Consider the following 56,318-nt stretch of genomic DNA (forward strand, 5'->3'; position numbering starts at 1 on the left):
CCGAGGCGGGCGGCTGCGGCCGGGTGGCCTGCGGCGGCTGCCCGGTGGCCGGCGGCGCGGGCGGTGCCGTGGCGGCCGTCGGCGGCGCGGTGGTGCTCGCGGTGCCGGGGTACGGCGGGGCCGGCGGAGCGACGGGACGTGGGGGCACCTGGCCTCCCCCGGCGTACTGCGTCACGGTCACCTCCCGACTTCTTCCAGCGGGACACTACACGGCGGCCCGGCGGCGGGCACAGTCCGCCGCCGGGCCGCTGACCTGCCCTCAGGGCGACGTCAGCGCGTGGTGAGCTGCTCCGCGAGCGCGCGCAGCGCCAGTTCGTACGAGCCCAGTCCGAAGCCGGCGATCGTCCCGGAGGCCACCGCGGCGATCACCGAGGTGTGCCGGAAGGTCTCCCGGGCGTACGGGTTGGAGATGTGCACCTCGATCAGCGGCGCGGTCCGCTGGGCGGCGGCGTCCCGCATGGCGTACGAGTAGTGCGTGAACGCCCCCGGGTTGATCACCACCGGCACCCGGCCGTCGGCGGCCTCGTGCAGCCACTCGACCATCCGCTGCTCGGAGTTGGTCTCGTGGACCTCCACCTCGAAGCCGAACTCCTTGCCGAGCGCGGTGCAGCGCTCGACCAGTCCGGCGTACGAGGTGGCGCCGTAGACGTCCGGCTCGCGGCTGCCGAGGCGGCCGAGGTTGGGGCCGTTGAGCACCATCACCCGGGTCACGAGGAGACCTCCGCGTAGGCGGCGACCAGCAGGGACGGGTCGGGGCCCTCCAGCACGGAGGTCTTGCCGAGGCCGTCCAGGACGATGAAGCGCAGCAGGTCGCCGCGCGACTTCTTGTCGATCCTCATGGCGTCCAGCAGCTTGGGCCAGGCGTCGGCGCGGTAGCTCAGCGGCAGGCCGACCGAGCCGAGCACCGCGCGGTGGCGGTCGGCCGTCGCGTCGTCCAGCCGCCCGGCGAGCCGGCCGAGCTCGGCGGCGAACACCATGCCGATGGAGATCGCCGCGCCGTGGCGCCACTTGTAGCGCTCGTTGCGCTCGATGGCGTGGCCCAGGGTGTGGCCGTAGTTGAGGATCTCCCGCAGGCCGGACTCCTTGAGGTCCCCGGAGACCACGTCGGCCTTGACCTGGATGGCCCGGCGGATCAGCTCCACGGTGTGCGGGCCGGACGGGGTGGTGGCGCCCTCGGGGTCGGCCTCGATCAGGTCGAGGATGGCCGGGTCGGCGATGAAGCCGCACTTGATGACCTCGGCGAGGCCGGAGACGTAGTCGTGCCGGGGCACGGTCTCCAGGGTGTCGAGGTCGGCCAGCACGCCCACCGGCGGGTGGAAGGCGCCGACCATGTTCTTGCCCTCGGCGATGTTGATGCCGGTCTTGCCGCCGACCGCCGCGTCCACCATGCCGAGCAGCGTGGTCGGCATGGAGATCCAGCGCACCCCGCGCAGCCAGGTCGCGGCGACGAAGCCGGCCAGGTCGGTGGTGGCGCCGCCGCCGAGGCCCACGACGACGTCGCTGCGGGTGAAGCCGGTCTGTCCGAGCACCGACCAGCAGTACGCGGCGACCTCGGCGCTCTTGGCGTCCTCGGCGTTGGGCACCTGGAGGGCGATCGCCTCGTAGCCCTCGCCGAGCAGGTCCTCGCGGATCGCGTCGGCGGTCGCGGCGAGCGCCTCCGGGTGGATGAGCGCCACCCGCCGGGCCCGCCCGCCGATCAGCGGCGCCAGTTCGCCGAGCAGCTGGTGCCCGATCAGCACGTCGTACGGGTCGTGGCCGGCGCTGCCGCCGACGTGAATCCTGACGATCTCACTCATGAGGGGTTTTCAGCTCCAGTGCTTCGAGTACGGCGTCCGCCACCTGCCCGGGTGTGCGGCCGGCGGTGTCGACGACGGCGGTGGCCACCTCCAGGTAGAGGGGGCGGCGGGCCTCCATCAGCTCGCGCCAGCGGGCCCGGGGGTTGACGGCGAGCAGCGGGCGGGGGGCGTCCAGCCCGACCCGCTTGACCGCGTCGGCGAGCGGGACCTCCAGGAACACCACCGGCAGCCCGCGCAGCAGTTCCCGGGTGGCGTCGGCCATCACGGCGCCGCCGCCGAGGGCGAGGACCCCGTCGTGGGTCTCGGCGGCGTCGCGCACCGCGCGCACCTCCAGCTCGCGGAAGTGCGGCTCGCCCTCGTCGATGAAGATCTCCGGGATGGGCTTGCCGGCCAGCCGCTCGATGTCGGCGTCGGTGTCCCGCAGGCCCACGCCCAGGCGGTCGGCGAGGGCCCGCCCGACGGTGGACTTGCCACTGCCGGGCGGGCCGACCAGCACCACGAGGGGTGCGGTCATCGGACGATCAGGTTGTCGAGGTAGCCCTGGACGTTGCGACGGGTCTCCGAGACGTGGTCGCCGCCGAACTTCTCCATCACCGCGTCGGCCAGCACCAGGGCCACCATCGCCTCGGCGACGATGCCGGCGGCCGGCACGGCGCAGACGTCCGAGCGCTGGTGGTGCGCCTTGGCGGGCTCGCCGGTGCGCACGTCCAGGGTCTGCAGGGCGCGCGGCACGGTGGCGATCGGCTTCATCGCGGCCCGCACCCGCAGCAGCTCGCCGGTGGACAGGCCGCCCTCGGTGCCGCCGGAACGGCCGGAGGTGCGCTTGACGCCCTCGGGGGTCGGGACGATCTCGTCGTGGGCCTGGGACCCGGGGACCCGGGCCAGCTCGAAGCCGTCGCCGACCTCGACGCCCTTGATCGCCTGGATGCCCATCAGCGCCGAGGCCAGGCGCGCGTCCAGCCGGCGGTCCCAGTGCACGTGCGAGCCGAGGCCCACCGGCACGTTGTACGCGAGCACCTCGACCACGCCGCCGAGGGTGTCGCCGTCCTTGTGGGCCTGGTCGATCTCGGCGACCATCGCCTTGCTGGCGTCGGAGTCCAGGCAGCGCACCGGGTCCTCGTCCAGCCGGGCCTCGTCCGAGGGCAGCGGCAGCACGCCGGCCGGGGCCTTGGCGGCGGCCAGCTCGACCACGTGGCTGACGATCTCGATGCCGCAGGTCTCCTTGAGGTAGGAGCGGGCGACCGCGCCCAGCGCCACCCGGGCGGCCGTCTCACGGGCGCTGGCGCGCTCCAGGATCGGCCGGGCCTCCTCGATGGAGTACTTCTGCATGCCGGCCAGGTCGGCGTGGCCGGGCCGCGGACGGGTCAGCGCCTCGTTGCGGGCCAGGCCCGCGAGCACCTCGGGGTCGACCGGGTCGGCCGACATGACCTGCTCCCACTTCGGCCACTCGGTGTTGCCGACCATGATCGCGACCGGGCTGCCCATGGTCAGGCCGTGCCGGACGCCCCCGAGGAAGGTCACCTCGTCCTGCTCGAACTTCATCCGCGCGCCGCGGCCGTACCCGAGCCGGCGCCTGGCCAGCGCGTCGGCCACCACCTCGGTGGTCACCGGTACGCCGGCGGGCAGGCCCTCCAGCGTCGCGACGAGTGCGGGGCCGTGCGACTCCCCCGCCGTCAGCCAGCGCAACGTACCCAACGGAGCTCCTTCGTCTGCGGACCGGCCGCAGGGCTCCTGCGGCCCGACCGGGCGTGCCTTCTCCCCCGAATCCTTTCACGACCGGGGCACGCCCGGGGGCACGGTCCGCGTAACGGACAGCGACCGGCCGACAAGCGGACGGCAGCGCTCCGTAAGACTTCCGGTCTCAGTGCTCGGCGAGCGCGGCCCCGCCCGCCGCGCGCATCGCCGCCAGCGGGCCCGGGCTCCGGCCGGTGAACCGCTCGCTCTGCAGCACCGCCTGGTGCACCAGCAGGTCCAGCCCGCCCAGCACGGTCGCGCCCCGCTCGGCGCAGGCCGCCGCGAGCGCGGTCGGCCACGGGTGGTACAGCACGTCGAACAGCGCGCCCGGGGCGGCGGGCAGCGCGGCCGCGAAGCCGTCGGTGGCGCCCACCGGGGTGGTCGAGACGGTCAGCGGCCGCTCCAGCGCCTCGGCGCCGCGCTCCCAGTCGGCCGTGCGCAGGTCCAGCCCGAGCCGCTCGCCGAGCCCGGCCATCTCCCTGGCCCGCTCGGCGCTGCGCACGTACACCGTCACCTCGCCGGTGCAGATCTGCGCCAGCGCGGCCAGCGCCGAGGAGGCGGTGGCCCCGGCGCCCAGCACCGCGGCGGCCGGCACCTTCTCCACCCCCCGCTCACGCAGCGCGTTGACCAGCCCGGGGACGTCGGTGTTGTCCCCGACCCGGCGGCCGTCCGCGGTGAACACCACGGTGTTGACCGCGTCCACCGAGCGCGCCGTGTCGCTCACCTCGTCGAGCAGCGGGATGATCGCCCGCTTCAGCGGCATGGTGAGCGACAGGCCCGCCCACTCGGCCTCGTCCAGCCCGGCGACGAAGCCGGGCAGCGCGGCCTCGTCCACCTCGAAGCGCTCGTAGCGCCAGCCGTCCAGGCCGAGCGCCGCGAAGGCCGCGCGGTGCAGGACGGGCGAGAGCGAGTGGGCGATCGGGGAGCCGAGGACGGCCGCCCGGTGCTTGGTGGTCACGTGGGAACTCCGTACGCCGGTGCTACTTGCCGGTGCTACTTGGTGGTGCAGTGGCCGCGTTCCTTGTCGAAGCCCTGGCCGGCGGCCGTGCAGTAGGCCTCCACGTTGACCAGGTGCTCCTTGTAGGTGTCCGCGAAGCGGGTCTCCTTGGAGGACATCGCGATGAAGAACAGCCACTTGCCGTCGGCCGGGTTGAGCACCGCCTTGATCGCGTCCTCGCCCGGGTTGGAGATCGGGCCGGGCGGCAGGCCCGCGTTCAGGTAGGTGTTGTACTTGTTGGACGCGTCGTCCATGTCCTTCTTGGTGAGCTCCTTGCGGCCCAGCGAGTACTGCAGCGTGGTGTCCATGCCGAGGCGGTGCTGGGTCTCGGTGGCGTTGGCCAGGCGGTTCTGGATGGTCTTGGCCATCTTGGCGAAGTCCGCCGAGTTGTTGCCCTCGGCCTGCAGGATGCTGGCCTCGATGATCACCTCGTAGCCGTTCTTGAGGCCGATCTTCGGCGCCTCGGCGTCCAGCGCCGCGTAGCGCTCGGAGGCCTTCTGCACCATCTGCTTCAGCAGGTCCTCGGGCTTCATGCCCTCGGCGATGGAGTAGCGGGCCGGCCAGAGGAAGCCCTCGACGTTGCCCTGGGCGTACGCGGGCAGCCCGAGGCTGCCGGCCTGCGCCTTGGCGACGTTCGCCGTGGTGCCCTTGTTGAGCTTGAGCTTCTTGTCGATCGCGTCGTAGATCTGGGCGGCGCGCAGACCCTCCTGCACGATGAGCGTCTCACCGCCGGCCGCGTCGACCAGCAGCTTGACGGCCTCCTCGGCCGCCATCTCCTTGGGCAGGCTGTAGAAGCCGGGCTGGATGGTGCCGGCCTTGGGGTTCTTGTCGAAGGCGTCGGTGAAGGCCTCGACGCTCTTGACCACGCCGGCCTCCTTCAGGGCGAGACCCATCTGGCCGCCGGAGGCGCCCGACTTGATCTCCACCTTGACGGTGCCGGTGCCCTGGCCGACGTAGTCCGGCGGCGGGCCGAAGTGGTCCTGGTAGAAGCCGTAGCCCCACCAGCCGGCCCCCGCGACCCCGCCCATCAGGACGAGCGCGACCAGCAGGCAGGCACCGCCGTTGCGGCGGCCCGACTTCTTGCCCTTCTCCTTGCGCTTCTTCTTGGCCTCGCGGGAGTTGTCCTCCTCGCCGAGGAAGCCGCCGTGCTCGTCGTCGGCGTAGTCGTCCTCGGGGTGGCCGTCCTCGTGGCCGTCCCACTCGTCCTCGGCCTGCCCGTCCTCGGCCGGGCCGGCGCCGGCCTCCAGCGCGGCGGCCTCGGCCTCCCAGTCGATGCCGTCCGGGCCCGGGCCGGAGCGCCGGGCGGCCGGCTCCTGCGCCGGCGCGGCCTGCGGCTGGGCACCGCCCTGCGGCCGGACCGGCTGCTGGACGGCCTGGGCCTGCTGCTGGGGCATCCCCTGCTGCGGGCCCTGCTGCTGGTAGACGCCCTGCTGGCCGCCGAAGGACTGCTGGCCCTGCTGGGGGTAGCCCTGCTGGCCGTACTGCTGCTGCATCCCCTGCTGCTGGGGGTAACCCTGCTGGCCGCCGTACGTCTGCTGGCCCTGCTGGGGCATCCCCTGCTGCTGGTAGCCGCCCTGCTGGCCGCCGAAGGACTGCTGGCCCTGCTGGGGGTAGCCCTGCTGGCCGTACTGCTGCTGCATCCCCTGCTGCTGGCCCTGCTGTCCGTAGGGGTCCTGCTGCTGCCCCTGCGGGTACTGGCCCTGCTGGTACTGCTGCTGCCACTGGCCGTCCTGCTGGCCGGGGACCGGCTGCTGACCGCCGTACCCGGGATCACCGGGGTGCCACGGCTCGGAGCCCTGGGGGCCGTAGCCCCGACCCAGATCGGTCATTGATCCCCTTAAACCGACGGAGACGACCGGATGGATCGGACCGGCCGTCCGGGACGGCGTCCCGGTTAGTTCTCGAACCGGCGTGCTATCCGCAGCGCCTGGAGGGAGACGCTACCGTACCGCAGACCCGCCCCGGACCGGGCCGAGGCCCCCTCAGTGCGTGGACGCACCCGTGGTCGGGACCGCCGACCCGCTCTCCTGGGCCTGAACCGCGTTGAACTCCGCCACGTTGCGCTGGTGCACGTCGAAGCTGTCGGTGAAGCGGGTGTCACCGGGCCGGACCGTCACGAAGTACAGCCAGTCCCCCGCCGCCGGGTCGACCGCCGCCAGCATCGCCTGCCGCCCCGGATTGCCGATCGGGGTGGGCGGCAGCCCGGGGTGGACGTAGGTGTTGTACGGGGAGTCCAGCTTGGTCTCCGTCACCGTGGTGTCGAGCGTGGAACGGCCGAGCGCGTAGTTGATCGTCGAGTCCAGCTGCAGCGGCATCTTCCTGGCCAGCCGGTTGTAGATCACCCGGGCCACCTTGGCCATGTCCTCGGGGTTGTCGGCCTCGCCCTGCACCAGGCTGGCGATGGTCACCAGCCCGTACACGCTCTGCCCGTAGTTCTGCGCGACCAGTTCGGCGTCCTCCCGGGCGTACTCCTTGGCCGCCCGGTCGATCATCTGCTTCAGCAGTTCGATCGGGGTCGTCTCGTCGCTGACGCCGTACGTGGCGGGGAACAGGTAGCCCTCCGGGAGGTTCTTGGCGAACTCCGGCAGGCCCAGCTCGGCCGCCCGCTCGTCGACGATCCTCTTGGTGGTGCCCTCGGCCACCTTCAGCTTCTGGTCGATCGCGGTGTAGATCTGGGAGCCGCGCCAGCCCTCGGGGATGGTCAGGCCGTTGGCGTTCGCCGGGTCGACCAGGATCGCCAGCGCCGCCGCCGCGGGCATCCGCTGCCGCAGCGTGTACGTGCCCGGCTGGATCCGCCCGGCCGCGCTGTTGCCGGCCGCGGCCCGGGTGAACGCCAGCGAACTGGCGATCACGCCCTTGGAGACCAGCGCCGCGGCGATCTGGTTGAGCCCGGCCCCCTGCGGCACCGAGACCTGCACGCTGCCGCTGCCGGAGCCGCCGAAGTCGGCGGCGACCACGGGCCGCTGCTGGTCCTGCCACCAGTCGTACGCGACGAGGCCGGCCCCGCCGAAGACCACCACCAGGGAGAGCGCGGTCAACAGGCAGGCCAGACCGGTCCGCCGCCGGTGCGGATCGGGTGCGCCGGGGCGCCGGTGGCGCGCGCCGGGCGGACGGCCCTGCGGTTCCACCACCGGCGCGCCGAGGTGGCCGGGCGTGAGCCCCGGGGTGAAGTCCTGATCGGTCATGCACGCCCCCTGCGGTCCTGCGGCGCCGGAACGGAGAAGGGGCCCGTGCGGACGCGTCCGCACGGGCCCCTCACCGGGACGTTAGAACAGGCGGGTCAGCCCGCCGCCTCGACGCTCTCACCGGGCGGGCGTCCGCTCACCCGTTCGGCCTCCAGCGCGGTCTGCAGGATCACCACCGCGGCGGCCTGGTCGACCACCGAGCGGCCCTTCTTGGCCTTGACGCCGGAGGCGCGCAGACCGTGGGTGGCGGTGACGGTGGACATCCGCTCGTCGACCAGCCGGACCGGCACCGGGTAGAGCCGGTTCGCCAGCCGGGCCGCGTACGCGCGCACCTTCTCCGCCGCCGGCCCCTCCTTGCCGCTGAGCGAGCGCGGCAGGCCGACGATCACCTCCATCGCGTCGTACTCCTCGACGATGGCGGCGATCCGGGCCTGCGACTTCACCCCGGCCGGGACGGTCTCCACCGGCGTGGCGAGCACCCCGTCGGGGTCGCAGGACGCGACCCCGATCCGGGCGTCACCGACGTCGACGGCGATCCGTCGTCCGCGCCGGAAGGGCCTTTCGAGCTGGTCCATCAGGAGGCGCGCTCCGCGACCAGGCCGCGCACCGCGGCGATGGCCCCGTCCACGGCGGACGGGTTGGAGCCGCCGCCCTGGGCGACGTCGTCCTTGCCGCCACCGCCGCCGCCGAGGGTCTTGGCGGCGACCCGGACCAGCTCGCCGGCCTTGATGCCGCGGCCGCGGGCGTCCTCGTTGGTGGCGATCACGGTCAGCGGGCGGTCGTTCGCCACGGTGAAGGCGGCGACCACGGCCGGGCGCGAGCCCAGGCGGCCGCGCACGTCCAGGACCAGCTTGCGCAGCTCGTCCGCGCCGGTGCCGTCGGCGACCCGGGCGGCGACCACCGCGATGCCGTGCACGTCCTCGGCCGAGGCGGCCAGGCCCGCGGCGGCGGCCAGCACCTTCTCGGCGCGGAAGCGCTCGATCTCCTTCTCGGCGTCCTTGAGCTTGCCGAGCATGCCCGAGATCTTCTCCGGCAGCTCCTCCGGGCGGCCCTTGACCAGCTCGGTCAGCTGGGAGACCACCGTGTGCTCACGGGCCAGGAACTTGTACGCGTCCATGCCGACCAGGGCCTCGACGCGGCGCACGCCGGAGCCGATCGAGGACTCGCCGAGCAGCTTCACCAGGCCCAGCTGGGCGGTGTTGCCGACGTGGGTGCCGCCGCACAGCTCCTTGGAGAAGTCGCCGATGGAGACGACCCGGACCTCGTCGCCGTACTTCTCGCCGAACATCGCGATGGCGCCGGCCTTGCGGGCCTGGTCCATCGTCATGACCTCGGCGGTGACGTCCAGTTCGCGGGTCAGCACGTCGTTGATCTTCTGCTCGACGTCGGTCAGCACGCTGCCGGGCACGGCGGCGGGCGAGCCGAAGTCGAAGCGGAAGCGGCCCGGCGCGTTCTCGGAGCCGGCCTGGGCGGCCGTCGGGCCGAGCGCGTCACGCAGCGCCTGGTGGGTCAGGTGGGTGGCCGAGTGGGCGCGGGCGATCGCCCGGCGGCGGTCCACGTCGATCGTGGCGTACGCGGAGGCACCGAGCACGACCTCGCCGAACAGCACGCCGCCGGAGTGCACGATGACGCCCGGCACCGGCTGCTGCACGTCGCGGATCTCGACGACCGCGCCGGAGTCCAGCCGGATCCGGCCGTGGTCGGCGAGCTGGCCGCCGCCCTCGGCGTAGAACGGGGTGCGGTCGAGGATGATCTCGACCTCGTCGCCCTCGGTGGCGGCCGGCGCCGGGACGCCGTCCACCAGCAGGCCGACCACGCTGGCCTCGCCCTCGGTCAGGGCGTAGCCGGTGAAGACGCTGGCGCCCGACCGGTCCGCCACGTCGCGGTAGGCGGCGACGTCGGCGTGGCCCATCTTCTTGGCCTTGGCGTCGGCCTTGGCGCGGTCCCGCTGCTCCTGCATCAGGCGGCGGAAGCCCGCCTCGTCCACCTGGAGGCCCTGCTCCTCGGCCATCTCCAGGGTCAGGTCGATCGGGAAGCCGTAGGTGTCGTGCAGCTTGAACGCCTGCTCACCGGAGAGCACCGCGCCGCCGGACTGCTTGGTCTCGGTGACCGCGGCGTCCAGCAGGTTGGTGCCGGAGCGCAGGGTCTGCAGGAACGCGGCCTCCTCCCCGATGACGACCGTCTCGATGCGCTTGCGCTCGGCCTCCAGCTCGGGGTACTGCGGGGCCATCGCCTTGATGGCGATGTCGATGAGCTCCTTGGCCACCGGCTCGGTGGCGCCCAGCAGCCGCATGTTGCGGATGGCGCGGCGCAGGATGCGGCGCAGCACGTAGCCGCGGCCCTCGTTGCCGGGGGTGACGCCGTCGCCGACCAGCATCAGCGCGGTGCGGATGTGGTCGGTGACCACGCGCAGCGAGACGTCCGACTTGTGGTCGGCGCCGTAGGTGTGGCCGGTCAGCTCGGCGGCGCGGTCGAGGATCATCCGGCTGGTGTCGATCTCGAAGAGGTTGTCGACGCCCTGCAGGATGGCGGCGAGGCGCTCCAGGCCGAGGCCGGTGTCGATGTTCTTGCTCGGCAGGTCGCCGAGGATCTCGAACCCGTCCTTGCCGTCGCCGTGGCCGCGCTCGTACTGCATGAAGACCAGGTTCCAGATCTCCAGGTAGCGCTCGCCGTTGACGGCCGGGCCGCCCTCCTCGCCGTACGCGGGGCCGCGGTCGTAGTTGATCTCCGAGCACGGGCCGCACGGGCCGGGGACGCCCATCGACCAGAAGTTGTCCTTCATGCCGAGGCGCTGGATCCGCTCGGCGGGGACGCCGATGACGTCACGCCAGATCTGCTCGGCCTCGTCGTCGTCCTTGTAGACGGTGATCCAGAGCTTCTCCTTCTCCAGGCCGTAGCCGCCGTCCGCGACGGGAGCGGTGAGCAGCTCCCAGGCGAACGTGATGGCGCCTTCCTTGAAGTAGTCGCCGAAGGAGAAGTTGCCGCACATCTGGAAGAAGGAGCCGTGCCGGGTGGTCTTCCCGACCTCCTCGATGTCCAGGGTGCGCACGCACTTCTGGACGCTGGTGGCCCGGGAGAACTGCGGCCGCTGCTCGCCCAGGAAGTACGGCTTGAAGGGCACCATGCCGGCGTTGACGAGCAGCAGGGTGGGGTCGTCGGCGACCAGGGACGCCGACGGAACGACGGTGTGGCCGCGCTCCTCGAAGAAGCGCAGCCAGCGGCGGCGGATCTCTGCCGACTCCATTATTGGTCCTTCCGGTCGCTGCCCCGCGGCGGAAGTGCTCGGCGGGGCGTTCGTTCGATGGCTTCGGGGGTGGTGCGGGCGCTGCTGGACGGGGGCAGGGCGGCGGCCGGGCTACCGGGCGCCGCCGAGATAGCTCGGTACTGCGGCTCGCCGCGCAGCGCTCTGCCGCGGCGGCGGGGCGGCTCGACCACGGCGGTGCCGTCCAGCCCGAGGTCCGAGCGCAGCTGCTCCTCCCGCTCGGCCATCCCCGCCCGCACGTCCTGGGCGAAGCGCTTGGCGGCGTCGCCCAGCTGCAGCGCACCGCGCGCGGCGGTGCCCGAGAGGCTGTCCGGGGTGAGCCGGTGGACGGCCTCGTTGGCCTTGTTCATGGCCCAGACGGTGGCGCCGGCGCCGACCGCCATCCAGAAGATGCGTCGCACCACGTCGTCAGCCCCTCACCGCGCGCCGGACCCGGGCGAGCAGACCGCTCTTCGGCATGGTGGCGGCGCGCACCTCGGCCCGGATCAGCCGGGCCAGCTCCTCGCGCTCGCCGGGCTGGGTGGGCAGGGTCACCGCGCCCTGCTGCTTGGCGACCGCCTTGCGGACGCCGTAGCTGAAGGCCGCCATCTTGACCAGCGGCCCGCCCAGGGTGGCCGCGACGGTGGAGGAGAGCGCGTTGGCGTTGGCGGCGGCGTCCTGCACGTTGGCGGTGATCTCGTCCACCCGCTCCAGCTGCTCGTTGGCGCTGCGCACGGCGGCGCCGGCCTCGGTCAGCAGCGGTACGGCCTGCTCGGTGACGGCGGAGACCAGGACGGTCGCCTCCCTGAGCACCCGCGAGAGGTGGACCAGTACGACCGCGAGCAGCGTGACGAGGACCGCCCAGAACACGGCCACGAGCAACCCGGCCAGCTCTCCCACGGACACCTTGTGCGCTCCCTCGCCTTGCTGTTCTCCAGACCGAACCCTATCGCGACCAGGACGGGTTTCCGGACCGGGTTTCCGGTACGCCGCCGGTGGCGATCCGGTCGGGTGTACGAGCCGCGGGCGTAACCTACCGGCCGGTCACCTCGTTGCGCCGGGTGGGCCGCCGCACCGGCGGCCCCCTCTCGTTCGGACCGGAGCGGTCCGGGCACGGACACGGGAGCAGCGCTTGGCCGGCGACTCTTCAGCACACCCCCCGGACGCCGCCCGCGGCGCGCCCCGGCCGGGCGCCCCCGGCCGGCTGCCGGCCGAGGTCACCAGCTTCGTCGGCCGGCACGAGGAGCTGACCGCCCTGGCCGGGCTGCTGGCCGGTGCCCGGCTGGTGACCGTGACCGGCCCCGGCGGCGTGGGCAAGAGCCGGCTGGCGCTGCGCGCGGCGGCCCGGGCGGCGGGCGCGTTCCCGGACGGCACCTGGCTGGTCGAGGTGGCCGCCGTCCAGGACCCGCTGCTGCTCGGGCACGCCGTGCTGGAGGCGCTGCGGCTGACCGACGGCACCGCCCGTCCGCCGCTGGACGTGCTGGCCGAGCAGTTGTCCGGGCGCCGGCTGCTGCTGGTGCTGGACGGCTGCGAGCACCTGGTGGACGCCTGCGCCGAGCTGGCGGACGTGCTGCTGCGGGCGCTGCCGGGCCTGCGGGTGCTGGCCACCAGCCGGGAGGCGCTGCGCTCGACCGGCGAGCACCTGCTGACCCTGGCCCCGCTGCCGGTGGGCCCGTCCGGCGGGCGGCAGCCGGACGCGGTGCGGCTGTTCGCGGACCGGGCTGCCGCGGTGCTGCCGGAGTTCCGGCTGACGCCGGCGCTGGCCGAGGAGATCGCCCAGCTGTGCCGGCGGCTGGACGGCATCCCGCTGGCCGTGGAGCTGGCGGCCGGGCGGCTGCGCGCGCTGTCGGTGGAGCAGATCACCGCGCGTCTCGACGACCGGTTCCGGCTGCTGACCGGGGGGTCGCGGACGGCCCTGCCCCGACATCAGACCATGCGCACGACGATCGGCTGGAGTCACGAGCTCTGCACGGTGCAGGAACGTTTGCTCTGGGCCCGCCTCTCGGTCTTCGCCGGCAGCTTCGACCTGGAGGCCGCCGAGTACGTCTGCGCCGGCCTGGGCATCGAGGCGGACACCGTCCTCGACCTGCTCTCCGACCTGGTCGCCAAGTCGGTCGTGCTGCGCGAGCAGGACCGGTACGGGGTGCGCTTCCGCCTGCTGGACACCCTGCGCGAGTACGGCGGCCACTGGCTGCGCGCCGCCGGGGACGACCGCCGGCTGCTGCGCCGCCACCGCGACTGGTACCTGGGCGTGGCCACCTGGGGCGAGGTCGAGTGGTTCAGCCCCCGGCAGACGGAGACCGCCGAACGCACCGAGCTCGCCCACAGCAACCTGCGGGCGGCACTGGAGTTCTGCCTCGCCGAGCCGGGCGAGGAGCAGCTCGCCCTGCTGCTGGCCGGCACCCTGTGGTTCTACTGGGTGGGCTGCGGCCACCTCGGCGAGGGCCGGCACTGGCTGGACCGGGCGCTCGCCCTCGACCCCGAACCCACCGAGGCCCGGGCCAAGGCGCTCTGGGTGACCGGCTACATGGCCACCCTCCAGGGCGACCTGACCTCCGCCCGCCCGGCCCTGGAGGAGTGCCGCCGCCAGGCCCTGGCCACCGGCGACGACCGGGCGCTCGCCTACGCCGTCCACCGGCAGGGCTGCGCGGCCCTGATCGGCGACGAGCCGGCCCGCGCCGCCGAGCTGTTCGAGGAGGCGCTCTGGCACTACCGGACGATCGGCGAGCTCAACAGCAACGTCCTGATGGCGATGTTCGAGCTGGGCATCGCCTACCTCTTCCAGGGCGACCAGGAGAACGGCCACCAGTGGCTCGGCCAGGTCCGCGAACTGTGCGAGGAGCACGGCGAGCAGTGGGCCTACGCGTACGGGCTGTACGCGATGGCGTACTCGGACTGGCTGGCCGGCGACGTACGGATGGCCCGGGCGCACGCCCGGGAGAGCGTGCGGCTCAACCACCTCTTCCGCGACCTGCTCGGGATCGTGCTGGCCCTGGACCTGCTCGCCCTGCTGGAGACCGAACCGGACCGCCCCGGCCACGGCGGCGACCTGCGCGAGGCCCGGGTGCTCCAGGGCGCCGCGCACCGGATCTGGCGGACGGTGGGCAAGCCGTTCTTCGGCTCGCGCACCTTCAACGGGCCGCACCTGGTCTGCGCCGAACGGGCCCGGGCCGGGCTCACCGAGCAGGAGTACACCGACTGCTTCGAGCGCGGCTCCCGGCTGGACCTGGACGCCGCGGTCGGCCGGGCCCTGGGCGGCGACTTCCCCGACGGGCCGGGCCCGCTGGCGGACCGCTCCCCGCGGCCGCCCGCGCCGGAGCCCTCCCCCGTCGGGAATAGTTGAATCTTGTCCATTGCTGGAGCGGACGGTCCCGCCGTACGAGAGGAGCAGCCGTGACCACCCGCACCACCGCCGACGAGTACCGCCTCGCCACCTTCTGGTTCGAGTCCAAGGCCTACGCCGAGGCCGCCCGCATGCTGGAGGGCGTCCTCGCCGAGGAGCCGGCGAACCTGTCCGTCCGCCTGCTGCTCGCGCGCAGCTACTACCACTCGGCCCAGCTCACGCGCGCCGAGTCGCAGCTGCGCCGGATCCTGGACGCCGACCCGGCCGAGGACTACGCCCGGCTGATGCTCGGCCGCACCCTGGAGCGCCAGGGCCGCGCCGAGGAGGCCCGTCCGCACCTGCGGCTGGCCGCCGCGATGACCGGCGCCGAGCTGCCGTGAGGGCCCGGTGCCCCGCGGGGCACCGGCCGGGAAAAGGAGCGAGCCCCCGCCGCCTCGAAGGGCGACGGGGGCTCGCTGCAGTACCGGGTGGTACCGCTCGCGGGTCAGCGCGAGTAGTACTCGACGACGAGCTGCTCGTCGCAGATCACCGGGACCTCCTTGCGCTGCGGCGCGCGGTCCAGGCGGAAGGCCAGGGCCTTCAGGTTGACCTCGAGGTACTTCGGGGTCTGGCCCTCGCCCGCGTAGCCACCCTCACGGGCGACCTGGAACGGGACCTTCTCCTTGCTACGCTCGCGAACGGTCACGACGTAGCCCGGCTTCATCTGGAACGACGGCTTGTTGACCTTGCCACCGTTGACCTCGATGTGGCCGTGGACGACCATCTGGCGGGCCTGGTAGATGGTGCGGGCGATGCCCGAACGCAGCACCAGCGAGTCCAGACGGGTCTCCAGCTCGGCGACGAGCGCCTCACCGGTCTTGCCCTCGGCCTTCTTCGCGCGGTCGAACGCACGCGACAGCTGCTTCTCGCTCAGGTCGTACTGGGCGCGAAGACGCTGCTTCTCGAGCAGACGGACCTTGTAGTCCGAGTTCTGCTTGCGGCCACGGCCGTGCTGGCCGGGCGGGTACGGGCGGGCCTCGAAGTACTTGACGGACTTCGGGGTCAGCGGCACGCCGAGCGCACGCGCGATCTTGACCTTGGGACGCTTCTGGTTCGCCATGAACCAAACCTTCCTTGCTTCACGAATACGGCTTCACCAGGTGTTGACGGAGGTCGCCTCTCGCGGTCCGGAGAAAACCCCACCGCCCGGGGGCAGTGCGATCAGCCGCTCTCCGAGGCCGGGCACGGAAGTGCAAGCACACGAGTGGCCCACCGAACCGGAGTTGGTGGGCTGCACGCGACACCGAAACGGTGCGCGACGCTCCTGGGGCCTCCCGGAGGAGGCCGCGGCCATTGCCCCGCTGGTGCGGCCGGTCGGTCAGGGTCACCCCTGCCGCCGCGCCCGGGACACGGCACTCCCGCCGAGTATACCCGCAACTCGCCCGCTCACCTCCGGGCGCTCGTACCCGGCGCCGACGGTCGTCGCTCCCTCGCTCCTCCGTCACTCCCTCGCTCCTCGCTTTCGGCACCGGCGCGCCCTTCGGCTCGGAGCGGGAATCATGCTCCGTACCAGCAGCTCAGTCCCCCTTGAGCCGACCCCTGGTCCACTCCACGATGTCCGCGTAGCGGGCCTCGCCGCCGTGCCGGGTGGGCCGGTAGTACTCCTTGCCGTGCACCGTGTCCGGCGCGTACTGCTGGGCCGCGATCCCCTCCGGCAGGTCGTGCGGGTAGCGGTAGCCCTGGCCGTGGCCGAGCTTGCCGGCGCCGCCGTAGTGGGCGTCGCGCAGGTGCGGCGGCACCGGGCCGGCCAGGCCCTGCCGGACGTCCGCGAGCGCCGCGTCGATCGCCAGGTAGGCCGCGTTGGACTTGGGGGCCAGCGCCAGCGCGATGGCCGCCTGGGAGAGGATGATCCGCGCCTCCGGGAACCCGATCAGCGCCACCGCCTGGGCGGCCGCCACCGCCGTGGGCAGCGCCGTCGGGTCGGCCAGGCCGACGTCCTCGCTGGCGGAGATCATCAGCCGGCGGGCGATGAAGCGCGGGTCCTCGCCCGCCTCGATCATCCGGGCCAGGTAGTGCAGGGTGGCGTCCACGTCGCTGCCCCGGATCGACTTGATCAGCGCGCTGGCCACGTCGTAGTGCTGGTCGCCGTCCCGGTCGTAGCGCACCGCCGCGTGGTTGACCGCGGTCTCGGTGGTGGCGAGGGTGATGCTCGCCTCGCCCTTCTCCAGCGCCGCGCCGGCCGCCGCCTCCAGCGTGGTCAGCGCCTTGCGGGCGTCCCCGCCGGCGAGCCGCACCAGGTGGTCCTCGGCCTCCTCGGAGAGCTCCAGCGCGCCCTCCAGACCGCGCTCGTCGGCGACCGCCCGGCGCAGCAGCGCACGGACGTCGTCGTCGGTCAGCGACTCCAGGGTGAGCAGCAGCGAGCGGGAGAGCAGCGGGGAGATCACCGAGAAGTACGGGTTCTCGGTGGTGGCGGCGATCAGGGTGACCCAGCGGTTCTCCACGGCGGGCAGCAGGGAGTCCTGCTGGGCCTTGGAGAACCGGTGGATCTCGTCCAGGAAGAGCACCGTCTCGCGGCCGGTCATGCCGACGGCCCGGCGGGCGCCGTCGATCACCGCGCGGACCTCCTTGACCCCGGCGGTGATCGCGGACAGCTCGACGAAGCGGCCCTCGACGGCCTGGCTGATGACGTGCGCCAGCGTGGTCTTACCGGTGCCGGGCGGGCCCCAGAGGATCACCGAGCTGGTCGCCGCCGGTCCGCGCGAGCCGGCCACCAGGCGGCGCAGCGGGGAGCCGTCCTTGAGCAGCTGGCGCTGCCCGGCCACCTCGTCCAGGGTGCGCGGGCGCATCCGTACGGCCAGCGGGGCCCGGCCGGGCTCCCTGGCCTGGCGTTCCTCGGCGGCGGCGGTGAAGAGGTCCGGTTCGTCCACACCGGAAGCCTATGCGAGCGGGCCGACAGCCCGGGCCCGCACCGAGGCCCGGCCCCGGGGCGATCGGGCGGGGCGGTCAGGCCGGGCGGGGCAGGTCCAGCAGGACGACCTCGAACTCCTCCAGCGAGCGCAGCGTGACCCCGCCGGCCGCCACGGCCTTGGCCCGGGCGTCGGCGACCGGGCCGCGGGAGGCCGAGAGGGCGGCCCGGTCGGCGAAGAGGATGCCCACCGCGCCGCGCTCGTCCTCGGTGCTGAACAGCATGGATCCGCCGAGGAACCCGTCGAGCCGGCGCAGGGCCGGCAGCACGTCGTTCCGGAAGGCGCCGGCCAGCCGGTCGGCACTGCCCCGGTCGAGGTCGAACTTGGCCAGCCGGAACCAGGCGCCGGGGGCCACCTCGACCGGCCGGTCCGCGACCACGGCCTCCCAGACGTCGGTGGTCGCCGTCCCCGCGAACGGCGCGAGCAGCTCGGCCCGCCGGTCGGCCAGCGCGGCGTCGCTGTTCCGTTCGGCCTCCCGGTCCGCCCACCAGGAGCCCATGGTGACGATGCCGAGCTCCCGGTTGGCGAAGAGCCCGTAGCCGCGGTACCCGGGCTGTCCGGAGAGCAGCCCGACGGCCTCGGCGCGCAGGCCGTCGAGGGCCCGGTCGATCCTGGCCGGGTCACCGGTGGCGTAGACGGTACGAACGAACATGGGCGGGTCTCCTGGCGTCAGGCGGGCGCCGCACCGGGCGCCCGGATCCGTGCGGGCACCTCCCATCGCACGCCCGGACGGCGGCACCGGCAACGCCGCCGGGCCGTTCGGAGCAGTCACCGGCCCCGGGCCCTACTCCTCGATGGTGGCCGCGTGGTCCGGGACGTAGTTGCGCGGGTCGCGCGGGGGCCGCCGGTAGCCCCGGGAGGCCGGGCGGGGCGGCAGCTCCAGCTCGGGGCGGGCCACGTCGCGGTAGGGGACGGTGCCGAGCAGGTGGGCGATCATGTTGATCCGGGCCCGGCGCTTGTCGTCGCTCTCCACCACGTGCCAGGGCGACCCGGGGACGTCGGTGTGGGCGAACATCTCGTCCTTGGCGCGGGAGTAGTCCTCCCAGCGGGTGAGCGACTCGACGTCCATCGGGGAGAGCTTCCAGCGCCGCATCGGGTCCTCCAGGCGGTCACGGAAGCGGCGTTCCTGCTCGGTGTCGCTCACCGAGAACCAGTACTTGCGCAGCAGGACGCCGGACTCGATCAGCATCCGCTCGAAGGTGGGGCACTGGTGGAGGAACAGCTCGTGCTCCTCGTCGGAGCAGAAGCCCATCACCTTCTCCACCCCGGCCCGGTTGTACCAGCTGCGGTCGAAGAGGACGATCTCGCCGGCGGCCGGCAGCTGCTCGACGTAGCGCTGGAAGTACCACTGGGTGCGCTGGCGTTCGGTGGGGGTGGGGAGGGCGACGACGCGCGCGATGCGGGGGTTGAGGTACTCGGTCACCCGCTTGATCGCGCCGCCCTTGCCGGCCGCGTCGCGGCCCTCGAAGACCACGACCAGCCGCACGCCCTCCGCCCGCACCCACTCCTGGAGGCGGACGAGCTCCTGTTGCAGGCGCAGCAGCTCCCGCTCGTAGGGCCTCCTGGCCAGCCGTTCGGGCTTGGCGGGGTGCTCGTGCCGGTCCTTGGCCACCTGGGTGCCTCCGTCGGGTGGGTGCTGGTCGAGCACCCACGCTAGTCACCGGAGGACGGGTTCGGCCTCGCAGCGCGCGGAGATCAACGGATCATCGGACGGGTCAGACCGCTTCGAAGGGCTCCGGGTACTGGCACTGGCCGCGCGGGCCGCCGTCGTACGCGGGCAGCGCGAGCGCCTGGAAGTACGCGTCGGGGACGTCGAAGGGGCCGGTGACCTCGTGGTCGCGGGCCGGGCCGAAGCCGAACCGGCCGTAGTAGTCGGGGTCGCCGAGCACCACGACCAGCCTCTCCCCCGCCTCCTCGGCGGCCGACAGCGCCGCCCTGACCACCAGCTCGCCGACGCCCCGGCGCTGCCACTCCGGCGCGACCGCGACCGGCGCGAGCGCGAGGCCCTGGCCGTCGCCGACGCGCAGCCGGGTGAGCAGCGCGTGGCCGACCACCAGGCCGGCCCGGTCGACCGCGACCAGCGAGAGCTCGGGCAGCCACGCCGGGTCGCGGCGCAGGGCGTCCACCAGGTCCGCCTCGTCCGGGCCGGGGAAGGCCGCCATGTGGACGCGCCTGGTGGCGGGCGCGTCCTCGGGACACTCGACTCTGGTACTGACCGTCATAAGGGGAAACCCTCCCTGTGTCGCACGCCGTTGTGGACCGGCCCCGGACGGTGTCGCACCGTCCGGGGCCGTGAAAGGTTAGCCGATCAAGCGTCAGTCCTCGGATGCCACAGGGGACTTGGTGTCCTCATCGTTGTCGGATGTTAGGACTCCGTTTCCCGAGGGATCGGCCGGGCCCCTTACTTCGCGTCGCCCTTGGCGTCCTCGCGGACCTTCGGCTGCGCGTCGACGCCGGCTTCCTTACGCTGCGCCGGGGTGATCGGGGTGGGGGCACCGGTCAGCGGGTCGCCGCCGGTGGACGTCTTCGGGAAGGCGATGACGTCCCGGATGGTGTCGTACCCGCCGAGCAGGGTGACAATCCGGTCCAGGCCGAAGGCCACACCGCCGTGCGGCGGCGGACCGTAGTTGAAGGCGTCCAGCAGGAAGCCGAACTGCGAGGCCGCCTCCTCCTCGGAGAGGCCGATCGCGTCGAACGCCCGCTTCTGCACGTCGCGCTGGTGGATACGGATCGAACCGCCGCCCAACTCCGAGCCGTTGAGGACCAGGTCGTAGGCGTTGGAGAGCGCGCTGCCCGGGTCGGTGTCGAAGGTCGCGAGCGACTCGGCGGTCGGGGCGGTGAACGGGTGGTGCACCGCGTGCCAGCCCTGGAACTCGCCCTTGTCGTCCTCGATCGGCTCGAACATCGGGAAGTCGACGACCCAGAGGAAGGCCCAGCGGGACTCGTCGATCAGCTCGCAGCGGCGGCCGATCTCCAGGCGGGCGGCGCCCAGCAGCTCCTGCGAGGGGCGCTGCTTGCCCGCCGCGAAGAAGACCGCGTCGCCGTTCTTCGCCCCGGCGGCGGCGGCCAGGCCGGCCAGGTGCTCGTCGGAGAGGTTCTTGGCGACCGGGCCGCGCAGCTCGCCGGTCTCGGCGTCGATGAGCACGTACGCGAGGCCCTTGGCGCCGCGCGCCTTGGCCCAGTCCTGCCAGGCGTCCAGCTGCTTGCGCGGCTGCGAGGCGCCGCCGGGCATGACCACCGCACCGACGTACGGGGCCTGGAACACGCGGAACGAGGTGCCCTGGAAGTACTCGGTGAGGTCGGTCAGCTCCTGGCCGAAGCGCACGTCCGGCTTGTCGGAGCCGTAGCGGCCCATCGCGTCGGCGTAGCTCATCCGCGGCAGCGGGTTCGGGATCTCGTAGCCGTGGACCTCGCGCCAGACGGCACCGATGATCTTCTCGCCGAGCGCCAGGACGTCCTCCTGGTCGACGAAGGAGGCCTCGATGTCCAGCTGGGTGAACTCCGGCTGCCGGTCGGCGCGGAAGTCCTCGTCGCGGAAGCAACGGGCGATCTGGTAGTAGCGCTCCATGCCGGCCACCATCAGCAGCTGCTTGAACAGCTGGGGCGACTGCGGCAGCGCGTACCAGTGGCCGGGCTGCAGGCGGACCGGGACGAGGAAGTCGCGGGCGCCCTCGGGGGTGGAGCGGGTGAGGTACGGCGTCTCGATGTCGAGGTAGTCGTTCTCCTCCATCACCCGGCGGATGATGTTGTTGACCTTGGAGCGCAGGCGCAGGCCCTTGGCCGGGCCCTCGCGGCGCAGGTCCAGGTAGCGGTAGCGCAGGCGCACCTCCTCGTTGACCGTCCCGGGCTCGTACTCGGCGACCGGGAACGGCAGCGGCGCGGCCTCGGAGAGGACCTCGATCTCGCTGACCACGACCTCGATCGAGCCGGTCGGGATGTCCGGGTTCTCGTTGCCCTCGGGGCGCACGCGGACGTCGCCGACGACCTTCACGCAGTACTCGGCGCGCAGGCCGTGCACCGAGTCCAGGTCGCGGACCACGATCTGCACGGTGCCGGAGGCGTCGCGCAGGTCGATGAAGGCCACGCCTCCGTGGTCGCGGCGGCGGGCTACCCAGCCGGCCAGGGTCACGGTCGTTCCGGCGTGCTCCGCGCGGAGCGTGCCCGCGTCGTGCGTGCGGATCACAGCTGCTTCTCCTTCAGGGTGGTGACGAGTGCTTCGAGTTCGACGGGGTTCTGCTCGCCGGTGGTCAGGTCCTTGAGCTGGACGACACCGGCGGCGAGATCTCGGTCCCCGGCGACGAGGGCGAAGCGGGCGCCGGAACGGTCGGCGGACTTCATGGCGTTCTTGATGCTCTTGACGCCGAAGGCGAGGTCGGTGGCGACGCCGGCCCGACGCAGCTCGACCACCTTGGCGAACAGGACGTTCTTGGCCTCCTCGCCGAGCGCGACGGCGTACACGGAGGTGGCGGAGGGCAGGTCGAGGACGACGCCCTCGGCCTCCAGCGCCAGGTAGGTGCGATCCACGCCGAGCGCCCAGCCGACGGAGGGCAGCGCCGGGCCGCCGATCATCTCGGACAGGCCGTCGTAGCGGCCGCCGCCGCCGATCGCGGACTGCGCGCCGAGTCCCTCGTGGACGAACTCGAAGGTGGTGCGGGTGTAGTAGTCCAGGCCGCGGACCAGCTTGGGGTCGTCGGTGAAGGCCACGCCGTTGGCGGTGAGCAGCTCGCGGACCTTCTGGTCGTACGCCTTGCAGTCCTCGCACAGGTAGTCGCGCAGCATGGGCGCGCCCACCAGCTGCGCCTGGACCGCCTCGCGCTTGTCGTCCAGGACGCGCAGCGGGTTGATCCCGGCGCGGCGGCGGGTGTCCTCGTCGAGGTCCAGCCCGGCCAGGAAGTCGATCAGGGCGGTGCGGTAGACCGGGCGGCACTGCCGGTCGCCCAGGCTGTTGAGGAGCAGCTTGTAGTCGCGCAGGCCCAGCGAGCGGAAGGCGTCGTCGGCCAGGATGATCAGCTCGGCGTCCAGCGCCGGGTCCTCGGCGCCGATCGCCTCCGCGCCGACCTGCGAGAACTGGCGGTAGCGACCCTTCTGGGCGCGCTCGTAGCGGTAGTACGAGCCCGAGTACCAGAGCTTCACCGGCAGGTTCCCCTGCTTGTGCAGGTTGGCCTGGAGGGCGGCACGCAGCACCGAGGCGGTGCCCTCCGGGCGCAGTGCGAGCTCGTCCCCCCCCTTGGTGGTGAGGGTGTACATCTCCTTGGTGACGATGTCGGTGGACTCGCCGACACCGCGGGAGAACAGCTTCACGTCCTCGAAGACCGGGGTCTCGACGTAGCCGTAGCCGGCCCGGCGGGCGGGCGCGGCGATCGCCTCGCGGATCGCCAGGAAGGTCGCGGAGCTGGGGGGCAGCAGGTCGTAGGTGCCCTTGGGGGCGGTGAAGGTGCTCAACTTCTCTTCCGTCACATTCCTCGTCGCGGGAAAGCCGGGGCGCCGGCCGCCCCCGCTGCCTGTCGGAGGTAGGGGTTGGTGGCGCGCTCGCGGCCGATGGTGGTCTGACCGCCGTGGCCGGAGAGGACCACGGTGGAGTCGTCGAGGGGCAGGCACACCCGGGCCAGCGACCGCAGGATCGCGTCGCCGTCCCCGCCCGGGAGGTCCGTACGCCCGATGGAGCCGGCGAAGAGCAGGTCACCCGAGAACAGCACCGGGGGGAGGTCCTCGGCGGCGGGCGTCCTGAAGGTCACCGACCCCTTGGTATGGCCGGGCGCGTGGTCCACGGTGAGCTTCAGCCCGGCGAGCTCCAGCACGCTGCCGTCGGTGAGCTCGCGCACGTCGTCGGGCTCGCCCACGGTGAGCTCGCCCATCAGCTGGGTGCCGAGCGAGCGGCCGAGGGCCTTCTCCGGGTCGCTCATCATGTAGCGGTCCTCGGGGTGGATCCAGGCCGGCACGCCCTTGGCCCCGCAGACCGGGACGACGGAGGCGACGTGGTCGATGTGGCCGTGGGTGAGGACGACGGCGACGGGCTTCAGCCGGTGCTCACGGACGAGGTCCTCGACCCCCTGGGTCGCCTGGTGGCCCGGATCGACGATCACGCACTCCTCGCCCCGCCCCGGAGCGACCAGGTAGCAGTTGGTGCCCCAGGCTCCAGCGGGGAATCCGGCGATGAACACGCGCGTCCTTCGGGGTGCGGTCGGTCGACGGCGGGCCGGTCGACATCGATGGCTACGAGTTGTGATGTAGGGGCAGCCTACCGGCGCCGCGGGTCCGCTTGCGAACCAGATACGACCTGACAGGTCCACTGCGCCTCACCCGGTCCTTACGGCCGGGGTACCTACACTTGGCCGCCGATGGGTGCGATGATCCAGCATCGAATCCGTTCACCAGTACCAGTACATGTAGGAGATCCGCCCGGTGGTCAGCAGCGAACAGCGGCGGCGGCAGCTCGCCCGCGAGAAGTACGAGCGCCAGATGCAGCGCCGGGCCGAGGCCCAGGTGAAGAACAAGCGCCGCAACACGATCCTCGGGGCCGCCCTGGCCGTCGTGGTGCTCGCGGGCAGCGGCGCGCTGATCGCCGGCGGCGCCTTCTCGGACGACAAGTCCGACAAGGCCTCGCCCGAGGTGGTCGCCCCCACCCTCGGCCAGACCCCGCAGGCCGCGCCCACCCGCAAGGCCGTCGAGGGCTGCGCCGAGCCGGCCGCCGGCGCGCCGAACGGCAAGCAGTTCCAGGCCGAGCCCGCGATGAAGGTCGAGGCGGGCACGTACACCGCCGCGCTCGACACCAACTGCGGCAAGGTGACCCTCTCGCTGGACGCGGCCAAGGCCCCGCACACCGTGAACTCCTTCGCGTTCCTGGCCGGCGAGCAGTACTTCGACCACACCAAGTGCCACCGCCTCACCACCGGCGGCATCTTCGTGCTCCAGTGCGGCGACCCGACCGCCAGTGCGACGGTCAAGGGCGGCATGGGCGGCCCCGGCTACAAGTTCGCCGACGAGAACCTGACCGGCGCGACCTACCCGGCCGGCACCGTGGCCATGGCCAACGCCGGCGCGGGCACCAACGGCAGCCAGTTCTTCCTGGTCTACAAGGACACCCAGCTGCCGCCGAACTACACCCCCTTCGGCAAGATCACCGGCGGTCTGGACGTGGTCCAGCGGATCGCCGCCGCGGGCACCCTGTCGGGCAATTCGGACGGCGCGCCGATGGCCGACGTCACCTTCAACTCGGTGACCGTGGCCAAGGGTTGATCCGCGCCGGTGACGCGCCCCGGACCGCCCCCGGCGGGCCGGCGGCGCGGCACCGGAGGTAAATCGCCCGGCCCGGATGCGGACAGCACCGGGCCCGGTCGCCTATGTTGGCGTTGTATAGGGTGCCCAGACCCGCCGGCCGTCACCCTCGGCAGCACAGCACGGCGGGAGGGGACGGCGGACTCATCGGTCCGCCGCACATCAACTGTGGACGACGGACGCGTACCGCCCCGGCGCGGGCGCGACGTCATGTGGAGGACGCGCTATGAGCAGCGACCCGTGGGGCCGTGTCGACGAGCAGGGCACGGTCTACGTCAGGACGGCCGACGGAGAACGCGTCGTGGGTTCCTGGCAGGCCGGCTCGCCCGAGGAGGCCCTCGCCTACTTCGAGCGCAAGTACCAGGGCATCGAGGTGGAGATCGGCCTGCTGGAGAAGCGGGTGCGCACCACCGACCTGGCCGCCAAGGACGCCCAGACCGCGCTGGACCACCTGCGTGCCCAGGTGGACGAGGCGCACGCGGTCGGCGACCTGGACGCGCTGACCAAGCGGCTGGACGCGCTCGCCGCCGAGATCGAGAGCCGTCGTGAGGAGCGCAAGGCCGCCCGGGCCAAGGCCCAGGACGAGACCCGCTCCGCCAAGGAGGCCCTGGTCGCCGAGGCCGAGCGGCTCGCCGAGTCCACCCAGTGGCGGGAGGCCGGCGACCGGCTGCGCGCCCTGGTGGACACCTGGAAGGGCCTGCCCCGCCTGGACCGCAAGAGCGACGACGAGCTGTGGCACCGCTTCTCGCACGCCCGCTCGGTCTTCTCCAAGCACCGCAAGGCGCACTTCGCCACCCTGGACGCCGAGCGCGACCAGGCCCGGGCCACCAAGGAGCGCCTGGTCACCGAGGCGGAGGCGCTCTCCTCCTCGACCGAGTGGGGCGAGACCGCGGCCCGCTACCGCGACCTCATGGCCCGCTGGAAGGCCGCCGGCCGCGCCCAGCGCGACGTCGAGGACGAGCTGTGGGCGCGGTTCCGCGGCGCCCAGGACGTCTTCTTCCAGGCCCGCTCGGCCGTCTTCAGCGAGCGGGACGCCGAGCAGGTGGCGAACCAGAAGCTGAAGGAGGCGCTGGCCACCGAGGCCGAGGCGATCCTGCCGATCACCGACCTGAAGGCCGCCAAGGCCGCGCTGCGCGACGTCAACGAGCGCTGGGAGGCGATCGGGCACGTGCCGCGCGACACCCGTCCGAAGCTGGACGGGCGGCTGAACGCGGTCGAGCGGGCGATCCGCGAGGCCGAGGACGCCGAGTGGAAGCGCTCCAACCCGGAGGCCAAGGCCCGCGCGGCCGGCATGGTCGGCCTGTTCCAGGCCAAGGCGGACAAGCTCCAGGCCGACCTGGACAAGGCCCGCGCCGCCGGCAACACCTCCAAGGCGGCCAAGCTGGAGTCCGAGCTGGCCGGCGTGCGCACCCTGCTGGACCAGGCGCACAAGTCGCAGGACGAGTTCAGCGGCTGATCCGCCGGACGCGAGCACGAGGAAGGGCCCCCGGGATCACCCGGGGGCCCTTCCTCGTACCCGCCCGCGCTACTTGCGGGCCGAGGTGACCCGGTAGACGTCGTAGACGCCCTCGACGCCGCGGACGGCCTTCAGCACGTGGCCGAGGTGCTTGGGATCGCCCATCTCGAAGGTGAAGCGGCTCATCGCCACCCGGTCGCGGGAGGTCTGCACCGCCGCCGACAGGATGTTGACGTGCTGGTCGGAGAGCACCCGGGTGACGTCGGAGAGCAGCCGGGAGCGGTCCAGCGCCTCCACCTGGATGGCGACCAGGAAGACCGAGGACTGGGTGGCCGCCCACTCCACCTCGATCATCCGCTCGGGCTGCTGGCTGAGCGCCTCCACGTTGACGCAGTCCGCCCGGTGCACCGAGACGCCGTTGCCGCGGGTGACGAAGCCCACGATCGGGTCGCCCGGCACCGGGGTGCAGCAGCGCGACAGCTTGACCCAGACGTCGTCCACGCCCTTGACGATGACACCCGGGTCGCCCTTGGCCCGGCGGCGCACCGCCCGGCGGGTGTCGTGCGTCGGGGTGGCGGTCTCGGCGAGGTCCTCGGTGGCGCCCTCCTCGCCGCCGAGCGCCTGGACCAGCTTCTGCACGATGTTCTGCGCGGCGACGTGTCCCTCGCCGATCGCCGCGTACAGCGAGGAGATGTCGGGGTAGCGCATCTCGTGGGCCAGGGTGACCAGCGAGTCGCCGGTCAGGATCCGCTGGATCGGCAGGCCCTGCTTGCGCATCGCCCGGGCGATGGCCTCCTTGCCGTGCTCGATCGCCTCCTCGCGGCGCTCCTTGGAGAACCAGGCGCGGATCTTGTTGCGGGCGCGCGGCGACTTGACGAAGCCCAGCCAGTCCCGGGAGGGGCCGGCGTTCTCCGCCTTGGAGGTGAACACCTCGACGCTGTCGCCGTTCTCCAGGGTCGACTCCAGCGGCACCAGCCGTCCGTTGACCCGGGCCCCTATGCAGCGGTAGCCGACCTCGGTGTGCACGGCGAAGGCGAAGTCCACCGGGGTGGCCCCGGCCGGCAGCGCTATGACGTCACCCTTGGGGGTGAAGACGAAGACCTCGTTGTTGGAGAGGTCGAAGCGCAGCGACTCGAGGAACTCGCTCGGGTCCTCGGTCTCCTTCTGCCAGTCGAGCAGCTGCCGCAGCCAGGCCATCTCGTTGACGGCGTCGGCCTTGTCGTCCTTGCGGGCCTGGGCCGGGGTGTCGGTGCGGACCTTGGAGGCCCCGGCCACCGCGCGCTGCTTGTACTTCCAGTGCGCCGCGATGCCGTACTCGGCCCGCCGGTGCATGTCGAAGGTGCGGATCTGCAGTTCGACCGGCTTGCCGCCGGGACCGATCACCGTGGTGTGCAGCGACTGGTACATGTTGAACTTGGGCATCGCGATGTAGTCCTTGAACCGCCCCGGCACCGGGTTCCACCGCGCGTGGATGGTGCCCAGCGCCGCGTAGCAGTCGCGGACGGTGTCGACCAGGACCCGGATGCCCACCAGGTCGTAGATCTCGGCGAAGTCCCGGCCCCGGACGATCATCTTCTGGTAGACCGAGTAGTAGTGCTTCGGCCGGCCGGTGACGGAGGCGGTGATCCGGGCGCCGCGCAGGTCGCCCTGGACCTGGTCGATGACGGTCGCCAGGTACTCGTCCCGCTTGGGGGCGCGCTCGGCGACCAGCCGGACGATCTCGTCATACATCTTGGGGTAGAGGATCGCGAAGGCGAGGTCCTCCAGCTCCCACTTGATGGTGTTCATGCCCAGCCGGTGCGCCAGCGGGGCGTAGATCTCCAGCGTCTCGCGGGCCTTCTTCTCCTGCTTCTCCCGCTTGAGGTAGCGCATGGTGCGCATGTTGTGCAGGCGGTCGGCGAGCTTGATCACCAGGACCCGGGGGTCCTTGGCCATCGCGACGACCATCTTGCGGACGGTCTCGGCCTGCGCGGCCTCGCCGAACTTCACCCGGTCCAGCTTGGTGACCCCGTCCACCAGCAGGGCCACCGAGTCGCCGAAGTCCTTGCGCAGGGTCTCCAGGCCGTAGTCGGTGTCCTCGACCGTGTCGTGCAGCAGCCCGGCCATCAGCGTCGCGGCGTCCATGCCCAGCTCGGCCAGGATGGTCGCCACCGCCAGCGGGTGGGTGATGTACGGGTCGCCGCTCTTGCGCTTCTGGCCGCGGTGCCACTTCTCGGCGACCGCGTACGCCTTCTCGATCTCGCGCAGCAGGGCCGGGTCGGCCTTGGGGTCGTTGGCGCGGATCGAGCGGAACAGCGGCTCCAGGACCGGGTTGAGCATGCTGGAGCGCTGGCCGCCGAGGCGGGCCAGCCGGGCCCGCATACCGCCCGCGGAGGCGGGCCGGGTGGCGGGCGCCACCGGACGCGAGGAGGTCGGCGCCGGGCGTACCGGGGTGGCCCCCGAGGGCGTGGGACGGTTGTCGGGGGCGGCCGCTGCGGCCCTGGGCACAACCTCGTCGGGCAAGGACACTCCTCGGGCGCTGGGGCCGGCCCCTCGCGGGGCTCGCGCAACCGGGAGGGGATGAATCTTCATGGTACCGAGCCCGGCGCTCCGGTGTTCAGCCGCCCGCCCCCGGGACACGACGGAGGGCGGCGGCCGGATGATCCGACCGCCGCCCTCCGTTCCGTTCCGGTCCCGGTTCAGACCGTGACCAGGGTCTCCAGCGGTGCGTCGCCCAGGTGCCCGGCCAGCCGCTCACGGCCGTCCAGGAAGCCCAGCTCCATCAGCACCACGACGCCCGCCAGCTCGGCGCCGGCCTCCTTGACCAGGTCGAGGGAGGCCCCGATGGTGCCACCGGTGGCCAGCACGTCGTCCACCACCAGCACCCGCTCGCCGGGCGCGAAGGCGTCGCACTGCACCTCCAGCGTCGCCGAGCCGTACTCCAGCTCGTACGAGCGCCGGAACACCTCGCCGGGCAGCTTGCCCTGCTTGCGGATCGGCACGAAGCCGAGCCCGGCCGCGAAGGCCGCCGGGGCCGCCAGCACGAAGCCGCGCGCCTCCAGGCCGACCACCTTGGTCGCCCCGAGCGCCCGGGCCCGGTCCGCCAGCGACCTGGTGAGGGCCGCGAAGGCCTCGGCGTCGGCGAGCAGCGGCGCGATGTCCTTGAACAGCACACCGGGCTTCGGGTAGTCCGGGACGTCCCGGATCCTGCTGGTCAGCAGGTCGGCGAGGACGGTGTCGGCGGTGGTCACGAGGTGATCCTTAGCGGTGGGGAGGGGTCAGCGCTTGCCGGTCGCCCGGCGGCTGGCACGGGTGGTGCCGGCCGGACGGCCACGCTGACCGACCATACCCGCCGGGAGGTCCTCGTCCGCGAACTCCTCGCCCTCCGGGGCGGCGTCCTTCTCGGCCGCGGCCTTGGCGTCCGCGGCCCGCCGCTGGGCGACCCGCTTGGCCAGCGCCTTCATCTCCGGCGTCTCCTCCTTGAGCTGCGCGTACAGCGGGGTGGCCACGCAGATCGAGGAGTACGCACCGGCCGCGAGACCGATGAACAGCGCCAGCGAGATGTCGTTCAGGGTGCCGGCGCCCAGCAGGCCGCCGCCGATGAACAGCAGCGCCGCGACCGGCAGCAGCGCGACCACCGTGGTGTTGATCGAGCGCACCAGCGTCTGGTTGAGACCGTGGTTGGCGGCGTCGGAGAAGGTGAGCTTGTTCTGCTTGGTGATGCCCCGCGCGTTCTCCTTCACGGTGTCGAAGACGACGACCGTGTCGTAGAGCGAGTACCCGAGGATGGTCAGGAAGCCGATCACCGTACCCGGGGTGACCTCGAAGCCCACCAGGGCGTACACCCCGATGGTGATCAGGAGGTCGTGGATGAGGGCGACCAGGGCGGCCACCGCCATCCGCCACTCGAAGGCGATGGCCAGGTACACGGTGACCAGCACCATGAAGATGACCAGGCCGAGCAGGGCCTTCTGGGAGATCTGCTCACCCCAGCTGGGACCGATCACCTGGGTGTCGATCTCCTTGACCGGGACGCCGATCTCCTTGGACAGCTTGTCGGTGAAGGCCGCCGCGGTGACCTTCTCCTCGGAGCTGACCTGGATGCGGATCTTGCCGTTGTCCGTCGACTGCACCAGCGGGTGCGACTCGACGATCTTGTCGACGGCGGTCTGCGCCTGGGAGACGCTGAGCCCGGGCTTGGAGACGGTGTAGACCGACCCGCCCTTGAACTCGATCCCCAGGTGCAGGCCCATGGCCAGACCGATGCCGGCGACCAGCACGATCACCGCGGAGATGCTGTACCAGAGCTTGCGGCGTCCGACGAAGTCGAAGCTCACCTCGCCCTGGTAGAGCCGGTGGCCAAGATTGGAGAAGCGTGACATTGCGTCAGGCCTCCTTCACGGCGGCAGAGGAGGAGCTACGGCGACGGCTGCTGCGCAGCGGCGGGCGGGCGCCCAGGCGCTTCGGGTCCAGGCCGGACCACTTGTGGCCGCTCGAGAAGAACTTGGTGCGGGCCAGCAGCGTGATCAGCGGCTTGGTGAAGAGGAAGATCACCACGACGTCGAGCGCGGTGGTCAGGCCGAGGGTGAAGGCGAAGCCCTGCACCTTGCCGACCGAGACCAGGTAGAGCACGGCGGCGCAGAGGAAGGACACGAAGTCCGACACCAGGATGGTGCGCCGGGCGCGCGGCCAGGCGCGCTGGACGGCCGGGCGCAACGGGGCGCCCTCGCGGACCTCGTCGCGGATGCGTTCGAAGTACACGATGAAGGAGTCGGCGGTGATGCCGATCGCGACGATGGCGCCGCAGACCGCCGGGAGGTTCAGCGCGAAGCCGATGCCCGCGCCCAGCAGGCTCATGATCGAGTAGGTGAGCGCCGCCGAGACGACCAGACCGGCGATCGAGACCAGGCCGAGGCCGCGGTAGTAGACCAGCGAGTAGATGACCACCAGCAGCATGCCGATGGCGCCGGCGGCGAGGCCGGCCTTCAGCTGGTCGCCACCGAGCTGCGGGGAGACGGTGGTGATGTCGCTCTGGGTGAACTCCAGCGGCAGGGCGCCGAAGCTCAGCACGTTGGCCAGGCTCTGCGCCTCGGTCTGGCTGAAGTTGCCGGAGATCACGGCCGAGCCGCCGGGGATGGCGCTGCGCACGTACGGGTGCGAGACGACCTGGCCGTCCAGCACGATCGCGAACTGGTTGGCCGGGGCGGCCTGGGTGGCGAGCTGACCGGTGACGGCGGTGAAGGCGTCGGTGCCCTTGCCGTTGAACTGCAGCTGGACCTGCCAGCCGCCGCCCTGCTGGGTGTCGAGGGCGGCCTGGGCCTTGTCGACGTCCGAGCCGTTGACCGCGACCGGGCCGAGCGCGAGCTTGTAGTACGCGCCGCCGTCCTCGGGCTTCTCGCTGCACGCGACGATCGGCTGGGTGATGTCCGGGTTCTGCGGCAGGATGCGCTGCTCGGGCTTGGAGCAGTCGAGCGCGGCGAACGCGGCGGACAGGGCCGGCGGCACGGTGCCCTGGGTCATCAGGGCGGACGGGTCCACGGCCGGGGCGTTCGGGTCGACGGCCGGGACGCTCGGGGTCGCGGCGGGGGTGCCGGTGGCGGCGGCGCTGCCGGTGGCCGGGGCGGTGGGCGTGGCGTCCGCGGCGAGGGCCTCGCCGACCGGGCGGCCCTGCTTGGTGGCGCTGGGGCTCGCGGTGGCGCCGGGCTTCGCCGAGGTGGTGGCGGCGGGAGTGGCGCTCGCGGTGGCACCGGCGCTCGCGGTCGCCGACGGGGTCGCGCCGGGGGTGGCGGTACCGGTCGGCGCGGGCGTGGTGGCCGGGGGCTGCTGCACCTGGATGCCGCTGGGGGCCAGGGCCATCACCGGGCGGAAGTACAGCTTGGCGGTGGTACCGACCTGGTCGGCCGCCGTCTGCTTGTCACCGCCCTTGGGGATGTTGACGATGATGTTCTTGTCGCCCTGGGTCTGGACCTCCGCCTCGGAGACACCCATTCCGTTGACGCGCTTCTCGATGATCCCGACCGCGATGTCCATGTTGGACTTGTTGATCGCCTTGGGATCGGTCGACTTGGCGGTCAGCGTGATGCTGGTGCCACCGGCGAGATCGATACCCAGGCGGGGCTTGGTGTGGCCCGTCCCGAACATGAGGGCGACCAGTCCGACGGTGACGACCAGGATGAGGGCCAGGGCCCTCCCCGGGTAACCGTCGCGCGGGCGCGACTTGGGTGTTGCCACCTTGCTCGTTTCTCCCTGTCCATGCCACCTCCCCTACCGGACCCCCGTCCGGCTCGTAGCGGGACGGGGGCATGGGTGGGACGGCTGGCGTGAGGTCCTGTGGGCACGCGGCACTGTGCCGCGCGGCCGGGCTGTGCCCGAACCGTACTACTTGCTCGCGGGAGCCCCGCCCTCGGCGACGCCCTGGTCGGCGCCGTCCTTGGTGAGCGTCAGCGGCTTCTCCTCGGCGGCCTCGACGGCGTCGTCACCGGTCTCGCCGTCCGCGGGAAGCTCGTCCTCGGCCGGGCGGCCGTTGATGATCGCGTCGTACTCCTGCGGCTCCAGGACCGCGGCGATCGCGCTCTTCGTGAAGTGGGAGACCACGCCCGGCGCGATCTCCAGCTCGACGGTCTCGTCGTTGACCGCCTTCACCTGGGCGTAGAGGCCGCCGATGGTGCGCACCCCCGCCCCGGGCTCCAGCGCGGTCTGCATCTGCTGCATCGCCTGCTGGCGCTTCTTCTGGGCCCGGAACATGACGACGATCGCGAGCACGGGGAGGAGGAGGATGATGAGGTTCACTGCAGCCAGGGTCCTTTACGGGCCGCCGACCGGCGGCCTGTGTGGTATTGGTCGGCCCGTCAGGTGAGCGGGGCGGTCCGGCGGAGTCTAGGCGACCCCGAACTGATCGGACAACGCCAAGCATCGCATCCTGCCGCCGGAAGTGGCGACCCTCCGCCTCCACGGATCGGACACGAACCCTGGTGAGTCCCCTCACCTCACGTCGCCTTTATCCGGCACCGGCCGGATTGTCACCCGTTCGGCCGCTCCCCGGTGGGGAAGAGTCCCGGCTGCCCCGGCGCCGCGCCCCGAGTGGTCTGGACCGGCGAGGTCCGCAGCGGTGCGGCCTGCGTCGGCGCGGCCTGCACGGGCGGGGTCAGGCCGAGGTGCTGCCAGGCGGCGGCGGTGGCGATCCGCCCCCGGGGCGTACGGGCCAGCAGCCCCTCGCGGACCAGGAAGGGCTCGGCGACCTCCTCGACCGTCTCGGACTCCTCACCCACGGCGACCGCCAGGGTCGACAGGCCGACCGGGCCGCCGCCGAACAGCCGCAGCAGCGCGTCCAGCACCGCCCGGTCCAGCCGGTCCAGCCCGCGGGCGTCCACCTCGTAGACGTCCAGCGCCTGGGCGGCGATCTCCGTGGTGACCACGCCGTCGTGCCGGACCTGGGCGTAGTCCCGCACCCGGCGCAGCAGCCGGTTGGCGATGCGCGGGGTGCCCCGGGAGCGGCCGGCGATCTCGGCGGCGCCGGCCGGGTCGATCTCCACGTCCAGCAGGGCGGCCGAGCGGTGCACCACCCGCTGGAGCTCGGCCGGCGCGTAGAACTCCATGTGCCCGGTGAAGCCGAAGCGGTCGCGCAGCGGCGGCGGCAGCAGACCGGCCCGGGTGGTCGCGCCGACCAGGGTGAACGGCGGCAGCTCCAGCGGGATCGCGGTGGCGCCCGGCCCCTTGCCGACGATCACGTCGACCCGGAAGTCCTCCATCGCCATGTAGAGCATCTCCTCGGCGGGCCGGGACATCCGGTGGATCTCGTCGAGGAAGAGCACCTCGCCCTCGGTGAGCGAGGAGAGGATCGCGGCCAGGTCGCCGGCGTGCTGGATGGCCGGCCCGGAGGTGATCCGGATCGGGGCGCCCAGCTCGGCGGCGATGATCATCGACAGGGTCGTCTTGCCCAGGCCGGGCGGGCCGCTGAGCAGCACGTGGTCGGGCGCGGTGCCGCGCTTGCGGGCGGCCTGGAGCACCAGCGACAGCTGCTCGCGCACCCGCTCCTGGCCGATGAACTCGTCCAGCAGCTTGGGGCGCAGCGCCGCCTCGACCGCCTGGTCCTCGCCGTCGGCGGCGGCCGTCACCAGCCGGTCGGCCGGGTCGGGGTCGTACGGGCTCATGCCTCGCCCTCGCTTCGCTCACTCATCGACCCGGGCCCGGGAGCCGGGGTTCCGTATGTCGACAAATTGACAGGTAGTCAGATCGGTACGTCGTCAGCGCGCCCGGTTCAGCCCGCGCAGGGCCGAGCGCAGCAGCGCACCGACGTCCGGGGTGGACTGCGCCTCGGCCTCCGGGGTGACCGCGGCCACCGCCTCGTCCGCCTCGCGCGGCGCGTAACCGAGGCCGACCAGCGCCGAGTGCAGCTGCTCGCTCCACGGCGCGGGCCCGGAGACCAGCGGCTTCTGGGCCGGCACCGCGCCGCGCGGGGCGCCCAGCTTGTCCTTGTACTCCAGCAGCAGCTTGGCCGCCTTGGCCTTGCCGATGCCGGGGACGGCGATCAGCGCCTTCTCGTTCCCGGCGGCCACCGCCGCGCGCAGCTCGTCCGGGCTGTGCACGCCCAGCATCGCCTGCGCCAGCCGCGGGCCCACCCCCGGGGCCGCCTGCAGGATCTCGAAGACCGCCCGCTCGTCGTCGTCGGCGAAGCCGTAGAGGGTGAGCGAGTCCTCCCGCACCACCAGCGAGGTGGCGAGCCGGGCGCTCTCGCCGAGCCGCAGCCCGGCCGCGGTGGCCGGGGTGCACTGGACGGCCATGCCCACACCGCCGACCTCGACGACGACGGTGCCGCCGGAGATCACGGCCACCGGGCCCTGGACGAAGGCGATCATCGTACGACTCCTCGGGGAGCTCGGGCCGGGGCGGCCTTGGCGAGGGCGGCGGCGATCCGGTCGGTGGCACCGCCGCGCCAGATGTGGCAGATGGCCAGCGCCAGCGCGTCGGCGGCGTCGGCCGGCTTGGGCGGCGCGTCCAGCCGCAGCAGCCGCTGCACCATGGCCGTGACCTGGGCCTTGTCGGCCCGGCCGGAGCCGGTGACGGCCGCCTTGACCTCACTGGGGGTGTGCAGGGTGACCGGGATGCCGCGCCGGGTCGCGCAGAGCATGGCGACCGCGCTGGCCTGCGCGGTGCCCATCACCGTCCGGACGTTGTGCTGGGCGAAGACCCGCTCCACGGCGACCAGGTCGGGCCGGTGCTCGTCCAGCCACTCTTCTATGCCCTGCTCCACCAGCAGCAGCCGCTGCCCGATCTCCGCGTCCGCGGGGGTGCGCACCACGCCGACCCCGACCATCCTCAGCGGCCGGCCCGGCGCGCCGTCGACCACGCCGACACCGCACCTGGTCAGCCCAGGGTCCACGCCCAGTACCCGCACCTCGGCCACCCATCTGTGATTCGCCGCCCGCTCCCGGGGGCCCGGCCCCGGCGGCTCGCGGCGTGACCCGCCGGAACACCTGTACGCCCCGACCCGCGAAGGCTACCGCCCGGGTCCGACAACCCCTCCAACGACACCGGCCCGGTGGTCGCGGGACCACCGGGCCGGGAGGTGAGAACGATCACTCGGCGTCGAGCTGCGCCCCGACCTCGTCGCTGATGTCGAAGTTGGCGAAGACGTTCTGCACGTCGTCGCTGTCCTCCAGCGCGTCGATCAGCTTCAGGATCTTGCGGGCGCCGTCGACGTCCAGCTCGACCTGCATGCTCGGGAGGAAGTTCGCCTCGGCCGAGTCGTAGTCGACGCCGGCGTCCACCAGGGCGGTGCGGACGGCGACCATCTTGGAGGCCTCGGAGACGATCTCGAAGGAGTCGCCGAGGTCGTTGATCTCCTCGGGCTCCTGGTCCAGGACGACCTCGAAGAGCTTGTCCTCGTCCACGCCGTCGGCCTTGGGGACGATCACGACGCCCTTGCGGGTGAACAGGTAGGACACCGAGCCCGGGTCGGCCATCGAGCCGCCGTTGCGGGTCATCGCCACGCGCACGTCGGAGGCGGCGCGGTTGCGGTTGTCGGTGAGGCACTCGATGAGCACCGCGACGCCGTTCGGGCCGTAGCCCTCGTACATGATGGTCTGGTAGTCGGCGCCGCCTGCCTCCATACCGCCACCGCGCTTGACGGCGCGGTTGATGTTGTCGATCGGGACCGAGCTCTTCTTCGCCTTCTGGATGGCGTCGTACAGCGTCGGGTTGCCGGCCGGGTCGGGACCGCCGGTGCGCGCCGCCACCTCGATGTTCTTGATCATCTTGGCGAAGAGCTTGCCGCGCTTGGCGTCGATCACGGCCTTCTTGTGCTTGGTGGTAGCCCACTTAGAGTGGCCGGACATCGCCAGCTCCTTTACGTCGCCAATGGGAAATGAACAGATGAGATCTTACCGGTGCCGTCACCGGTGGATGGCACACGGTCAGCGCGCGGCGGCGAGGTGCTCCTCGACCATGGCGACGAAGTAGGCGTGCACCCGGTGGTCACCGGTCAGCTCGGGGTGGAAGGAGGTGGCCAGCAGGTTGCCCTGGCGCACCGCGACCACGCGGCTCTCCGGGCCGTCCGCCGCCGGGAGCTCCGCCAGCACCTGGACGCCCGCGCCCACCGCCTCGACCCAGGGGGCGCGGATGAACACACCGTGCACCGGGTCGCCGGCCAGACCCTCGAACGGGATCGCCGTCTCGAAGGACTCGTTCTGACGGCCGAAGGCGTTGCGGCGCACGGTCATGTCGATGCCGCCCACGGTCTCCTGGTCGTCCCGGCCGTCCAGGATCTTGTCCGCCAGCATGATCATGCCGGCGCAGGTGCCGTAGACCGGCATCCCGGCCGCCACCCGCTCGCGCAGCGGCTCCATCACGCCGAAGAGCAGGGCGAGCTTGGACATGGTGGTGGACTCCCCACCGGGGATGACCAGCGCGTCGACCTCGGCCAGCTCCTCCGCACGGCGGACCGGACGCGCGAGGGCGTCGGCCTCGGCCAGCGCGACCAGGTGCTCACGGACGTCGCCCTGCAGGGCGAGGACGCCGATGACGGGAGTGGACATGGTTGCTACCTCTTCAGACTTCTCGTACGGACGACGCGCAGCGGCCCGCCGCGCCGGAGGGGGCGCGGCGGGCCGGCGGGCGGGGATTACCAGCCGCGGTTGGCGTAGCGCTCCGCCTCGGGCAGGGTGTCGCAGTTGATGCCGACCATGGCCTCGCCCAGGTTGCGGGAGGCGTCGGCGATGATCTTCGGGTCGTCGAAGAAGGTGGTGGCCTTCACGATGGCGGCGGCACGCTTGGCCGGGTCGCCCGACTTGAAGATGCCGGAGCCGACGAAGACGCCCTCGGCGCCCAGCTGGCGCATCAGCGCGGCGTCGGCCGGGGTGGCCACACCACCGGCGGAGAACAGCACGACCGGCAGCTTGCCGAGCTCGGCGACCTCCTTGACGAGCTCGTACGGGGCGCGCAGCTCCTTGGCGGCGGCGTACAGCTCGTTGTTGTCGAAGCCGCGCAGCTTGGCGATCTCGTTCTTGATCTGGCGCAGGTGGCGGACCGCCTCGACGACGTTGCCGGTGCCGGCCTCGCCCTTGGAGCGGATCATGGCCGCGCCCTCGGCGATGCGGCGCAGGGCCTCGCCCAGGTTGGTGGCGCCGCAGACGAAGGGGGTGGTGAACGCCCACTTGTCGGAGTGGTTGACCTCGTCGGCCGGGGTCAGCACCTCGGACTCGTCGATGTAGTCAACACCGAGCGACTGCAGGACCTGGGCCTCGACGAAGTGGCCGATGCGCGACTTCGCCATGACCGGGATCGAGACCGCCTCGATGATCTCCTCGATCATGTTCGGGTCGGACATCCGGGCCACGCCGCCGTCCTTGCGGATGTCGGCCGGGACCCGCTCCAGCGCCATGACGGCCACAGCGCCGGCGTCCTCGGCGATCTTCGCCTGCTCGGCGTTGACCACATCCATGATCACACCGCCCTTGAGCTGCTCGGCCATGCCGCGCTTGACCCGGGCGGTACCGATCTGCGGCTGGTCTGCGGTGGTGGGGGTGGTGGACACGTGAGACCTCACTCGAAGATGAACCAGTGCTATCGCCCTATGTTAGGCGGAAGGAACGCCCTCTCCATGCGCCACCGAGTCCAGCCCGGCCGACGGGATACGACAAAGAGGCCGGAACCCGACCCTCGCGGCCGGCCCCGGAGCGCGCCCGCCGGGACGCGGAACACGAGTGACGGCGGGGACAGCCGGGGAGCGACGGACCCCGCCGCCCGCCCCTGCGGGAGCCGCTCCCGGGGCCGCTCAGGCCGGGGCGCCCTCGGGGGTCAGCGCCGGCGGCGGCGCGTCGTCCATCTCGAAGGCCAGCGGGAACGGCGCCTTGCCCGCCAGCCGGAAGTAGCGCACCAGCCGGTGCTCGCGCACCGCCCGCGCCGCCCGTACCGCGTCGTTGTGGAACCGCCGCGCCATCGGCACCCGCCGCACCGCCGCCGTGAGGTCGCGCACCACCTCCTCGCCGCCCGGCTGCGCGACCAGCGCCGCGACCTGCTCCGGCTCGGCGAACACCGCCCGCAGCGCCAGGCTCAGCTGGCTCTCCGCCACCTCGCGCCGCTCGTCGTCCGCCGCCCGCGCGGCGTGCGCGGCGTCCGCCAGCAACAGCGAGGCCGCCGGGTCCAGCAGCGAGGACGTGGCCAGCTCCATCGCCACCGAGGCCCGGCGGACCAGCTGCGCGTCCAGCGCCGCCCGCGAGGCGTCGATCCGGGCGTGCAGCCGGTCCAGCCGTCCGGCCGTCCAACTCAGGTACATGCCGAACAGCACCACGGCCACAGCGGCCCAGATCCAGGTAGTCACGGGGCGCAACGCTACCGGGTGGGCACACCCGGCCCGATCAGCCGCCCAGCGCCGTGCTGCGGTACGACTCCCGGTCGATGTCACGGATGTCGACCGCGAGGTGCAGCCGCTCCCCCGGCACCGGCGCGACCCGCTCCGCCAGCAGCGCCAGCACCGCCTCGCTCAGCGCCGCCTTCGCCTCGGGGGTGCGGCCCGGGAAGATCCGGAACTCCACCAGCACCTGGGAGGCCGGCGCCTCGTCCTCGCCCACCACGAACTCGGCGTCGACCGGGCGGAACACCGTCTTGCAGCCCTCGGGCGTCGCGGCGATCGTCTTCACGGCCAGGCGGTTGATCTCCCGGCCGAGCTCCCGGCGGTCGAGGGAGCCGGCCAGGCCCGGCGAGTACTCCACGGAGATCTGCGGCATCGGATGCCTCCAGTGATCGGGATCAGCGGTCCGGGCGACCATAGCCCGCCCGCGCCCGCCGCGGCCGGCCGCGTCCCTCCCGGGGCCGGATCCCGGCCGGTTTCCCCGGCCGGGATCCGGCCGGCGGGGGCGCGCTCAGTCCCGGGCCAGCCCGAAGCGGCCCCGCCGGCCGCTGCGCTCCTCGTCCTCGACCACCGCCGCCGCACCCGCCGCGACCGTCTCGTACACCGCCAGGATGTCCGCGCCGACCGTCGACCAGTCGAAACGCCGCACGTGCCGGGAGGCCGCCTTGCGCAGCTCCTCCAGCCGGGCCGGGTCCCCCAGCAGCCGCAGCGCCGTACGGGCCAGCGCGTCCGCGTCCTCCACCGGGAACAGCTCACCGGCGTCCCCGCCGTCCAGCACCTGCTTGAACGCGTCCAGGTCGCTGGCCAGCACCGGCGCACCCGCCGACATCGCCTCGACCAGGATGATCCCGAAGCTCTCGCCGCCGGTGTTCGGCGCCACGTAGAGGTCCACGCTGCGCAGCAGCCGCGCCTTGTCCCGGTCCGAGACCATGCCCAGGAACTCCACCTGCTTGCGGACCTCCGGCGCCAGCCCCGCGACCGCCTCCTCCTCGTCGCCCTTGCCGGCCACCAGCAGCCGCACCCCGGGCCGCTCCGCCAGGATCCGCGGCAGCGCCGCCAGCAGCGTCGGCAGGCCCTTGCGCGGCTCGTTGATCCGCCCGATGAAGCCGATCGTGCCCGGCTCGCCGTGCGCCGCCCCGCCCACCCAGCGCGGATCCGGCTCGGCCTGCGCGAAGAACCCGACGTCCACCCCGTTCGGGATCACCACCGCGTCCCCGCCCAGGTGCTCCACCAGGGTCCGCCGGGCGTACTCGCTCACCGCGATCCGCGCCCGCATCTTCTCCAGGCCCGGCTGCAGGATCGGCGAGGCCGCGATCATCGCCCGCGACCGCGGGTTGGAGGTGTGGAACGTCCCCACCATCGGCCCCGAGGCCGACCAGGCGGCCAGCATCGACAGGCTCGGCGAGGCCGGCTCGTGGACGTGCAGGATGTCGAAGCGTCCCTCGTTCAGCCAGCGCCGCACCCGCGCCGCCGACAGGATCCCGAAGCTCAGCCGGGCCACCGAGCCGTTGTACGGCACCGCCACGGCCCGCCCCGCCGACACCACGTACGGCGGCAGCGCCTCGTCGTCCTCGGCCGGCGCCAGCACCGACACCTCGTGACCCAGGCCGATCAGGTGCTCGGCGAGGTCCCGGATGTGGAACTGCACCCCGCCGGGCACGTCCCAGTCGTACGGGCAGACGATGCCGATCTTCACAGGTCCTCGCGTTCGTCGGGGCCCGCTCAGGGCCCGGTGGTCTCCGCGGCCGCCTCGGCCGCGCTCGCCGGACGCCGTACCGGCTCCGGCCCGGTCAGCGGCTCCCCGGCCGCCCCCGCCGCCGCGCGGGCGGGCAGATCGGCCAGCCAGAGCCGCTGCAACATGTGCCAGTCCTCGGAGTGCTCGCGGATCCCCGCCGCCCACACGTCCGCCATCCCCTGCACCATCGCCGCCGTCCGCTCGGCCCGGTCCCCCTCGGCCGGCGGGACGACCTCCGGATGGATCATCGCCCGCATCACCGGGCCGTCGTACCAGATCGTCACCGGCAGCAGCGCCGCCCCCGTACGCAGGCACAGCGCCGCCGGACCGGCCGGCATCCGGGTCTCCTCGCCGAAGAACGACACCCCCACGCCGGCCTCCGAGAGGTCGCGGTCCCCCACCAGGCAGACCAGCCTCCCCTCGCGCAGCCGGCGGGCCAGCGTACCGACCACCGACGCGCCGCCGCCGGTCAGCGCCAGCACCTCCATGCCGAGGCTCTCCCGGTACGCCACGAAGCGCTCGAACAGCCGCTCCGGCTTGAGGCGCTCCGCGACCGTGGTGAACGGATAGCCCTCCAGGGCCACCCACGCGCCCGCCAGGTCCCAGTTGCCCATGTGCGGCAGCGCTATCACCGCGCCCCGGCCCGACTCCATCGCCTCGCGCAGCCGCTCGAAGCCCTCCACCTGCACGTCCCGGGCGATCCGCTCCCGGCTCCAGGTCTGCAGCCGGAACGACTCCATCCAGTACCGCAGGTAGGACCGCATCCCGGCCCGCGACAGCTCCCGCAGCCGCGCCGCGTCCGCCTCCGGGTGCACCCGGCGCAGGTTCGCCTCCAGCTGCGCCACCCGCGGGCCGCGCCGGCGCCACGCGTGGTCCGCCAGCCGGTCGAACAGGCCCTTCGCCGCCGGCTCCGGCAGGTGCTTCAGCGCCGCCCAGCCCAGCGCGTACGCCGAGTACACCAGTCGGTCCTTCACCGCGAGCCCACCCCTCAGTTCCCGGCCGCCAGCCGGTCCGCCTCGAAAGCCTCCCGGCGCACGGTCAGCACCCGCTGGAACACCGTCACCAGCGAACCCGCCGCCACCAGCCACAGCGCCACCGGCAGCAGCCACTCCACGTACGGCACGCCGAACGTGGCCAGACCCGCGACACCGGCCGCCACCAGGCAGATCACCAGTCGCTCGGCCCGCTCCACCAGCCCCGACACGTCGCACGGCAGCCCCTGGCTCTCCGCCCGCGCCTTGGTGTACGACACCACCAGCCCGCTCGCCAGGCAGAACACCGCCACCGCGCACAGCAGGTTGTTGTCACCCGTGCCCGCGTACCAGAGCGCCAGCCCGCCGAAGATCGCCGCGTCCGCCACCCGGTCCAGCGTCGAGTCCAGGAACGCGCCCCACTTGGTGCTGCGCCCCAGCTGACGGGCCATGTTCCCGTCCACCAGGTCCGAGAAGATGAACAGCGTGATGGTGATGGTGCCCCAGAAGAACTCCCCCCGGGGGAAGAACACCAGCGCGCCCGTCACCGACCCGGCGGTACCGATCAGCGTGACCGTGTCCGGGCTCACACCCAGCCGGATCAGGAAAGCGGCGAACGGGGTCAGAACACGTGTGAAGAAGGCACGCGCGTATTTGTTGAGCATGGCCTTCCCGACCGCTCCGATCTCCCTGGTACCCGCCTGCGGCCGGTTTCGGAGCAGACGGCCGAATGGATCAGCCCATCCGGCGGACCCATCGTATCCACGCCGACGACACGCCCCGCCGCACCGCACCGCCCACCGGGTATTCGGTCCAACTGCCCATGACCGAAAGCGCATCGACGCACACGAACGGTGACGACGACCGTCTACGACACGCGCCCCGACCGGCAGCCCTCCTAGAATTTCCAGCACAGCCCGGGCGCCGCCACGCAGCCCCGGCGCAACGGGAGGAGACCTCCGATGCCCGACCGCAGCACGGTACGCGCGGGGCAGGCGCCCACCGTCGCCGGCCCCCGCCAACTGCGCAACGTCGTCCTGATCGGCTGCAGCGGCGTGGGCAAGACCACCCTTGCCGAATCCCTCGCCCTCACCGCCGGCGCCATCGGCCGCGCCGGACGGGTCACCGACGGCAACACCGTCTCCGACCACGAGGACATCGAGCACCACCAGCAGCGCTCCGTCCAGCTCTCCCTGCTCCCCCTCGAATGGAAGGGCGTCAAGGTCAACCTCCTCGACCCGCCCGGCCACCCCGACTTCACCGCCGACCTGCGCGCCGCCCTGCACGCCGCCGACGCCGCCGTCTTCGTGGTCTCCGCCACCGACCCGGTCACCGCCCCCACCCGCGCCCTGTGGCGCGAGTGCGCCGCCGAGGACATCCCCCGCGCCATCGCCGTCGCCAAGCTCGACCTCGCCCGCGACAGCTACGACGACATCCTCACCACCTGCCACGACGCCTTCGGCCTCGGCCCCGACACCCTGCGCCCCCTCCACTACCCCGCCCACCACGACGGCCGCCCCACCGGCACCGTCGACCTCCTCACCGGGCGCACCCACGGCACCGACTCCGGCCACCACCCCGACCCGGCCGACCTCCCCGACACCGCCCCCGCCCGCGAGAGCCTCGTCGAGGCGATCTCCGGCCAGGACGACACCCTCATGGAGCGCTACCTCGCCGGCGAGACCCTCGACACCGAGGCCCTCGAAGCCGGCCTGCGCCGCGAGGTCCTCGCCTGCACCCTCCACCCCGCCGTCCCCACCACCGACGCCGGCCTCGGCACCACCGAACTCCTCGACCTCATCACCACCGCGTTCCCCGACCCCACCGAACGCACCCGCCCCGCCCCCGCGTGCGACCCCGACGCCCCCCTCGCCGCCCAGGTCGTCCGCGTCACCGGCGACGCCTACGTCGGCCGCGTCGCCCTCCTGCGCGTCTACGCCGGCACCCTGCGCCCCGACACCCACATCCACCTCGACGGCCCCGGCCACGACGGCGAACAGCCCACCGACGAGCGCGTCACCGGCCTCACCAGCCCCTTCGGCAAGACCCAGCGCCCCGTCCCGCACGCCCCCGCCGGCGACCTCGTCTGCGCCGCCAAACTCACCACCGCCCGCGCCGGCGACACCGTCCACGAACCCGGCCGGCCCGCCGACCTCGAGGGCTGGACCGTCCCCGAGGCCCTGCTCCCCATCGCCGTCGAGGCCCACAGCAAGGCCGACGACGACAAGCTCTCCCAGGCCCTCACCCGCCTCAGCGCCGAGGACCCGGCCCTACGCCTCGAACAGAACCCCGACACCCACCAGCTCGTCCTCTGGTGCACCGGCGAGGCCCACGCCGAGGTCGTCCTCGACCGCCTGCGCACCCGCCACGGCGTCCACGTCGACACCGTCGAGCACCGGGTCGCCCTGCGCGAGACCTTCGGCACCGCCGCCGCCGGCCACGGCCGCCTGGTCAAACAGTCCGGCGGCCACGGCCAGTACGCCATCTGCGACCTGGAGGTCGAACCCCTGCCCGCCGGCTCCGGCTTCGAGTTCCGCGAACACGTCGTCGGCGGCGCCGTCCCCAAGCACTTCATCCCCTCCGTCGAGAAGGGCGTCCGCGCCCAGCTCGCCAAGGGCGTCTCCACCGGCCACCCGCTCGTCGACATCCGGGTCACCCTCACCGACGGCAAGGCGCACTCCGTCGACTCCTCCGACGCCTCCTTCCAGAACGCCGCCGCCCTCGCCCTGCGCGACGCCGCCGAGCACGCCGTCATCCGCCTGCTCGAACCCGTCGCCGCCGTCGGCGTCCTGCTCCCCGACGACTACCTCGGGGCCGTTCTCGGCGACCTCTCCGCCCGCCGCGGCCGCGTCCTCGGCACCGAGACCGGCGGACCCGGCCTCACCCTGCTGCGCGCCGAGGTCCCCGAACTCGAACTCGCCCGCTACCCCGTCGACCTGCGCGCCCTCACCCACGGCACCGCCGAGTTCACCCGCGCCCACCTGCGCCACGAACCGATGCCACCGGCCCTCGCCGCCAAGTACACCGACTGAGCCCCCGACCCCCCGGCGGTCCCCCGGCGGCCCCTCAGCGCCGCGGCAACGCGCACGCCGCCGTGCCACCCGGCAGCCGGTGCCGGTTGCGCGCCACCCAGCGGTACACCACCGCCGCCGGCGGCCGCACCGGCGCCAGCGCCAGCACCCCGCCCAGGTACGCCCACACCCCGCCCGAACGCATCAGCAACCGCGCCACCGCCTGCGCCCCGCCGTACACCCGGCCGGCCGGCGTCACCCAGAGCACCTCGCGCTCCGCACGCTCCCAGGACACCTCCCCGCGCCCCCCTGCACGCCCGTCCAACTCCGCCAGATCCGCGAACTGGAACGGCACCGCCTCCCAGCCCCCCGACGCCAGCGTCTGCCGCAGGTACCGCTCCGCCCAGGTCGCGCACGTCGTGCAGAACGCGCAGTCACCGTCGAAGACCAGCACCGGATCCCTCACCACAACACTCTCCATGCCGTCATCGTGCCCCACCCCGCACCCTCCGGGACCGCCGGGGCGCGTCGGACCCCCGGAAGCTGGGCATCATCCCCCACAGCGCCGGCGCGGCCGGAACGTGACGGCCGTTCAGAGGATCACCCCCGCAGGGGTGTCGCGGCACGGTAACCTGCCGCTGACAAGGGGAGGAGGGGACGCCACCATGACCACACTCGACATGACCCCGGGTGCGCAGATACCCCGGACCGACGCCGGCCCGCAGACCGCCGTCACCCAGGCGCTCTCCTCGGTCGCCTACCGCGACGGCGAGGTCGGCGGGTTCGTCAAGGCCGTCACCGCCGCCACCGAGAAGAAGGGCCGCTTCGCCCTCTTCCGCCCCAACCTCGGCGAGGCCTTCAGCCGCGCCGTCGTCGCCCGCACCCTCGGCGCCGGCCGCAAGCCCGTCGTGCCCTCCTTCGGCATCGACACCCGCCAGATCGTCGAGCACTGCCTCGCCGCCGAGGACCTCCGCGCCGTCCGCGACCGCAGGCTCACCGGCGTCACCGTCGCCACCGGCGTCCTCTTCCTCCCCGGCACCCTCCTGTGGCTCGGCGCCTTCCAGCTCCGCGCCTGGCTCAAGCGGGACAACCCCAAGAACGCGGCCGTCTACGGCGGCCTCGTCCTCGCCGCCGCCGTCGCCCTCGCGGTGCTCTTCGCCCTGCGCCCGCCCGTCCACGGCATCCTCGGCCTCTACACGCGCGTGGTGATGCTCGCCCCGATCATCGGCTGGTACCTCGCCAGGGTCATCGTCGTACGCTCCGCCGAGGACCTCCGCGCCCGCTGGCTCTCCCTCGTCGAGGGCAGCGCCGTCGCCGCGACCGTCCCCAAGGCCGTCCCCCGCGACGACCTCGACAAGAAGGCCGCCGACCTGCGCGCCAAACTCGGCCGCCTGGAGGGCGAGCAGGAGACCAACATCCAGCACAACGCCGGCCCCAAGGGCATCCTCGGCGCCGGCCGCTGCTGGGGCCGCTGGAAATCGGCCGACGTGCTGCGCCCCGCCGAGGGCCACCTCGACTTCCGTGCCTTCCACCCCTCCGACCTGCTCCGCAAGATCGCCGGTCACCTCAAGGGCCTCGGCATCAGCGTCGTCGCCAACAGCGGCATGCCCAACCTCTCCGTGAAGCAGTGGGTGATCATGGAGGTCGGCGAGGGCGCCGACGAGATCGGCCGCCCCGACAACGCCGACATGGACGGCGACCGGATGCGCGACTTCGCCGTCCAGGCCATCGCCGACAAGCAGACCTTCGGCGGCGGCCCCCGGCAGGCCCTCGCCACCCAGTTCATCACCCACGACGGCAAGCTGATCCTCACCTTCACCGTCACCGTCGTCCTGCTCGCCGACACCATGAACGTCACCGTCGCCGGCTACGCCCTCGGCCCGGTCAACGGCGTCTTCTTCGACAAGCCCAAGGACAAGGAGAAGACGGTCCAGAAGACCGGCAAGTTCTGGGAGGAGCGCACCGTCAAGCTCCCCCTGATCGACAACGACGAGGTGGTCCGCCAGGCCGTCCGCGCCCCCTTCACCCGCGCCCCCGGCCTGCTCGCCTGGCTCGGCGGCGGCCTCGGCCTGCCCGAGCCCTTCGGCCTTCGACACTCCTGGGCCGCGCCGCCCTGGGGCACCAAGACCATGGCCGACAACGCCCTCGACGCCTCCGTCCCGGTGCTCAGCGCGGTCCACACCGCCATCGTGGAGTTCATGGAGGAGCACGACCTGGACACCGGCCGCTTCAAGAACCGCGCCTCGATGATCAAGTCCGAGGCGCAGGGCGTGCGCCCGTTCAAGGCGGACTCCTACGACGCGGTCTGACCCCGCCGCCCCGGACACGCGGAAGGGCCCGCCGGAGAGATCTCCGGCGGGCCCTTCCCTGTGTGCGTTCAGTCCTGCGGCCAGGCCTCCGCGAGCATCTTGCGGGTGTCCGCCAGCAGTTGCGGCAGCACCTTGGTGTGGCCCACCACCGGCATGAAGTTGGTGTCCCCACCCCAGCGCGGCACCACGTGCTGGTGCAGGTGCGCCGCGATCCCGGCACCCGCCGCCGCACCCTGGTTCATCCCGATGTTGAACCCGTGCGCGCCCGAGGCGGCGCGCAGCGCGGTCATCGCCTTCTTGGTGAACTGCGCCAGCTCGTCCGTCTCCGGCCCGTCCAGCTCGGTGTAGTCGGCGACATGGCGGTACGGGACCACCATCAGGTGCCCGCCGTTGTACGGGTACAGGTTGAGCACCGCGAACACGGCCGCGCCACGGGCGACGACCAGACCGTCCTCGTCACTCAGCGACGGGATCGAGCAGAACGGACAACCGTCGTCCGGAGCCGGGCCGGTGGGCTTGTTCTCGCCCTGGATGTAGGCCATCCGATGGGGGGTCCAGAGGCGGCGGAAGCCGTCCGGCTCGCCGACGCCCCGTTGCAGTTCCGGCTCAGTCGTCATGCTGATCAGCATATTCGCCCGGCGGAGCGTGCGAAGCGGTGCGGGGCAGACTCCTCACAGGAGGAGCCTGCCCCGCCGCTTGCACGCCCTACGACGTCACACCTGGATGCGGCGCTCCACGGCGTCCACGATCTCGCGCACGGCCTCGGCGACCGGCACGCCGTTCTTCTGCTCGCCGTTGCGGTAGCGGAAGGAGACCGCGCCGGCCTCGACGTCGTCGTTGCCCGCGATCAGCATGAACGGGACCTTGGTCTTCTGCGCGTTGCGGATCTTCTTCTGCATCCGGTCGTCCGAGGTGTCCACGTCGGCCCGGATCCCGTGCTTCTTGAGCTCGGCCGCGACCTCCAGCAGGTACGGCACGTGCTCGTCGGTGATCGGGATGCCGGTCACGGTGACCGGGGCCAGCCACGGCGGCATGGCACCGGCGTAGTGCTCCAGCAGCACCGCGAAGAAGCGCTCGATCGAGCCGAACAGCGCGCGGTGGATCATGACCGGGCGCTGGCGCGAGCCGTCCGCCGCCGTGTACTCGAGGTCGAAACGCTCGGGCAGGTTGAAGTCCAGCTGGATGGTCGACATCTGCCAGGTGCGGCCGATGGCGTCCCGCGCCTGCACCGAGATCTTCGGGCCGTAGAAGGCCGCGCCGCCCGGGTCCGGGACCAGCGGGAGGCCCTGCTTCTCGGCCACCTTGGCGAGGACGGCGGTGGCCTCCTCCCAGGTGTCGTCCGAACCGACGTACTTCTCCGGGTCCTTGGTGGACAGCTCCAGGTAGAAGTCGGTCAGGCCGTAGTCGCGCAGCAGGCCCAGCACGAAGGTCAGCGTCGAGTCGAGCTCGTCCGCCATCTGCTCGCGGGTGCAGTAGATGTGCGCGTCGTCCTGCGTGAAGCCGCGGGCCCGGGTGAGGCCGTGCACGACGCCGGACTTCTCGTACCGGTAGACCGTCCCGAACTCGAAGAGGCGCAGCGGCAGTTCACGGTACGAGCGGCCGCGCGCGTCGAAGATCAGGTTGTGCATCGGGCAGTTCATCGGCTTGAGGTAGTAGTCGATGCCCTCGTCCAGCTGCATGGGCGGGTACATGCCGTCGGCGTACCAGTCCAGGTGGCCGCTCTTCTCGAAGAGCTTCCCCTTGGTGGCGTGCGGGGTGTAGACGAACTCGTAGCCCTCCTGCTCGTGCCGCTTGCGCGAGTAGTCCTCCATGGCACGGCGGATGATGCCGCCGCGGGGGTGGAAGACGGCGAGGCCGGAGCCGATCTCCTCGGGGACGGAGAAGAGGTCGAGCTCGGTGCCGAGCTTGCGGTGGTCGCGCTTGGCGGCCTCCTCCAGGAACTCCAGGTGCGCCTTGAGCTCGTCCTTGGACGGCCAGGCGGTCCCGTAGAGCCGCTGCAGCATCGGGTTCTTCTCGCTGCCGCGCCAGTACGCGGCGGCCGAGCGCATGATCTTGAACGCCGGGATGTGCCGGGTGGACGGCAGGTGCGGGCCGCGGCAGAGGTCGCCCCAGCACTGCTCGCCGGTCTTGGCGTCCAGGTTGTCGTAGATGGTCAGCTCGCCGGCGCCGACCTCGACGTCGGCGCCCTCGCCGGCGGTGGCGGCGGAGCCCTTGAGACCGATCAGTTCGAGCTTGTACGGCTCGGCGGCCAGCTCCTCGCGGGCGGCCTCGTCGGTGACCACGCGGCGGGAGAACTTCTGCCCGCGCTTGATGATCTCCTGCATCTTCTTCTCGATGGCCTTGAGGTCATCGGGGTGGAAGGGCTTCTCGACGTCGAAGTCGTAGTAGAAGCCGTTCTGGACCGGCGGGCCGATGCCGAGCTTGGCCTCCGGGAACAGCTGCTGCACGGCCTGGGCCATGACGTGCGCGGTGGAGTGGCGCAGGATGTCGAGGCCGTCCTGGCTGCCGATCGCGACCGGCTCGACCTCCTCGCCCTCCTGGAGGGCGTAGGAGAGGTCCTTGAGCTGGCCGCCGACGCGGGCGGCGATGATCGAGCGGTCGTCGGCGAAGAGCTCGGCGGCCGTGGTGCCCGTGGTCACCACGCGCTCTTCCCGATCGGGTTCGCGGTTGATGATTACCCGGACGTCCGTCACCGGTCTCTCCTGACGTGCTGGATTCATAGGACGCAGCACAGCGCTGCGCGTGACGATGGTACCGAGACCGGCGGGCCCATCGCTTACACACCCTCTCGCACGCCGTCCGGCTCAGTTCCCGTCGCTCCCCTCCCCCAGGGTCTTCAGCAGCCGCTCGCGCTCGGACTCCTCCAGTCCGCAGGGTTCCAGGCCGTGCGGATGGGCGAGCCGGCGGAACCCGCCGCGGCGTTCCAGGCGTCCGCTGACCCGGACCGGGGTGCCCGCCAGGTGGGCCTCGGCGGCGATCCGGTAGGCGGGGTCGGCGAGGCGCGCCCTGACCTCCGCCACCTCGGCGCCGCCGAGCACGCGCAGCCGTACGGTGCCGCTGCCGGTGGGGTCGGCGCGCTTGAGGCGGACGACGAGGCCGGTGACGGTGACGGCGACCGCGGGCTCGATGCGTTCGAGGAGGTCGGCGGCCTCCTCCAGGGCGGGCAGGTCGCCCGGGGAGAACTCCAGGGCGACCCGCCGGTCGCCGAAGCCGCCGGGGGTGCCGGCGGAGGCCGACCAGGCGACGGTGAGGCGGGCGGCGGTGGCGCCGCGGACGAGTTCCTGGACGGAGTCGACCAGTTCCCGGCTGAGGCCGGCCTGGACGGCGTTCTCGAAGACGTCCGGCGGTCCGCCGGCCCGGCGGTAGTCGACGGCGTCGCGCAGGGCCTCCAGGGCGCGGACGAGGGTGGTGACGGCGGCGCGGCCCTCGGGGGCGGGGGTGTAGGCGGTGAGGGCGGCGCCGTTCTCGACGACCAGGACGCGTTCCAGGAAGTCACCGGCCCAGGCGTCGAGGCGGGCCCCGAAGTAGGCGGCGCGGGTGCGGCCGGCCTTGGCCCCGGCGGCGAGCATGGCGCGGGCGGCGCGGTGCAGCCGTTCGGCGCCCTCCCAGGGCAGGGCGGCGGCGGGGCCGGGCAGGTCGCGGCGCCACTGGAGTTCGTCGCCGGGCACGGCGAGGGCGAGCAGGATGGAGCGGGCGGAGGGGCTGCGGGAGCGGGAGAGGGCGGTGACGGCGTCGGTGAGCAGTTCGACGGCGTCGTCGAAGCCGTCCCCGGCGGGGACGAGCAGGCTGGTGCCGGGGTCGCTGTCGTCCGGGGGCGTCCAGCGCCCGTAGCGGGCGGCCGGTCCGCCGCGGCGGACCCAGCCGTGCCGGGCGAGCAGGGTGGTGAGGACGGCCGGGTCGACGGCCGCCGGATCGGGCAGCGCGCGGGCGCCGCCGTCCTGTGTCCCGTGTGACGCCGTCATGCCGCTCCTTCTCTCCGGGGGCGCGGGCGTCACGGGCGCTCGCCCGCGCCGACCCGGGCCATGATGTCGCGCAGTGCGCGGTCGTCGAAGACCTTGGCGGTGGGCACCCGGACGTTGGTCCGCTGCCGCCCGGTGACCGGGTGGCCGGCCAGGTTGACCCAGTAGCAGCAGTGCCGCAGTTCCAGGGCGTCCGGGCGGGCGAGCAGCCAGTCGTCGACCCGGCGCGGCAGCAGCATGACCACCAGGATCCGGGGGACGGCGACGCGCTCGCGGGCGAGCTTGCGCAGGTGCGCGTTGTCCAGGGTGAAGCTGAAGTGGGGCCCGGCGGGGGCGGGGGCGACCTGCTGGGTGGCCTTCAGCTGGATCTTGACGGTGACCTCGTCGTCCACCAGGTGGGTCCGGGAGCCGTGGCTGACCTGCCAGTCGATGCCGTTGTCCGGGAACGGCTGGGAGAGCGAGCAGCCGGCCGCCGCGGCGACCGCGTGCAGGTAGCCGACCTGGAGGGTCTCCATGCAGGCCGTGACCGCGAGGTCGCCCCGCGGGGCGAAGCGCGCCGCGTCCGGCTGCGGCTGTGCCACCGTCATCCGACGCCGCCTCCCCCGGCCCTCTCCCGCCCCTGCCGCACGGCCCCGAACCGTCGCGGGGGCGGGTGTCCCCGCAGGGATGATCCCCGGCTCGGAGGCGGTCAAACGGGCCCGTCGACGCCGGGGGTTGAGGTGCCGTCACGGCGGGGTATCAACCGGGCGGGACCGCAGTACCTGAGGGGCAGTCATGCAGCAGCAGTGGTTCACCGGCCCGCTCGCCTCCTTCGACACCGAGACCACCGGGGTGGACGTCGAGACCGATCGCATCGTCTCGGCCGCCCTGGTGGTCCAGCACGCCCCCGGCACGGCCCCGCGGACGCTGACCTGGCTGGCCGACCCGGGGGTGCCGATCCCGGAGGCGGCCCGCGCGGTGCACGGCATATCCGACGACCGGGTGCGGGTGCACGGCCGGCCGCCGCGCACGGTGGTGGCGGAGATAGCGCGGGCGCTGGGCGAACAGGCCCGGGCGGGGCGGCCGCTGGTGGTGATGAACGCGCCGTACGACCTGACGCTGCTGGACCGGGAGTTGCGCCGGCACCGGGGGGCCTCGCTGGCGGAGGCGCTGGGCGCGGCGGAGCTGCTGGTGATGGATCCGCGGGTGCTGGACAAGCACGTGGACCGCTACCGCAAGGGCCGGCGGACGCTGACCGATCTGTGCGCGCACTACGGGGTGGAGCTGACCGGGGCGCACGACGCCTCGGCGGACGCGGCGGCGGCGATGGGGCTGGTACGGGCGATCGGCGAGCGCTACCCGGTGGCGCTGGGCGGGCTCTCGCCGGCCGAGCTGCACCTGCGGCAGGCGGTCTGGCACGCGGCGCAGGCCCGGGGGTTGCAGAACTGGTTCGAGCGCTCGGGCAGTGCGGAGCGGGTGGACTTCTCCTGGCCGCTGCGACCGGCGCGGTGCGGCTGCGGGCGGCGGTTGTCGCCGGAGCACAGCTGCGAGGTGGCGGCCTAGGCCCGCTGCGGCGGCCGCGTTCTCCGCGGCGGTTCCCGGTCGTTCCGGGTACGCAGCAGGCCCTGACCGGTCTCCCGATCAGGGCCTGCGTGCTGTCCGGTGGGCGATACTGGGATCGAACCAGTGACCCCTTCGGTGTGAACGAAGTGCTCTCCCGCTGAGCTAATCGCCCGGGCAACGAGATGAACAGTAGCACTGTTCGGGGGGTGTCGTACAACCGGCTTCCGGCGGTGCGCCGACGGCCGGACAGATCTCGCGGCCGGCGCGGAACATGACTGACCCTCAGTTCGTGCGGTGTTTCCGGGTATCCGTCGGACAATCCCCCGATTACTGACGGAGTATCCGACGATAGGGCAATCGGATTTCCCCCTGAATAGCCGTAAGGCCCAGTCGATAATCGACTGGGCCTTACGTCACACAATGCATTCCGGTGGGCGATACTGGGATCGAACCAGTGACCCCTTCGGTGTGAACGAAGTGCTCTCCCGCTGAGCTAATCGCCCGGGTGCAGGGAAAACATTACCGCATCCCGGGGGGTGCTCCGAACCACCCCGCCCCCGGGCGCCCGCCGGCCCGCCGGCCGGACTCAGGCCTTGTCGATCTTCCATGGCATGGTCAGCCCGTACTTCCACAGGTACCAGCCGCCGAGGGCGGCGATCACGGTCACGCCGATCACGGTGAGGATGATGTTGCGACGGCGCACCTTCGGGTCCAGGGCCTTCTGCGCGGCCTCGGACACCTTGCGGCGGGTCCAGCGCAGGGCCAGCTGGGCCCAGACGAACTCGGTCGCCCAGATGCCCATGCCCAGGAAGATGACCACCCAGCCCGGGCCGGGCAACGGCAGCATGATCACGCCGAGCACCACCACGGCGAGGCCGATCAGGAAGACGGCCACCTGCCAGCTCAGGTGCAGCGGGCGCGAGCGCCGGATGAAGTGCGGGGCCCGCGAGCCCAGCGGGCGGCCCTCCTCGGCGGCCGGCGCCCCCTCGGCGCCCCCGTCCTCCGGCCCGCCGCCCTGCTTCTCCGCACCGGTGTCGTCACTCACGACCCCATCCCCCGTTCTCGCGTTGTCGCGGACGTCGTCGCCCGCCGTGTCGCCGACCTTGTCGCTTCGTACAGCCATGCCAGGAAACTAGCCGAGATCCGGGCCGGTATTGGCCCGCCGTGCGCCGCGCGCCGATTCCGCAATGCGCCGGAAGGGGTACGACTCGCCCTCGAATCGGGACAGAGGGGTTTACATCGGTCGTGGAGGTGGGATGGTCCGTTCGCCGACGTGCGATTCCCCGAGCGCACACTGAGCGAAAGGCCATGGCGCTTATGAACACCACGGTCAGCTGCGAGCTGCACCTGCGCCTCATCGTGTCCAGCGAGTCCTCGCTGCCCGTCCCCGCGGGCCTGCGCTACGACACCGCCGACCCCTATGCCGTGCACGCCACCTTCCACACCGGTGCCGACGAGACCGTGGAGTGGGTGTTCGCCCGAGATCTCCTTGCGGAGGGGCTGCACCGACCGACCGGGACCGGCGACGTCCGGGTGTGGCCGTCGCGCAGCCACGGCCAAGGAGTGGTCTGCATCGCGCTGAGCTCTCCGGAAGGAGAAGCCCTGCTGGAGGCCCCGGCCCGGGCGCTTGAGTCGTTCCTCAAGCGGACGGACGCCGCGGTGCCCCCCGGCACCGAACACCGCCACTTCGACCTCGACCGGGAGCTGTCCCACATCCTCGCCGAAAGCTGACCCCGACCGGAGGCGGTCCGCCCCGCTGCCGGCGGGGCCGTACCCCCTGCCGTCACGCAGCCGTCCTACTCGGGGGCACGGCAGCAGACTCAGCCGCGCGCGACGCGGCCTCGGGGCCCGCCCCGGTCCGTCCCCACCGGGGCCGGACCGGGGTTCCGTGGACGCCCGGCACCGGAGCCGGTCACCCAGCAGGGTGACCGGCCTCGCTGCCGGGCGCTCTCGTCCGTGCACAACCGTTCACTCCTCGCACACTTCTCCGTACGAAGCGGCCGCCCTCGGCGAGCACGGCCCGGTAAGGTCATGGGTGACCGTAGACGCGGGGTGCCGTCGGCCCCCTCCGCGCGAGGAGCCTCCCGTGCTGATCACCCATGACACCGAGTGCGCCCTGGGCATCCTCGTCGAGCTGCTCAACACCGCTCCCGAGGTGTGCGGCACCGAGCTGCTGCCCGACGTGGCCGCGCTGGACGCCTTCGTGGTCCGCCGCGAGATCAGCGAGATCGACTCGCTGACCGAGGAGGACCTGCGCACGGTGCACGAGCTGCGCACCCGGCTGCGCGAGGTGTTCGGCACCGAGTCCACCGCGGAGGCCGCGGAGCTGGTCAACGCGCTGGTCGCGGCCGCGGGCACGACGCCCCGGCTGACCGACCACGACCACCACGGCTGGCACATCCACTACTTCGCCCCGCACTCCGCCCTCGCCGACCACCTGGCCGCCGAGCTGGGCATGGCGCTCGCCTTCATCCTGATGGCGGGCGAGCGCGAGCGGCTGCGCCGGTGCGAGGCGCCGGACTGCGCACGGGTCTTCGTGGACCTCTCGCGCAACCGCTCGCGCCGCTACTGCGACAGCCGCACCTGCGGCAACCGGCTGCACGTCGCCGCGTACCGGGCACGCCAGCGCTCGGCGGACGCCGTCCCGTCCGCCTGAGCTCCGGACGGCCGGGCCAGGCCGTCCGGACAGGGCTCCGGCGGTTCAGATGCCGCGCCGGCGCAGGATCTCCTCGACATCGGCGAACTCTCCGAGCTCGGCGTCCTGCTTCTTCCGCGCCTTCGGCCGGGCCGCGGCCTGCCCGGCCGGGCGCTCCGGGGTGGCCGCGACGGCCGGACGGGCGGCCGCGCCCGTCGCCTCCGCGGGCCCCGCGGCCCCGTCCACCGCCCGGCGGCGGTCCACCCGGCGGACGACGAGCAGCAGGGTCGTCGAGACGGCCAGCATCGCCAGGCCCGTCCAGACCGCGGGGTCGAACACCAGGCCGGTGGCCCAGTCACCGAACGCCTCCGCGATCGTGCGGGCCAGCGGGAAGAGACCGGACAGGTAGAGCCCGGCGGGCAGCAGGGCCACGGCGAACCAGCGGACGGCGGAGCGGTAGCGCCGCCGGTACGCCCGCAGGCCGGCCACGGCCAGCCCGCCGGCGGTGAGCGCGAAGCTGATCGCCGCGGTCAGCACGGCCCCTCCCGGTGACGCCGCGTCCCGGTCGTTGAGCTGATCATCGGACCTCCCGTCGGCCTGGCCCCGGGGCACCGCGCCCTGGCGCGGGGCTCACTAGTGGAACACTGGGGGCATGATCGAAGGTTCCCTCCCCCGGCTCGAACTCTGGTGCGAGCTCCAGTGCCCGGACTGCCGCACCGCCCTGGACGACGTCCGCGCACTGCGCGCCGAATTCGGCGACGCGCTGGCGATCGAGCTGCGCCACTTCCCGCTGGAGAAGCACAAGCACGCGTACGCGGCGGCGCAGGCCGCCGAGGAGGCGTTCGCCCAGGGCCTCGGCTGGCCGTACGTGGAGGCGCTGCTGGACCGGGTCGAGGAGCTCGACGCGCGCGGCGAGGAGGTGCTGCTGGAGGTCGCCCGCGAGGTCGGGGTGGACGCCGAGGAGGTCGACACCGCGCTGATCGACGGCCGGCACACGCTGATCGTGGACGCCGACCAGGCCGAGGGCCGGGCCATCGGGGTCAAGGGCACGCCGACCTATGTGATCGCCGGGCGCACACTCGACGGGAGCAAGGACCAGAGCGGCCTGCGGGCCGAGATCGCCGCCGTCCTCCGGGAGGCCGGGGCGAACTGACGGTCCGTCCGGTCGCTCAGAGCAGCGACTTGCCGTAGATCCGGTTGGTGATCCGGTAGCCGAGCGAGTCGTAGAGCCGGATCGCGACCTCGTTGCCGGTGAAGACGTTCAGGCCGAGGTCGCGGACCCCGGCGGCCAGGCACTCGCGCTCGGCGAGCAGCATCAGCGACCGGCCGTGTCCGTGGCCGCGGTGGGACTCGGCCAC

General features: G+C 72.7%; 54 protein-coding genes and 2 tRNA genes (1 of these 56 running past the window's edge). 10 read left to right on the forward strand and 46 right to left on the reverse strand.

Annotated features, from left to right (window positions below; all coding sequences use genetic code 11):
• The 12 genes from ACWEQL_RS11060 to ACWEQL_RS11115 form a co-directional block, all read right to left on the reverse strand.
• Nucleotides 1–181, reverse strand: a 181-nt coding sequence (locus ACWEQL_RS11060) for a hypothetical protein (RefSeq protein ID WP_452149918.1), incomplete at its 3' end; no start/stop codon positions are given.
• 89 nt (nucleotides 182–270) lie between these two features.
• Nucleotides 271–699 (reverse strand): type II 3-dehydroquinate dehydratase, encoded by a 429-nt coding sequence (aroQ, locus tag ACWEQL_RS11065; protein ID WP_380319687.1) that lies wholly within the window; start codon nucleotides 697–699, stop codon nucleotides 271–273.
• Nucleotides 700–707: 8 nt separating this feature from the next.
• A complete protein-coding gene (aroB, locus tag ACWEQL_RS11070) occupies nucleotides 708–1,796 on the reverse strand; it encodes a 3-dehydroquinate synthase (protein ID WP_452149919.1) in 1,089 nt (362 codons plus the stop codon).
• On the reverse strand, nucleotides 1,789–2,310 hold the full coding sequence (locus ACWEQL_RS11075; protein WP_452149920.1) for a shikimate kinase: 522 nt from the start codon (nucleotides 2,308–2,310) through the stop codon (nucleotides 1,789–1,791). The genes aroB and ACWEQL_RS11075 overlap by 8 nt, the downstream gene beginning before the upstream one ends.
• The gene (aroC, locus tag ACWEQL_RS11080; protein WP_452149921.1) at nucleotides 2,307–3,491 is read right to left on the reverse strand and encodes a chorismate synthase; all 1,185 of its coding nucleotides are present in this window, start codon (nucleotides 3,489–3,491) and stop codon (nucleotides 2,307–2,309) included. The genes ACWEQL_RS11075 and aroC overlap by 4 nt, the downstream gene beginning before the upstream one ends.
• Nucleotides 3,492–3,657: 166 nt before the next feature.
• The gene (locus ACWEQL_RS11085) at nucleotides 3,658–4,488 is read right to left on the reverse strand and encodes a shikimate dehydrogenase (protein WP_452149922.1); all 831 of its coding nucleotides are present in this window, start codon (nucleotides 4,486–4,488) and stop codon (nucleotides 3,658–3,660) included.
• Nucleotides 4,489–4,523: 35 nt separating this feature from the next.
• The gene (gene mltG, locus ACWEQL_RS11090; RefSeq protein WP_452149923.1) at nucleotides 4,524–6,356 is read right to left on the reverse strand and encodes an endolytic transglycosylase MltG; all 1,833 of its coding nucleotides are present in this window, start codon (nucleotides 6,354–6,356) and stop codon (nucleotides 4,524–4,526) included.
• Between the two features lie 153 nt (nucleotides 6,357–6,509).
• Nucleotides 6,510–7,712, reverse strand: a complete 1,203-nt coding sequence (gene mltG, locus ACWEQL_RS11095; RefSeq protein WP_452149924.1) for an endolytic transglycosylase MltG — start codon at nucleotides 7,710–7,712, stop codon at nucleotides 6,510–6,512.
• A 95-nt stretch (nucleotides 7,713–7,807) separates the two neighbouring features.
• A complete protein-coding gene (gene ruvX, locus ACWEQL_RS11100) occupies nucleotides 7,808–8,287 on the reverse strand; it encodes a Holliday junction resolvase RuvX (protein WP_452149925.1) in 480 nt (159 codons plus the stop codon).
• The gene (gene alaS, locus ACWEQL_RS11105) at nucleotides 8,287–10,956 is read right to left on the reverse strand and encodes an alanine--tRNA ligase (RefSeq protein ID WP_452149926.1); all 2,670 of its coding nucleotides are present in this window, start codon (nucleotides 10,954–10,956) and stop codon (nucleotides 8,287–8,289) included. The genes ruvX and alaS overlap by 1 nt, the downstream gene beginning before the upstream one ends.
• The gene (locus tag ACWEQL_RS11110) at nucleotides 10,956–11,378 is read right to left on the reverse strand and encodes a DUF6167 family protein (RefSeq protein WP_452149927.1); all 423 of its coding nucleotides are present in this window, start codon (nucleotides 11,376–11,378) and stop codon (nucleotides 10,956–10,958) included. Before ACWEQL_RS11110 ends, alaS begins: the two co-directional genes overlap by 1 nt.
• A 4-nt stretch (nucleotides 11,379–11,382) precedes the next feature.
• Nucleotides 11,383–11,859: a DUF948 domain-containing protein gene (locus ACWEQL_RS11115; protein WP_452149928.1), complete on the reverse strand. Its 477-nt coding sequence runs from the start codon at nucleotides 11,857–11,859 to the stop codon at nucleotides 11,383–11,385.
• Between the two features lie 226 nt (nucleotides 11,860–12,085).
• Here ACWEQL_RS11115 and ACWEQL_RS11120 point away from each other — a divergent pair, with 226 nt between their 5' ends.
• Nucleotides 12,086–14,296: an ATP-binding protein gene (locus ACWEQL_RS11120; protein WP_452149929.1), complete on the forward strand. Its 2,211-nt coding sequence runs from the start codon at nucleotides 12,086–12,088 to the stop codon at nucleotides 14,294–14,296.
• A 50-nt stretch (nucleotides 14,297–14,346) separates the two neighbouring features.
• A complete protein-coding gene (locus tag ACWEQL_RS11125) occupies nucleotides 14,347–14,676 on the forward strand; it encodes a tetratricopeptide repeat protein (protein WP_452149930.1) in 330 nt (109 codons plus the stop codon).
• A 104-nt stretch (nucleotides 14,677–14,780) separates the two neighbouring features.
• Here ACWEQL_RS11125 and rpsD read toward each other — a convergent pair whose 3' ends face one another.
• The 8 genes from rpsD to ACWEQL_RS11165 all read right to left on the reverse strand — a co-directional run bounded on the left by rpsD (nucleotide 14,781) and on the right by ACWEQL_RS11165 (nucleotide 23,402).
• The gene (rpsD, locus tag ACWEQL_RS11130) at nucleotides 14,781–15,395 is read right to left on the reverse strand and encodes a 30S ribosomal protein S4 (protein ID WP_270148363.1); all 615 of its coding nucleotides are present in this window, start codon (nucleotides 15,393–15,395) and stop codon (nucleotides 14,781–14,783) included.
• A gap of 457 nt (nucleotides 15,396–15,852) precedes the next feature.
• A complete protein-coding gene (locus tag ACWEQL_RS11135; RefSeq protein WP_452149931.1) occupies nucleotides 15,853–17,202 on the reverse strand; it encodes a replication-associated recombination protein A in 1,350 nt (449 codons plus the stop codon).
• Between the two features lie 76 nt (nucleotides 17,203–17,278).
• Nucleotides 17,279–17,893 carry a hypothetical protein gene (locus ACWEQL_RS11140; RefSeq protein ID WP_452149932.1) on the reverse strand — a complete coding sequence of 205 codons (615 nt, stop codon included), beginning with the start codon at nucleotides 17,891–17,893 and terminating at the stop codon, nucleotides 17,279–17,281.
• Between the two features lie 132 nt (nucleotides 17,894–18,025).
• Entirely contained in the window at nucleotides 18,026–18,853 is an 828-nt protein-coding gene (gene ppk2 / locus ACWEQL_RS11145; protein WP_452149969.1) for a polyphosphate kinase 2, read from the reverse strand.
• A gap of 103 nt (nucleotides 18,854–18,956) precedes the next feature.
• Nucleotides 18,957–19,463, reverse strand: a complete 507-nt coding sequence (locus tag ACWEQL_RS11150) for a GNAT family N-acetyltransferase (protein ID WP_452149933.1) — start codon at nucleotides 19,461–19,463, stop codon at nucleotides 18,957–18,959.
• Between the two features lie 179 nt (nucleotides 19,464–19,642).
• Entirely contained in the window at nucleotides 19,643–21,424 is a 1,782-nt protein-coding gene (gene aspS / locus ACWEQL_RS11155; protein WP_452149934.1) for an aspartate--tRNA ligase, read from the reverse strand.
• Complete coding sequence (gene hisS / locus ACWEQL_RS11160) at nucleotides 21,421–22,683, reverse strand: histidine--tRNA ligase (RefSeq protein ID WP_452149935.1); 1,263 nt, start codon at nucleotides 22,681–22,683, stop codon at nucleotides 21,421–21,423. Before hisS ends, aspS begins: the two co-directional genes overlap by 4 nt.
• Before the next feature lie 11 nt (nucleotides 22,684–22,694).
• A complete protein-coding gene (locus ACWEQL_RS11165) occupies nucleotides 22,695–23,402 on the reverse strand; it encodes an MBL fold metallo-hydrolase (protein WP_452149936.1) in 708 nt (235 codons plus the stop codon).
• A gap of 241 nt (nucleotides 23,403–23,643) precedes the next feature.
• Between ACWEQL_RS11165 and ACWEQL_RS11170 the strand changes: the two genes are divergently transcribed.
• Both ACWEQL_RS11170 and ACWEQL_RS11175 read left to right on the forward strand, forming a co-directional pair.
• Nucleotides 23,644–24,477, forward strand: a complete 834-nt coding sequence (locus ACWEQL_RS11170) for a peptidylprolyl isomerase (RefSeq protein WP_452149937.1) — start codon at nucleotides 23,644–23,646, stop codon at nucleotides 24,475–24,477.
• Nucleotides 24,478–24,742: 265 nt separating this feature from the next.
• Nucleotides 24,743–25,972, forward strand: a complete 1,230-nt coding sequence (locus ACWEQL_RS11175) for a DUF349 domain-containing protein (RefSeq protein WP_452149938.1) — start codon at nucleotides 24,743–24,745, stop codon at nucleotides 25,970–25,972.
• Nucleotides 25,973–26,041: 69 nt separating this feature from the next.
• Here the strand turns inward: ACWEQL_RS11175 and ACWEQL_RS11180 are convergent, their stop codons facing one another.
• The 16 genes from ACWEQL_RS11180 to pgsA form a co-directional block, all read right to left on the reverse strand.
• Nucleotides 26,042–28,543 carry a RelA/SpoT family protein gene (locus ACWEQL_RS11180; protein ID WP_452149939.1) on the reverse strand — a complete coding sequence of 834 codons (2,502 nt, stop codon included), beginning with the start codon at nucleotides 28,541–28,543 and terminating at the stop codon, nucleotides 26,042–26,044.
• Nucleotides 28,544–28,650: 107 nt separating this feature from the next.
• Nucleotides 28,651–29,202: an adenine phosphoribosyltransferase gene (locus ACWEQL_RS11185; RefSeq protein WP_452149940.1), complete on the reverse strand. Its 552-nt coding sequence runs from the start codon at nucleotides 29,200–29,202 to the stop codon at nucleotides 28,651–28,653.
• Between the two features lie 27 nt (nucleotides 29,203–29,229).
• Complete coding sequence (secF, locus tag ACWEQL_RS11190; protein ID WP_452149941.1) at nucleotides 29,230–30,333, reverse strand: protein translocase subunit SecF; 1,104 nt, start codon at nucleotides 30,331–30,333, stop codon at nucleotides 29,230–29,232.
• Between the two features lie 4 nt (nucleotides 30,334–30,337).
• The gene (gene secD, locus ACWEQL_RS11195) at nucleotides 30,338–32,182 is read right to left on the reverse strand and encodes a protein translocase subunit SecD (protein ID WP_452149942.1); all 1,845 of its coding nucleotides are present in this window, start codon (nucleotides 32,180–32,182) and stop codon (nucleotides 30,338–30,340) included.
• A 147-nt stretch (nucleotides 32,183–32,329) separates the two neighbouring features.
• Nucleotides 32,330–32,740: a preprotein translocase subunit YajC gene (gene yajC, locus ACWEQL_RS11200; protein ID WP_452149943.1), complete on the reverse strand. Its 411-nt coding sequence runs from the start codon at nucleotides 32,738–32,740 to the stop codon at nucleotides 32,330–32,332.
• 230 nt (nucleotides 32,741–32,970) lie between these two features.
• A complete protein-coding gene (gene ruvB, locus ACWEQL_RS11205; protein WP_452149944.1) occupies nucleotides 32,971–34,101 on the reverse strand; it encodes a Holliday junction branch migration DNA helicase RuvB in 1,131 nt (376 codons plus the stop codon).
• A gap of 93 nt (nucleotides 34,102–34,194) precedes the next feature.
• Nucleotides 34,195–34,806: a Holliday junction branch migration protein RuvA gene (gene ruvA, locus ACWEQL_RS11210; protein WP_452149945.1), complete on the reverse strand. Its 612-nt coding sequence runs from the start codon at nucleotides 34,804–34,806 to the stop codon at nucleotides 34,195–34,197.
• Entirely contained in the window at nucleotides 34,803–35,345 is a 543-nt protein-coding gene (gene ruvC / locus ACWEQL_RS11215) for a crossover junction endodeoxyribonuclease RuvC (protein WP_452149970.1), read from the reverse strand. The genes ruvA and ruvC overlap by 4 nt, the downstream gene beginning before the upstream one ends.
• Before the next feature lie 181 nt (nucleotides 35,346–35,526).
• Nucleotides 35,527–36,285, reverse strand: coding sequence for a YebC/PmpR family DNA-binding transcriptional regulator (locus ACWEQL_RS11220; RefSeq protein WP_452149946.1), 759 nt, complete (start codon nucleotides 36,283–36,285; stop codon nucleotides 35,527–35,529).
• Between the two features lie 78 nt (nucleotides 36,286–36,363).
• Nucleotides 36,364–36,984 (reverse strand): pyridoxal 5'-phosphate synthase glutaminase subunit PdxT, encoded by a 621-nt coding sequence (pdxT, locus tag ACWEQL_RS11225; protein WP_452149947.1) that lies wholly within the window; start codon nucleotides 36,982–36,984, stop codon nucleotides 36,364–36,366.
• An 86-nt stretch (nucleotides 36,985–37,070) separates the two neighbouring features.
• Nucleotides 37,071–37,982, reverse strand: coding sequence for a pyridoxal 5'-phosphate synthase lyase subunit PdxS (gene pdxS, locus ACWEQL_RS11230; RefSeq protein ID WP_452149948.1), 912 nt, complete (start codon nucleotides 37,980–37,982; stop codon nucleotides 37,071–37,073).
• A gap of 240 nt (nucleotides 37,983–38,222) precedes the next feature.
• On the reverse strand, nucleotides 38,223–38,723 hold the full coding sequence (locus tag ACWEQL_RS11235; protein WP_452149971.1) for a hypothetical protein: 501 nt from the start codon (nucleotides 38,721–38,723) through the stop codon (nucleotides 38,223–38,225).
• A gap of 82 nt (nucleotides 38,724–38,805) precedes the next feature.
• On the reverse strand, nucleotides 38,806–39,174 hold the full coding sequence (locus tag ACWEQL_RS11240) for a 5-carboxymethyl-2-hydroxymuconate Delta-isomerase (protein ID WP_452149949.1): 369 nt from the start codon (nucleotides 39,172–39,174) through the stop codon (nucleotides 38,806–38,808).
• 135 nt (nucleotides 39,175–39,309) lie between these two features.
• Nucleotides 39,310–40,494 carry a glycosyltransferase family 4 protein gene (locus ACWEQL_RS11245; RefSeq protein WP_452149950.1) on the reverse strand — a complete coding sequence of 395 codons (1,185 nt, stop codon included), beginning with the start codon at nucleotides 40,492–40,494 and terminating at the stop codon, nucleotides 39,310–39,312.
• Between the two features lie 26 nt (nucleotides 40,495–40,520).
• The gene (locus ACWEQL_RS11250) at nucleotides 40,521–41,507 is read right to left on the reverse strand and encodes a phosphatidylinositol mannoside acyltransferase (RefSeq protein ID WP_452149951.1); all 987 of its coding nucleotides are present in this window, start codon (nucleotides 41,505–41,507) and stop codon (nucleotides 40,521–40,523) included.
• Nucleotides 41,508–41,521: 14 nt separating this feature from the next.
• On the reverse strand, nucleotides 41,522–42,169 hold the full coding sequence (pgsA, locus tag ACWEQL_RS11255) for a phosphatidylinositol phosphate synthase (protein WP_452149952.1): 648 nt from the start codon (nucleotides 42,167–42,169) through the stop codon (nucleotides 41,522–41,524).
• Between the two features lie 297 nt (nucleotides 42,170–42,466).
• Here pgsA and ACWEQL_RS11260 point away from each other — a divergent pair, with 297 nt between their 5' ends.
• On the forward strand, nucleotides 42,467–44,536 hold the full coding sequence (locus tag ACWEQL_RS11260) for an elongation factor G-like protein EF-G2 (protein WP_452149953.1): 2,070 nt from the start codon (nucleotides 42,467–42,469) through the stop codon (nucleotides 44,534–44,536).
• A gap of 34 nt (nucleotides 44,537–44,570) precedes the next feature.
• On the opposite strand, the gene ACWEQL_RS11265 is transcribed toward ACWEQL_RS11260, so the two are convergent.
• Nucleotides 44,571–44,996 carry a thiol-disulfide oxidoreductase DCC family protein gene (locus ACWEQL_RS11265; protein ID WP_452149954.1) on the reverse strand — a complete coding sequence of 142 codons (426 nt, stop codon included), beginning with the start codon at nucleotides 44,994–44,996 and terminating at the stop codon, nucleotides 44,571–44,573.
• Between the two features lie 184 nt (nucleotides 44,997–45,180).
• Here ACWEQL_RS11265 and ACWEQL_RS11270 point away from each other — a divergent pair, with 184 nt between their 5' ends.
• Nucleotides 45,181–46,824, forward strand: coding sequence for a hypothetical protein (locus ACWEQL_RS11270; RefSeq protein WP_452149955.1), 1,644 nt, complete (start codon nucleotides 45,181–45,183; stop codon nucleotides 46,822–46,824).
• A gap of 68 nt (nucleotides 46,825–46,892) precedes the next feature.
• On the opposite strand, the gene ACWEQL_RS11275 is transcribed toward ACWEQL_RS11270, so the two are convergent.
• The 4 genes from ACWEQL_RS11275 to ACWEQL_RS11290 form a co-directional block, all read right to left on the reverse strand.
• Nucleotides 46,893–47,453: an HIT family protein gene (locus ACWEQL_RS11275; protein ID WP_452149956.1), complete on the reverse strand. Its 561-nt coding sequence runs from the start codon at nucleotides 47,451–47,453 to the stop codon at nucleotides 46,893–46,895.
• Between the two features lie 84 nt (nucleotides 47,454–47,537).
• Nucleotides 47,538–49,517: a threonine--tRNA ligase gene (gene thrS, locus ACWEQL_RS11280; RefSeq protein WP_452149957.1), complete on the reverse strand. Its 1,980-nt coding sequence runs from the start codon at nucleotides 49,515–49,517 to the stop codon at nucleotides 47,538–47,540.
• Between the two features lie 111 nt (nucleotides 49,518–49,628).
• Entirely contained in the window at nucleotides 49,629–50,786 is a 1,158-nt protein-coding gene (locus ACWEQL_RS11285) for a hypothetical protein (protein WP_452149958.1), read from the reverse strand.
• Between the two features lie 29 nt (nucleotides 50,787–50,815).
• The gene (locus tag ACWEQL_RS11290) at nucleotides 50,816–51,370 is read right to left on the reverse strand and encodes a DUF4365 domain-containing protein (protein ID WP_452149959.1); all 555 of its coding nucleotides are present in this window, start codon (nucleotides 51,368–51,370) and stop codon (nucleotides 50,816–50,818) included.
• Between the two features lie 187 nt (nucleotides 51,371–51,557).
• Between ACWEQL_RS11290 and ACWEQL_RS11295 the strand changes: the two genes are divergently transcribed.
• Entirely contained in the window at nucleotides 51,558–52,325 is a 768-nt protein-coding gene (locus tag ACWEQL_RS11295; protein WP_452149960.1) for an exonuclease domain-containing protein, read from the forward strand.
• 100 nt (nucleotides 52,326–52,425) lie between these two features.
• On the opposite strand, the gene ACWEQL_RS11300 is transcribed toward ACWEQL_RS11295, so the two are convergent.
• The 3 genes from ACWEQL_RS11300 to ACWEQL_RS11310 form a co-directional block, all read right to left on the reverse strand.
• Nucleotides 52,426–52,497, reverse strand: a tRNA-Val gene (locus ACWEQL_RS11300).
• A 259-nt stretch (nucleotides 52,498–52,756) separates the two neighbouring features.
• Nucleotides 52,757–52,828, reverse strand: a tRNA-Val gene (locus ACWEQL_RS11305).
• Nucleotides 52,829–52,911: 83 nt separating this feature from the next.
• Nucleotides 52,912–53,280, reverse strand: a complete 369-nt coding sequence (locus ACWEQL_RS11310) for a TIGR02611 family protein (RefSeq protein ID WP_452149972.1) — start codon at nucleotides 53,278–53,280, stop codon at nucleotides 52,912–52,914.
• Nucleotides 53,281–53,642: 362 nt separating this feature from the next.
• Here ACWEQL_RS11310 and ACWEQL_RS11315 point away from each other — a divergent pair, with 362 nt between their 5' ends.
• Complete coding sequence (locus ACWEQL_RS11315) at nucleotides 53,643–54,056, forward strand: SsgA family sporulation/cell division regulator (protein WP_030056266.1); 414 nt, start codon at nucleotides 53,643–53,645, stop codon at nucleotides 54,054–54,056.
• 355 nt (nucleotides 54,057–54,411) lie between these two features.
• A complete protein-coding gene (locus tag ACWEQL_RS11320; RefSeq protein WP_452149961.1) occupies nucleotides 54,412–54,981 on the forward strand; it encodes a CGNR zinc finger domain-containing protein in 570 nt (189 codons plus the stop codon).
• A gap of 45 nt (nucleotides 54,982–55,026) precedes the next feature.
• On the opposite strand, the gene ACWEQL_RS11325 is transcribed toward ACWEQL_RS11320, so the two are convergent.
• Nucleotides 55,027–55,497: a hypothetical protein gene (locus tag ACWEQL_RS11325; protein WP_452149962.1), complete on the reverse strand. Its 471-nt coding sequence runs from the start codon at nucleotides 55,495–55,497 to the stop codon at nucleotides 55,027–55,029.
• 115 nt (nucleotides 55,498–55,612) lie between these two features.
• On the opposite strand from ACWEQL_RS11325, the gene ACWEQL_RS11330 reads away from it, so the two are divergent.
• Nucleotides 55,613–56,113 (forward strand): DsbA family protein, encoded by a 501-nt coding sequence (locus ACWEQL_RS11330; protein WP_452149963.1) that lies wholly within the window; start codon nucleotides 55,613–55,615, stop codon nucleotides 56,111–56,113.
• A 16-nt stretch (nucleotides 56,114–56,129) separates the two neighbouring features.
• On the opposite strand, the gene ACWEQL_RS11335 is transcribed toward ACWEQL_RS11330, so the two are convergent.
• Nucleotides 56,130–56,318, reverse strand: the 3' portion of a protein-coding gene (locus ACWEQL_RS11335) for a GNAT family N-acetyltransferase (protein WP_452149964.1). The gene runs 654 nt beyond the window's last position; the window shows 189 of its 843 coding nt (coding positions 655–843); its start codon lies off the right edge, out of view; it ends in the stop codon at nucleotides 56,130–56,132.

This window comes from Kitasatospora sp. NPDC004240 (genome assembly GCF_053603215.1).

Excerpts from the sequence above, each read along its gene's own strand:
- ACWEQL_RS11175 (WP_452149938.1), top strand. The coding sequence starts at position 24,743 with ATGAGCAGCGACCCGTGGGGCCGTGTCGACGAGCAGGGCACGGTCTAC.
- pdxT (WP_452149947.1), bottom strand. The coding sequence starts at position 36,984 with ATGTCCACTCCCGTCATCGGCGTCCTCGCCCTGCAGGGCGACGTCCGT.
- secF (WP_452149941.1), bottom strand. The coding sequence starts at position 30,333 with ATGTCACGCTTCTCCAATCTTGGCCACCGGCTCTACCAGGGCGAGGTG.
- ACWEQL_RS11260 (WP_452149953.1), top strand. The coding sequence starts at position 42,467 with ATGCCCGACCGCAGCACGGTACGCGCGGGGCAGGCGCCCACCGTCGCC.
- ACWEQL_RS11330 (WP_452149963.1), top strand. The coding sequence starts at position 55,613 with ATGATCGAAGGTTCCCTCCCCCGGCTCGAACTCTGGTGCGAGCTCCAG.
- ACWEQL_RS11220 (WP_452149946.1), bottom strand. The coding sequence starts at position 36,285 with ATGTCCGGCCACTCTAAGTGGGCTACCACCAAGCACAAGAAGGCCGTG.
- aroB (WP_452149919.1), bottom strand. The coding sequence starts at position 1,796 with ATGAGTGAGATCGTCAGGATTCACGTCGGCGGCAGCGCCGGCCACGAC.
- ACWEQL_RS11295 (WP_452149960.1), top strand. The coding sequence starts at position 51,558 with ATGCAGCAGCAGTGGTTCACCGGCCCGCTCGCCTCCTTCGACACCGAG.
- ACWEQL_RS11275 (WP_452149956.1), bottom strand. The coding sequence starts at position 47,453 with ATGCTGATCAGCATGACGACTGAGCCGGAACTGCAACGGGGCGTCGGC.
- ACWEQL_RS11150 (WP_452149933.1), bottom strand. The coding sequence starts at position 19,463 with ATGACGGTCAGTACCAGAGTCGAGTGTCCCGAGGACGCGCCCGCCACC.
- alaS (WP_452149926.1), bottom strand. The coding sequence starts at position 10,956 with ATGGAGTCGGCAGAGATCCGCCGCCGCTGGCTGCGCTTCTTCGAGGAG.
- ACWEQL_RS11290 (WP_452149959.1), bottom strand. The coding sequence starts at position 51,370 with ATGACGGTGGCACAGCCGCAGCCGGACGCGGCGCGCTTCGCCCCGCGG.
- ACWEQL_RS11270 (WP_452149955.1), top strand. The coding sequence starts at position 45,181 with ATGACCACACTCGACATGACCCCGGGTGCGCAGATACCCCGGACCGAC.
- ruvB (WP_452149944.1), bottom strand. The coding sequence starts at position 34,101 with ATGAGCCCGTACGACCCCGACCCGGCCGACCGGCTGGTGACGGCCGCC.
- ruvX (WP_452149925.1), bottom strand. The coding sequence starts at position 8,287 with ATGGACCAGCTCGAAAGGCCCTTCCGGCGCGGACGACGGATCGCCGTC.
- mltG (WP_452149923.1), bottom strand. The coding sequence starts at position 6,356 with ATGACCGATCTGGGTCGGGGCTACGGCCCCCAGGGCTCCGAGCCGTGG.
- ACWEQL_RS11140 (WP_452149932.1), bottom strand. The coding sequence starts at position 17,893 with ATGTTCGTTCGTACCGTCTACGCCACCGGTGACCCGGCCAGGATCGAC.
- ACWEQL_RS11240 (WP_452149949.1), bottom strand. The coding sequence starts at position 39,174 with ATGCCGCAGATCTCCGTGGAGTACTCGCCGGGCCTGGCCGGCTCCCTC.
- ACWEQL_RS11265 (WP_452149954.1), bottom strand. The coding sequence starts at position 44,996 with ATGGAGAGTGTTGTGGTGAGGGATCCGGTGCTGGTCTTCGACGGTGAC.
- ACWEQL_RS11235 (WP_452149971.1), bottom strand. The coding sequence starts at position 38,723 with ATGTACCTGAGTTGGACGGCCGGACGGCTGGACCGGCTGCACGCCCGG.
- ruvA (WP_452149945.1), bottom strand. The coding sequence starts at position 34,806 with ATGATCGCCTTCGTCCAGGGCCCGGTGGCCGTGATCTCCGGCGGCACC.
- aroQ (WP_380319687.1), bottom strand. The coding sequence starts at position 699 with ATGGTGCTCAACGGCCCCAACCTCGGCCGCCTCGGCAGCCGCGAGCCG.
- ACWEQL_RS11075 (WP_452149920.1), bottom strand. The coding sequence starts at position 2,310 with ATGACCGCACCCCTCGTGGTGCTGGTCGGCCCGCCCGGCAGTGGCAAG.
- ACWEQL_RS11285 (WP_452149958.1), bottom strand. The coding sequence starts at position 50,786 with ATGACGGCGTCACACGGGACACAGGACGGCGGCGCCCGCGCGCTGCCC.
- pgsA (WP_452149952.1), bottom strand. The coding sequence starts at position 42,169 with ATGCTCAACAAATACGCGCGTGCCTTCTTCACACGTGTTCTGACCCCG.
- ACWEQL_RS11180 (WP_452149939.1), bottom strand. The coding sequence starts at position 28,543 with ATGAAGATTCATCCCCTCCCGGTTGCGCGAGCCCCGCGAGGGGCCGGC.
- mltG (WP_452149924.1), bottom strand. The coding sequence starts at position 7,712 with ATGACCGATCAGGACTTCACCCCGGGGCTCACGCCCGGCCACCTCGGC.
- rpsD (WP_270148363.1), bottom strand. The coding sequence starts at position 15,395 with ATGGCGAACCAGAAGCGTCCCAAGGTCAAGATCGCGCGTGCGCTCGGC.
- ACWEQL_RS11315 (WP_030056266.1), top strand. The coding sequence starts at position 53,643 with ATGAACACCACGGTCAGCTGCGAGCTGCACCTGCGCCTCATCGTGTCC.